Origin of the sequence: Caballeronia sp. LZ008 (assembly GCF_031451435.1) — a bacterium.
Taxonomy (GTDB): Bacteria; Pseudomonadota; Gammaproteobacteria; order Burkholderiales; family Burkholderiaceae; genus Caballeronia; species Caballeronia zhejiangensis.
This window is the reverse complement of record NZ_JARUXK010000002.1, coordinates 621803-678865: the sequence shown is the minus strand read 5'-3', so window position 1 is coordinate 678865 and position 57063 is coordinate 621803. Positions and strand designations below refer to the sequence as shown.

53 protein-coding genes, 1 pseudogene and 1 riboswitch (1 of these 55 running past the window's edge) are annotated in these 57063 nt (G+C 63.4%); of the genes and pseudogenes, 32 read left to right on the top strand and 22 right to left on the bottom strand.

Features of this window, described 5'->3' with window-relative positions; all coding sequences use genetic code 11:
• The 3 genes in view from QCE49_RS17525 to QCE49_RS17515 are tightly spaced (each overlapping or abutting the next) and all read right to left on the bottom strand, a layout consistent with a single transcriptional unit that may run on beyond the window.
• A protein-coding gene (locus tag QCE49_RS17525) for an ABC transporter ATP-binding protein (RefSeq protein WP_250457029.1) crosses the window boundary here: on the bottom strand, window positions 1-294 show its 5' portion. 504 nt of this gene lie to the left of the window's left edge; the window shows 294 of its 798 coding nt (coding positions 1-294); the start codon lies at window positions 292-294; its stop codon lies beyond the left edge, outside the window.
• A complete protein-coding gene (locus QCE49_RS17520) occupies window positions 291-1001 on the bottom strand; it encodes an ABC transporter permease (RefSeq protein WP_008346524.1) in 711 nt (236 codons plus the stop codon). The genes QCE49_RS17525 and QCE49_RS17520 overlap by 4 nt, the downstream gene beginning before the upstream one ends.
• A complete protein-coding gene (locus tag QCE49_RS17515; RefSeq protein WP_250457028.1) occupies window positions 998-1693 on the bottom strand; it encodes an ABC transporter permease in 696 nt (231 codons plus the stop codon). The genes QCE49_RS17520 and QCE49_RS17515 overlap by 4 nt, the downstream gene beginning before the upstream one ends.
• 178 nt (window positions 1694-1871) lie before the next feature.
• On the opposite strand from QCE49_RS17515, the gene QCE49_RS17510 reads away from it, so the two are divergent.
• A complete protein-coding gene (locus QCE49_RS17510) occupies window positions 1872-2954 on the top strand; it encodes a succinylglutamate desuccinylase/aspartoacylase family protein (protein ID WP_008346529.1) in 1083 nt (360 codons plus the stop codon).
• On the opposite strand, the gene QCE49_RS17505 is transcribed toward QCE49_RS17510, so the two are convergent.
• A complete protein-coding gene (locus QCE49_RS17505; protein WP_008346531.1) occupies window positions 2955-3809 on the bottom strand; it encodes an IclR family transcriptional regulator in 855 nt (284 codons plus the stop codon).
• A 303-nt stretch (window positions 3810-4112) separates the two neighbouring features.
• Here QCE49_RS17505 and QCE49_RS17500 point away from each other — a divergent pair, with 303 nt between their 5' ends.
• Entirely contained in the window at window positions 4113-5288 is a 1176-nt protein-coding gene (locus tag QCE49_RS17500) for an aminotransferase class V-fold PLP-dependent enzyme (RefSeq protein WP_250441411.1), read from the top strand.
• Window positions 5289-5315: 27 nt separating this feature from the next.
• Here QCE49_RS17500 and QCE49_RS17495 read toward each other — a convergent pair whose 3' ends face one another.
• Both QCE49_RS17495 and QCE49_RS17490 read right to left on the bottom strand, forming a co-directional pair.
• Window positions 5316-6869, bottom strand: coding sequence for an amino acid adenylation domain-containing protein (locus tag QCE49_RS17495; RefSeq protein ID WP_250457027.1), 1554 nt, complete (start codon window positions 6867-6869; stop codon window positions 5316-5318).
• Between the two features lie 241 nt (window positions 6870-7110).
• A complete protein-coding gene (locus QCE49_RS17490) occupies window positions 7111-8142 on the bottom strand; it encodes an AraC family transcriptional regulator (RefSeq protein ID WP_250457026.1) in 1032 nt (343 codons plus the stop codon).
• A 310-nt stretch (window positions 8143-8452) separates the two neighbouring features.
• On the opposite strand from QCE49_RS17490, the gene QCE49_RS17485 reads away from it, so the two are divergent.
• From QCE49_RS17485 to QCE49_RS17475, 3 genes are read left to right on the top strand one after another with little or no spacing between them, the layout of a single operon-like run.
• Window positions 8453-9391, top strand: a complete 939-nt coding sequence (locus QCE49_RS17485; protein ID WP_008346539.1) for a 3-keto-5-aminohexanoate cleavage protein — start codon at window positions 8453-8455, stop codon at window positions 9389-9391.
• 27 nt (window positions 9392-9418) lie between these two features.
• Window positions 9419-10753: an MFS transporter gene (locus QCE49_RS17480; RefSeq protein WP_250457025.1), complete on the top strand. Its 1335-nt coding sequence runs from the start codon at window positions 9419-9421 to the stop codon at window positions 10751-10753.
• A 27-nt stretch (window positions 10754-10780) separates the two neighbouring features.
• Window positions 10781-11572, top strand: coding sequence for an SDR family oxidoreductase (locus QCE49_RS17475; RefSeq protein WP_008346542.1), 792 nt, complete (start codon window positions 10781-10783; stop codon window positions 11570-11572).
• A 57-nt stretch (window positions 11573-11629) separates the two neighbouring features.
• On the opposite strand, the gene QCE49_RS17470 is transcribed toward QCE49_RS17475, so the two are convergent.
• Complete coding sequence (locus tag QCE49_RS17470) at window positions 11630-12379, bottom strand: SDR family oxidoreductase (RefSeq protein WP_250457024.1); 750 nt, start codon at window positions 12377-12379, stop codon at window positions 11630-11632.
• Between the two features lie 114 nt (window positions 12380-12493).
• Between QCE49_RS17470 and QCE49_RS17465 the strand changes: the two genes are divergently transcribed.
• The gene (locus QCE49_RS17465) at window positions 12494-13972 is read left to right on the top strand and encodes a PLP-dependent aminotransferase family protein (RefSeq protein ID WP_175980166.1); all 1479 of its coding nucleotides are present in this window, start codon (window positions 12494-12496) and stop codon (window positions 13970-13972) included.
• On the opposite strand, the gene QCE49_RS17460 is transcribed toward QCE49_RS17465, so the two are convergent.
• The 4 genes from QCE49_RS17460 to QCE49_RS17445 all read right to left on the bottom strand — a co-directional run bounded on the left by QCE49_RS17460 (window position 13969) and on the right by QCE49_RS17445 (window position 17251).
• The gene (locus QCE49_RS17460; protein ID WP_250457023.1) at window positions 13969-14589 is read right to left on the bottom strand and encodes an FMN-dependent NADH-azoreductase; all 621 of its coding nucleotides are present in this window, start codon (window positions 14587-14589) and stop codon (window positions 13969-13971) included. The two genes, QCE49_RS17465 and QCE49_RS17460, sit on opposite strands and share 4 nt — an antisense overlap.
• A complete protein-coding gene (locus QCE49_RS17455) occupies window positions 14586-15050 on the bottom strand; it encodes a GNAT family N-acetyltransferase (protein WP_250457022.1) in 465 nt (154 codons plus the stop codon). The genes QCE49_RS17460 and QCE49_RS17455 overlap by 4 nt, the downstream gene beginning before the upstream one ends.
• A gap of 152 nt (window positions 15051-15202) precedes the next feature.
• Entirely contained in the window at window positions 15203-16444 is a 1242-nt protein-coding gene (locus QCE49_RS17450) for an FAD-binding oxidoreductase (protein ID WP_250457021.1), read from the bottom strand.
• Between the two features lie 24 nt (window positions 16445-16468).
• Complete coding sequence (locus QCE49_RS17445) at window positions 16469-17251, bottom strand: ABC transporter substrate-binding protein (RefSeq protein WP_008346553.1); 783 nt, start codon at window positions 17249-17251, stop codon at window positions 16469-16471.
• Between the two features lie 184 nt (window positions 17252-17435).
• On the opposite strand from QCE49_RS17445, the gene QCE49_RS17440 reads away from it, so the two are divergent.
• Window positions 17436-18437, top strand: a complete 1002-nt coding sequence (locus QCE49_RS17440; RefSeq protein WP_008346555.1) for an ornithine cyclodeaminase family protein — start codon at window positions 17436-17438, stop codon at window positions 18435-18437.
• Window positions 18438-18480: 43 nt separating this feature from the next.
• Window positions 18481-19134 carry a transcriptional regulator gene (locus QCE49_RS17435; protein WP_284507589.1) on the top strand — a complete coding sequence of 218 codons (654 nt, stop codon included), beginning with the start codon at window positions 18481-18483 and terminating at the stop codon, window positions 19132-19134.
• Window positions 19135-19435: 301 nt separating this feature from the next.
• Here the strand turns inward: QCE49_RS17435 and QCE49_RS17430 are convergent, their stop codons facing one another.
• Window positions 19436-19759: a hypothetical protein gene (locus tag QCE49_RS17430; protein ID WP_175980163.1), complete on the bottom strand. Its 324-nt coding sequence runs from the start codon at window positions 19757-19759 to the stop codon at window positions 19436-19438.
• A gap of 763 nt (window positions 19760-20522) precedes the next feature.
• Here QCE49_RS17430 and QCE49_RS17425 point away from each other — a divergent pair.
• The 5 genes from QCE49_RS17425 to QCE49_RS17405 all read left to right on the top strand — a co-directional run bounded on the left by QCE49_RS17425 (window position 20523) and on the right by QCE49_RS17405 (window position 26194).
• Complete coding sequence (locus QCE49_RS17425; protein WP_250457057.1) at window positions 20523-22013, top strand: HAMP domain-containing sensor histidine kinase; 1491 nt, start codon at window positions 20523-20525, stop codon at window positions 22011-22013.
• Window positions 21998-23368 (top strand): sigma-54 dependent transcriptional regulator, encoded by a 1371-nt coding sequence (locus QCE49_RS17420; RefSeq protein ID WP_250457019.1) that lies wholly within the window; start codon window positions 21998-22000, stop codon window positions 23366-23368. Before QCE49_RS17425 ends, QCE49_RS17420 begins: the two co-directional genes overlap by 16 nt.
• Window positions 23369-23516: 148 nt before the next feature.
• The gene (locus tag QCE49_RS17415) at window positions 23517-24281 is read left to right on the top strand and encodes a hypothetical protein (protein WP_175980161.1); all 765 of its coding nucleotides are present in this window, start codon (window positions 23517-23519) and stop codon (window positions 24279-24281) included.
• Between the two features lie 49 nt (window positions 24282-24330).
• Window positions 24331-24882, top strand: a complete 552-nt coding sequence (locus QCE49_RS17410; RefSeq protein ID WP_250457018.1) for a hypothetical protein — start codon at window positions 24331-24333, stop codon at window positions 24880-24882.
• Between the two features lie 79 nt (window positions 24883-24961).
• Window positions 24962-26194, top strand: a complete 1233-nt coding sequence (locus tag QCE49_RS17405) for an MFS transporter (protein ID WP_250457017.1) — start codon at window positions 24962-24964, stop codon at window positions 26192-26194.
• A gap of 63 nt (window positions 26195-26257) precedes the next feature.
• Here the strand turns inward: QCE49_RS17405 and atzF are convergent, their stop codons facing one another.
• The 7 genes from atzF to QCE49_RS17370 all read right to left on the bottom strand — a co-directional run bounded on the left by atzF (window position 26258) and on the right by QCE49_RS17370 (window position 35961).
• Window positions 26258-28078, bottom strand: a complete 1821-nt coding sequence (gene atzF, locus QCE49_RS17400) for an allophanate hydrolase (RefSeq protein ID WP_250457016.1) — start codon at window positions 28076-28078, stop codon at window positions 26258-26260.
• Between the two features lie 19 nt (window positions 28079-28097).
• Complete coding sequence (gene uca, locus QCE49_RS17395) at window positions 28098-31697, bottom strand: urea carboxylase (protein WP_250457015.1); 3600 nt, start codon at window positions 31695-31697, stop codon at window positions 28098-28100.
• 174 nt (window positions 31698-31871) lie between these two features.
• Window positions 31872-32513: an urea amidolyase associated protein UAAP2 gene (locus tag QCE49_RS17390; RefSeq protein WP_008346571.1), complete on the bottom strand. Its 642-nt coding sequence runs from the start codon at window positions 32511-32513 to the stop codon at window positions 31872-31874.
• Between the two features lie 22 nt (window positions 32514-32535).
• On the bottom strand, window positions 32536-33240 hold the full coding sequence (locus QCE49_RS17385; protein WP_250457014.1) for an urea amidolyase associated protein UAAP1: 705 nt from the start codon (window positions 33238-33240) through the stop codon (window positions 32536-32538).
• 15 nt (window positions 33241-33255) lie between these two features.
• Window positions 33256-34047, bottom strand: a complete 792-nt coding sequence (locus QCE49_RS17380) for an ABC transporter ATP-binding protein (RefSeq protein ID WP_250457013.1) — start codon at window positions 34045-34047, stop codon at window positions 33256-33258.
• Window positions 34044-34859, bottom strand: a complete 816-nt coding sequence (locus QCE49_RS17375; RefSeq protein WP_250441425.1) for an ABC transporter permease — start codon at window positions 34857-34859, stop codon at window positions 34044-34046. Before QCE49_RS17375 ends, QCE49_RS17380 begins: the two co-directional genes overlap by 4 nt.
• Before the next feature lie 31 nt (window positions 34860-34890).
• A complete protein-coding gene (locus tag QCE49_RS17370; RefSeq protein ID WP_008346580.1) occupies window positions 34891-35961 on the bottom strand; it encodes a putative urea ABC transporter substrate-binding protein in 1071 nt (356 codons plus the stop codon).
• A gap of 60 nt (window positions 35962-36021) precedes the next feature.
• Window positions 36022-36121, bottom strand: a riboswitch (guanidine-I (ykkC/yxkD leader).
• A 409-nt stretch (window positions 36122-36530) separates the two neighbouring features.
• Between QCE49_RS17370 and QCE49_RS17365 the strand changes: the two genes are divergently transcribed.
• From QCE49_RS17365 to QCE49_RS17340, 6 genes are all read left to right on the top strand, one after another.
• Window positions 36531-37193 carry a CsgE family curli-type amyloid fiber assembly protein gene (locus QCE49_RS17365; protein ID WP_175980155.1) on the top strand — a complete coding sequence of 221 codons (663 nt, stop codon included), beginning with the start codon at window positions 36531-36533 and terminating at the stop codon, window positions 37191-37193.
• 58 nt (window positions 37194-37251) lie between these two features.
• Window positions 37252-37692 (top strand): curli assembly protein CsgF, encoded by a 441-nt coding sequence (locus QCE49_RS17360; protein WP_008346584.1) that lies wholly within the window; start codon window positions 37252-37254, stop codon window positions 37690-37692.
• Between the two features lie 18 nt (window positions 37693-37710).
• On the top strand, window positions 37711-38643 hold the full coding sequence (locus QCE49_RS17355) for a CsgG/HfaB family protein (RefSeq protein WP_250437661.1): 933 nt from the start codon (window positions 37711-37713) through the stop codon (window positions 38641-38643).
• A gap of 24 nt (window positions 38644-38667) precedes the next feature.
• A complete protein-coding gene (locus QCE49_RS17350) occupies window positions 38668-39198 on the top strand; it encodes a hypothetical protein (RefSeq protein WP_250457012.1) in 531 nt (176 codons plus the stop codon).
• A gap of 125 nt (window positions 39199-39323) precedes the next feature.
• The gene (locus QCE49_RS17345) at window positions 39324-40601 is read left to right on the top strand and encodes a hypothetical protein (RefSeq protein ID WP_250457011.1); all 1278 of its coding nucleotides are present in this window, start codon (window positions 39324-39326) and stop codon (window positions 40599-40601) included.
• A gap of 326 nt (window positions 40602-40927) precedes the next feature.
• Window positions 40928-41158, top strand: coding sequence for a hypothetical protein (locus QCE49_RS17340; protein ID WP_144403629.1), 231 nt, complete (start codon window positions 40928-40930; stop codon window positions 41156-41158).
• A gap of 83 nt (window positions 41159-41241) precedes the next feature.
• On the opposite strand, the gene QCE49_RS17335 is transcribed toward QCE49_RS17340, so the two are convergent.
• On the bottom strand, window positions 41242-42600 hold the full coding sequence (locus tag QCE49_RS17335; protein ID WP_250441428.1) for an epoxide hydrolase family protein: 1359 nt from the start codon (window positions 42598-42600) through the stop codon (window positions 41242-41244).
• A 273-nt stretch (window positions 42601-42873) separates the two neighbouring features.
• Complete coding sequence (locus QCE49_RS17330; RefSeq protein ID WP_250457010.1) at window positions 42874-43215, bottom strand: YciI family protein; 342 nt, start codon at window positions 43213-43215, stop codon at window positions 42874-42876.
• Between the two features lie 402 nt (window positions 43216-43617).
• Here QCE49_RS17330 and QCE49_RS17325 point away from each other — a divergent pair, with 402 nt between their 5' ends.
• Window positions 43618-45828: a hypothetical protein gene (locus QCE49_RS17325; protein WP_241814120.1), complete on the top strand. Its 2211-nt coding sequence runs from the start codon at window positions 43618-43620 to the stop codon at window positions 45826-45828.
• Between the two features lie 34 nt (window positions 45829-45862).
• Here the strand turns inward: QCE49_RS17325 and QCE49_RS17320 are convergent, their stop codons facing one another.
• Window positions 45863-46195 carry a hypothetical protein gene (locus tag QCE49_RS17320; protein WP_008346602.1) on the bottom strand — a complete coding sequence of 111 codons (333 nt, stop codon included), beginning with the start codon at window positions 46193-46195 and terminating at the stop codon, window positions 45863-45865.
• A gap of 211 nt (window positions 46196-46406) precedes the next feature.
• Here QCE49_RS17320 and QCE49_RS17315 point away from each other — a divergent pair, with 211 nt between their 5' ends.
• The 12 genes and pseudogenes from QCE49_RS17315 to QCE49_RS17260 form a co-directional block, all read left to right on the top strand.
• Window positions 46407-46982 carry an isochorismatase family protein gene (locus QCE49_RS17315; RefSeq protein ID WP_034470174.1) on the top strand — a complete coding sequence of 192 codons (576 nt, stop codon included), beginning with the start codon at window positions 46407-46409 and terminating at the stop codon, window positions 46980-46982.
• Window positions 46979-47956, top strand: a complete 978-nt coding sequence (locus tag QCE49_RS17310; protein ID WP_008346605.1) for a GlxA family transcriptional regulator — start codon at window positions 46979-46981, stop codon at window positions 47954-47956. Before QCE49_RS17315 ends, QCE49_RS17310 begins: the two co-directional genes overlap by 4 nt.
• Before the next feature lie 277 nt (window positions 47957-48233).
• Window positions 48234-49664 (top strand): 3-isopropylmalate dehydratase large subunit, encoded by a 1431-nt coding sequence (gene leuC, locus QCE49_RS17305; protein ID WP_250457009.1) that lies wholly within the window; start codon window positions 48234-48236, stop codon window positions 49662-49664.
• A 1-nt stretch (window position 49665) separates the two neighbouring features.
• Window positions 49666-50262, top strand: a complete 597-nt coding sequence (gene leuD / locus QCE49_RS17300) for a 3-isopropylmalate dehydratase small subunit (protein WP_175980147.1) — start codon at window positions 49666-49668, stop codon at window positions 50260-50262.
• 36 nt (window positions 50263-50298) lie between these two features.
• On the top strand, window positions 50299-51369 hold the full coding sequence (gene leuB, locus QCE49_RS17295; protein ID WP_008346610.1) for a 3-isopropylmalate dehydrogenase: 1071 nt from the start codon (window positions 50299-50301) through the stop codon (window positions 51367-51369).
• 107 nt (window positions 51370-51476) lie between these two features.
• Window positions 51477-52502, top strand: a complete 1026-nt coding sequence (locus QCE49_RS17290; RefSeq protein WP_008346612.1) for an ABC transporter substrate-binding protein — start codon at window positions 51477-51479, stop codon at window positions 52500-52502.
• Window positions 52499-53353 (top strand): ABC transporter ATP-binding protein, encoded by an 855-nt coding sequence (locus tag QCE49_RS17285; protein WP_250457008.1) that lies wholly within the window; start codon window positions 52499-52501, stop codon window positions 53351-53353. Before QCE49_RS17290 ends, QCE49_RS17285 begins: the two co-directional genes overlap by 4 nt.
• On the top strand, window positions 53334-54140 hold the full coding sequence (locus QCE49_RS17280) for an ABC transporter permease (RefSeq protein ID WP_008346615.1): 807 nt from the start codon (window positions 53334-53336) through the stop codon (window positions 54138-54140). The genes QCE49_RS17285 and QCE49_RS17280 overlap by 20 nt, the downstream gene beginning before the upstream one ends.
• A gap of 28 nt (window positions 54141-54168) precedes the next feature.
• Window positions 54169-54924: an SDR family NAD(P)-dependent oxidoreductase gene (locus QCE49_RS17275; RefSeq protein ID WP_250457007.1), complete on the top strand. Its 756-nt coding sequence runs from the start codon at window positions 54169-54171 to the stop codon at window positions 54922-54924.
• A gap of 13 nt (window positions 54925-54937) precedes the next feature.
• On the top strand, window positions 54938-55780 hold the full coding sequence (locus tag QCE49_RS17270; protein WP_250457006.1) for a fumarylacetoacetate hydrolase family protein: 843 nt from the start codon (window positions 54938-54940) through the stop codon (window positions 55778-55780).
• Window positions 55781-55830: 50 nt separating this feature from the next.
• Window positions 55831-56856, top strand: coding sequence for an ABC transporter substrate-binding protein (locus QCE49_RS17265; protein ID WP_175980144.1), 1026 nt, complete (start codon window positions 55831-55833; stop codon window positions 56854-56856).
• A gap of 16 nt (window positions 56857-56872) precedes the next feature.
• Window positions 56873-57063, top strand: a pseudogene (locus QCE49_RS17260) (SMP-30/gluconolactonase/LRE family protein); the annotation flags it as partial.

Genomic DNA, 57063 nt, shown 5'->3' with positions numbered 1-57063 from the left:
CCGCAACTGATGTTTGTCGACCGGCCTGAGCGTGCCCGTTCTGTCCTGCTTCATGCGGATTTCCGTCTGATTGACGAAGATGCGGCCCGCCGACGGATGTTCGAGCAAGTTCATGCAGCGCAAGAGCGTGCTTTTGCCCGAGCCCGACGAGCCGAGAACGCTGATGACGTCGCCGGCGCGCGCGCTGAGCGACACGCCTTTCAGCACTTCGTGCGTACCGAAGCTCTTGTGAAGATCGGCGACCACGACTTTTTCAGGTGAACGCGACGATTCGATGCAGACATCGTTAGTCATTTTTGCGGTGTCAGGTAAGCGAGCCAACGGTTTTCCGCCTGGCGAAAGAGCCAGACCAGCGAAAAGGTGATCGCGGAATAGAGCAGAAACGCAATGCCGAATGCGGCGAACGATTGATAGGTCGCGGAATTCACGTCGCGCGCCACTTTCAGCAGATCCGGCACGGTTGCGGCGAATGCAACGGAAGTCGAATGGAAGACCAGAATGACTTCATTGCTATAACTCGGTAACGAGCGCCGCAGCGCGGAGGGGAGAATGACGTGCAGATAAAGCTGCAACGTCGACATTCCCGCGGCCACGCCGGCTTCGATCTCGCCCGCAGGCGTGGCCTTGATCGCGCCGGCGAAAATCTCGGTCGTGTAGGCGCATGTATTCAATGCGAAAACGAGTAGCGAACAATGCATTCCGTCCCGAAAGAACGCGTTCGTGAGCTCGTGATTACGAATCACGTCGAGGCTGAACACGCCCGTATAGCAAAGCAGTAACTGAACGAATAGCGGTGTGCCACGAAACAGATAGGTGTAAAGCCAGACCGCGCGCGACACGAAACGGTTCGCGGAACTGCGCGCGATGGCCATCGGTACCGCCAGTGCGGATCCGAGCACGACGGAGAACAGCAGCAGCCAGATCGTGACGATCAATCCGGTGAACTGATAGCCGTCGGTATAAAGATAGTGCCGCCAGTATTCGCGGAAGATGTCGATCATACGTTCACCTTGCGCACGCCGACGTCATATCGATTTTCGAGGTGACGTAATACGAGATTGGATGCTGTCGTGATCAGCAAATAAACGAATGCGGCCACGCCGATAAAAAAGAAGTAGTGCGTGGTGGTCTTGCCTGCGTCTTGCGCGGCTTTGACGACATCCGAGAGTCCGATGATGGATACGAGCGCCGTCGATTTGACGATGACTTGCCAGTTGTTTCCGAGCGCCGGCAGCGCATAGCGCATCATTTGCGGAAACAGGATATGCGCAAGGACATGGCCGAACGACATGCCGAGCGAAGTGCCCGATTCGAGTTGCCCGCGCGGAATCGCCAGAAAAGCGCCACGGAGCGTCTCGGTAAAGTACGCGCCGTGTATCAGACCCAGCACGACCACACCGGCCGCGAAAGGCTTGATATCGATCTGCGTCCAATGCAAACGCTCGGTGATGCCGTTCAGCAGAATCTGGATGCTGTAGTAGAGCAGCAGCATCAGCACGAGATCCGGCGCGCCGCGCACGATCGTCGTGTAGAGACGGGCCAGTTTTGCGATCCATCGGCTGCCGAACAGCTTCGCGCAGGCGCCGAGCAAGCCGATCGCGAAGGCCAGCGCCAGCGAACAGACCGCCAGTTGCACGGTCTGCAGCGCGCCTTCGAGAACGAGCGCGCCATATCCGTGTAGAAGAGAACTCATGGACGATGTCCCTTGTGTGTCCGATGTGGCACATTTGAGCGCATGCCAAATTCGATGTCAATAAAGTTCCGATGAGTGGAACTACTTAGAACCGGAAAACGGCATTTTCAGATGCGCGAGTTTAGAATCTCGTTGCGCAGCCGGAACCTCGCGCGTCATCGTAGAAAGGAGACGAAAGGTGCTACTCAAGCGGACGCCGTTACTCGCAGCGACCATCGGTACGCAGCGCGATCTCGTAAGCCTGACGTTCGGGCCGCCGGACGCGGACATGAAGGTTTATCTGCAGGCATCGCTTCATGCCGACGAAACGCCCGCGATGCTCACGGCGCACGTCCTGCGCGACGAACTCCAGGCGCTCGAAGCCGCGGGCAAGCTCGACGCGACCGTCACGCTCGTTCCGATAGCGAATCCGATCGGCCTGAGTCAGCATGTCTTCGGCCAGTTCTTCGGCTGCTTCGAGCTGAATAGCGCCGCGAACTTCAATCGCGGCGTCGCGCGCCCCTCGGACATCTGCGCGCATCTGGAAGGCCGTCTCGGCAGCGACGAAGACGCGAACAGGCGCGCGATAAAGAACGCAATGCGCGCATCGCTCGATGCTTGCGCGCCGACGACGGAATTCGACGCGCTGCGTTCGACCCTGCTGAAGCTGTCTTGCGATGCCGACATCGTTCTCGACATTCATTGCTCGCTGGAAGCGGTCGTCCACGTCTATGCCGACACCGCCGCGTGGCCGCGCGTCGAACCGCTCGCGCGCCATCTGCAATCGCGGGCGCAGATGCTGTTCGACGGCGCGGATCTCGGGCTTTTCATCGACTGGACGCGCCTGGCGTGGGCCGACGTCGAAGCGCGCTTCGGCGACCGGTATCCGGTTGGCGAGGGCGCTGTCGCCGCCATCGTCGAGTGCGCCGGCGAGCGCGACGTCACGTATGAATCGGCGCGGCGTCATGCGCGAGCGATCGTTGCCTATCTCGTCGATCGGGGCGCTATCCGCGATACGCCGTCGCCATGCCCCGCCTTGATTCATCCGGCGACGCGACAAGCGGCGAGCGAGCATTTCTACGCCGCGACCAGCGGCATCGTGGTGTACGCGGCGAACATCGGCGACGTGGTGGAGGTCGGGGAGGCGATCTGCGACATCGTCGACCCGATCACCGGTGCAACGACGACGCTCAGAAGCCGCACGAAAGGCGTGTTCTACATGCGCCGCGCGATCCGCTTCGTCACCGCCGGCGCGGAGATCGGTCGCGTGACGGGCGGTTGATCAGGAGCGCTTGCGGCGCGTCGCCTTGCTATCGGTATCGGCATTGTCTTCGGCGGTCGTTCCGCCGTCGATCACGCCGAGAATCTTTGTGATTCGCAGCGCCGCTGCCTGCAAGGTCGGCACCAGCAAGGTAATGTCTTCCAGCGACTTGCGCGCTTTGGGCGCCGAGATGCTCAAGCACGCGATCAGGCGGCCGTGCGGCCCCGAGATCGGCACGGCGGCGCCGACCACGCCGATCGCGAACTCGGAATCGTTGGTCGCATAGCCATTCTTTCGCGCGAGGTCGATTTCGAGCCTGAGCCGTTCCGGATCGACGATGGTGTAGGGCGTGATCGGTTCCCACGGTCCGCTCAGCAGATAAGCGTCGAGCTGCTTCTTCTCCATGTTCGCCAGAAACACGCGCCCGCTGGACGTGCAGTGCACGGGCGCGCGATGCCCTTTCTGAAAATTGAGCGTCAACGGCGAATTGCCGATCGCGCTGTCGATATACACGACCTCGGAGCCGCGCATGACGCCGAGGCTCACCGTTTCATCCGTGCGTCGCGACAGTTCCATCAGCAGCGCGTGGATCGGCCCATGCGAGGTGGATGCCGCGAGGATGTTCGTCGCGAGTTCCAGCAGGCGCGGGCCGACCTGATACCGGCCGCGTTCCATGCCGTGTTCGAGAAAGCCGAACTCTTCGAGATTGCTGACGAGGCGATGCGCAGTGGTCTTCGGAATGCCGAGCGCGGTGATGATGTCGGCGGTCGTCACGCGACCGGTTTGCGCAGCCATTTCGATGATGTGAAACGCGCGCTCGGTGGGAGAGACCTCCGGCTCGGACGTCTCGACGATGGCTTGTTCTTCCTTGCGCATGTGTGCTGGGTTTTCTGGTTTTATGGGCCTGTGCCGCGCATCCTTCGCGGATCAGGCGAAAAGCGGTTCCCTAGGATACTCGATTCGAATTGCGGGCCGGGAGGGTGACAGGAAGGTTCGCGATGGTGGGAGACATGCGGCCAGTTTAGCATCTCCGTCTAATGATTCCATAAATAGGAACTCGGTAGTTCCACTTATCGGAATGTATTTGACATCGCTTCTCGGCGATCGTCTAATGCCTCGACGGATTCGTGCCGTGCCGTGCATGCCCTCGCAAAGAAAACCTGAAATGAGACATCGCTCATGATCCCGACTGCAAAGCTCGCCGCTGTCCGCGAGCAGTTCCCCGTCACCACAAGGCAGCTTTATCTCGACTCCGCCCACCAGACGCCGCTTGCGCTAAGCGTGCGCGAAGCGCTCGAAGCCTTCTTGTCGGAAGGCTTCGAGATGGCCGGTCCGAAGCCGGTCTGGTTGCGACGTGTCGAGGAAACACGCGAGAGCGTCGCGACGTTCTTCAACGCGGCGCCGACCGAAATCGCATTCACCAAGAACACGTCGGAAGGACTCAATATCGCGGCGAACGCGGTCCCGCTCCGGGCCGGCGACAACGTCGTGCTGATAGAAGGCGATCATCCCAACAACGCCTATGCGTGGTTGAACCTCAAGCGCAATGGCATCGAAGTGCGGTTCGCGCCGTTGCCGGACGACGAGATTGCCACCGCCAAGACGTTCGAGCCGTATATCGATGCGCGTACGAAAGTCGTTTCGCTTTCGCATGTGACGTTCCATGCGGGCCAGGTCCATGACCTGATGAGCATCGGACGGCTGTGCAAGGCGCGCGGCATTTACCTGATCGTCGATGCGATGCAGTCCGTCGGCGTCATTCCGCTCGACGTCAAGGCGCTGAACATTTCGGTGCTGGCAGCCGGCACGCACAAGGGCTTGCTCGTGCCGCAAGGACTCGGCGTGCTTTATATCGCCGACGGTCTCGACGAATTGCAGCCGGCTTACCTTGCGATGTCCAGCATGGCGAATCCGCCAGCCGACTATGTCGCCCGTCCCGACGACATGGCTTTACGCAAGGACGCGCGGCGCTTCGAATTCGGCAACGTCAATCTCCCGGACCTGCACGCACTTTCCGCGGCGATTTGCCTCATTCAGAGCGTAGGCGTCGCGGCGATCCAGAAGCATGTGCTGGCGCTCGGCGATCTGCTGCTCGAACGCCTCGATGCGCTGGGTGTGAGCGTCGTCGGTCCGCGAGCGCGTGGCAAGCGCAATCACATATACGTGCTGAAACTGCCGGTCGACAAGTGGACCGACTACTTCGCTCGAAACAACGTGCGCGTCTCGCCGGAGCGTGGCGGCATCCGCGTGTCGCTCGCGATGTTCAACACCGTAGGCGACATCGAACGGCTGATAGAAATGCTTCGTATCGGCCTTACGACAGGTACGCTGGCCGCGACGGAGCAGATCGATTGAAACGACGCGGGCCGATCGCCCCACGCCTCACGCCGCGACCTCGCCGCGCGCGCAATATTCCGCGAGCGCCTTTCTGTCGATTTTGCCGTTCACCGTCAGCGGGAACGCATCGATGATGACGATCCGTTGCGGCATCGCATAGACCGGCAGACGCTGCCGGCACGCCCGCCAAACATGCGTGGTCTCGACTTCCGGATTCGTCACGAACGCGACGAGGCCGGTTGCTCGTCCGACTTCGTCGAGCGGCCACGGGACAACCGCGCACGACGCGGCGTGGCTGGCCGCTTGCACGACATGTTCGACTTCTTCCAGCTCGAGCCGGTGGCCGCGGATTTTCACCTGTGTATCGAGACGGCCCTGAAACACGATCCCGTGTGGCGTCGTTTCGCGCGCGGCGTCGGAGGATCGATACCAGCGATGCGCGGTCTTGCCCGGATAGTTCATCGCGATGAACCGGCTATTGCCGGGTTCGTCGGACGACAGATAGCCTTCGGCAAGCTGCGGTCCCGCGATCAGCAATTCGCCCGTCTGGCCCGGGGCGACCGGTTCGAGCTCGGCATCCACGATCATGAGTTCCACGCCGGGCAGGCCCTGGCCCAACGGTATGACCGTGTGCTGCGGATCGTCCAGGAATTCGGGCGTGACTTCGAAGCACGTACAGGCGACGGTCGCTTCCGTGGGCCCGTACATGTGCAGCAGCCGGCTGTTCGGCGCGGCACGCATCCACGCCTGCGCGAGCGAGCGAGGCAACGGCTCGCCGCCGAACATCGACACGCGAATGCTCGGAAATGCGCCCGCTGGCAGCTTGCGCATTTGCTGCATGATGCCGGCGACCGATGGCACGCTGCACCAATGCGTGATCCGGTGCGTCTGGACGAAGCTCGCGTTACCGACGGGATCGACGTTTTCGGGCACATATAGGCAGCCGCCGTTCGCCCAGCAGACGAACATGTCATGCACGGACGGATCGAAGCTCAGCTCGCATAGCTGCATGTAACGCGCATCGCGCACCTTGTCGACCAGTTGCAACTGGCCGTTCACGTACGCATCGGCGTTCGCATGCGTGATCGGCACGCCCTTCGGCGATCCCGTCGAACCGGACGTGAAAAGTATGTAGGCGATGTCGTGCGCGGCGCCTCGGCTCTGCATGAGCGAGAAAGCAGGGGATGGAAGTTGCGATTCTTCCGCGTCTGCGTCGAGCAGGACAATCTGCGGAGGTTCGTCGAGCAGGGACAGCACTTCATCGAGCGACTCGGCGCAACGCCGATCGACGAGCATCAACGGCGCGCCGGATTGCCGGATGATCGCCGCGATCCGCGCTGCCGGCATCTTCGGGTTGAGTGGCACATAGGCCATGCCGGCATCGAGAATGCCCAGGATGCCGACATACGCGCCGACGCTGCGATATGCAAACAGCAGGCATCGGCTCGTGCAGGTGCTTCGTGCGAACGCCGCCAGTCCCGCCGACAAGCGACGGACCCGGGTTTCAATCTCGCGGTAGCTGTAAAGACGCTCATCGACCCATAACGCAGGGCTGTCCGGCTGGTTCGCAGCAGAATCGAAGAAGTGAGAATGCAGCATCCGACGGTCCCCCTGGCACACGAGTGTTGATGTTTTTTTCGAGTCCGCGACTGCTCGATCCGGTCGATGCGATCGATCGCAATTCGACGGATTCGGATTTCGCACACTCCTCGGTTCAGCCTTCGCTTATTCGCCACTGCCGCGAAGTGAGTGCATTGTTATCTTTCTGTAAGGTTACGTATGTGCGCCGTCGAACCCATTTTTGTCTGAAGTAACGAATGAAAAGCCTGCGCGGCCGGCGTCACTCCTGCTCGCGAATTTCGGCGGGGCCTTTGCCGGTCCAGCGCTTCAGCGCCCGGCGGAAATTGGCGGTGTCGGTGAAGCCGACCAGCATGGCGACATCGTCCGTGCTCAGTTTCGTCGTCTTCAGATACTCGGTGGCGAGCGAGCACCGCACATCGTCGACGATGGCGACGAACGACGTGCCTTCCGACTCGAGCCGTCGACGCAGCGTGCGGCTCGTCATCTTCAACGCGCTAGCGACGGTCTCCATGCCGGGAAACTCGCCCGGCTTGCGCATGAGAACCTGATAGACCTCGCCGGAAACACCGGTCGATGTCTTCGCCTGTCCGATGAGCCTGTCGCACGTCTCCTGCAGAAGCGCGGCGGAGTGCCTGTCCGCGAGATGAGGCTTGAGTTCGAGTATCGCGCCGTCGTAGATGAGCTGACATTCGCCGGCGTCGAACTCGCATGGGCAGCCGAGATACTCCGGATAGATGGAGGCGTGCGGCGGCGCGGGATACGAGAAGCGCGCGAGCATCGGCGGACAGCTTCTGCCCGCGACATCCTGCAAGTGCGTCACATGCTGCGTGTACTGCTGTTCGAGCAGGAACTGCTGCACGTCATGCGGGAAGGGCGACGTGAACGCGTCGGGAAACGTCCATACCGACGTGTCCGGATGTTCGTGCCATTCGATGGTGATGGTCGGCGTCGCGAGCCGATGGTATTTGACGCCGAGCCTAAAGTAATCGCGCAGCGACAGGCACGACATCAGCGCGTAGCCGTACATGCCATACGCGGCCAGATGCAGCCGCGCGCCCGTCTTGAACGGCGTTCGCGGATCGGCGGAAAGCGCGACGGCGTTGCTGCATACAGCGGCGTACTGCCGGACGGACGTCATCACCGAGGCATCATAGATCTCCTCGGGCGCAACGCCGCTTCCTTTCAGGCTGTCCGCCGGCGCAATGCCTTGCTCAGCGAGCACGTCCACCAGCGCGGCGATCTTGTAGGGCGCATAGATGCGCTCATTCAACAGTGGCAGTCTCGACGACACAGCGCCTCCTCGTGTGTCCTGCGGGGACACCACCTTGTCCGAATATGACCTTTCGCAGCGCATCGTATCCCACTACTATCACCGTAACAAGACGAGTCCGCATCGCGAATGCGCGACTCGCGAATCCATCGGAGACAGCCATGCAACGCCAACTTCACGTCAGTTCGTCGCCGCCGGCTTAAGCCAGCCGCACGGTCGTTTCCCGTTCCGCCCTACGTTTTCCAACGGCGTCCTCCCGCGCTTGCCTCGTTCAGGCGCGCCGGGGCATTGCCGAAGCTCGCCCATCGAGCGCGTTTTCGAAGGACATTCAATGAGCAATCCGAGCAGCAAAGTCATCATCACCTGCGCCGTGACCGGTTCGGCGCATGTGCCGTCGATGTCGGAATATCTGCCTATCACGCCCGATGACATCAAGCATCAGGCGCTCGAAGCCGCCGAGGCCGGGGCCGCGATTCTTCATCTGCATGCGCGCAATCCGGAAGACGGCCGCCCGACGCCATCGCCCGAAATATTCCGGCGATTCGTGCCCGCGATCGCCGCGCAAACCGACGCCGTCATCAACATTTCGACGGGCGGCAGCACGCGCATGACGCTCGACGAGCGCCTCGCTTACGCACGCGTGGCGAAGCCCGAAATGTGCTCGCTGAACATGGGCTCGATGAATTTTTCGCTTCATCCCGTCGCGGCGAGGATGTCTTCGTGGCGCTTCGACTGGGAGAAGGATTATGTCGAAGGCATGGAGGACATGATCTTCCGCAACACGTTCCGCGACATCAAAAACATCCTCACCGAATTCCGCGACTATGGAACGCGCTTCGAATTCGAGTGCTATGACGTGGGGCATCTGTACAGCCTCGCGCATTTCATCGATATAGGGCTGATCAAGCCGCCGTTCTTCATCCAATCCGTGTTCGGCATTCTCGGCGGAATCGGCCACGATCCCGAGAATCTTTCGATGATGCGCGCGACCGCCGACCGTCTTTTCGGACGCGAGAACTACCATCTTTCGATTCTCGGCGCCGGGCGTCATCAGATGTCACTGGTGACGATGGGCGCGATCATGGGCGGCAACGTGCGAGTCGGCCTCGAAGACAGCGTCTACCTGTCGCGAGGCGTGAAGGCGAAATCGAATGCCGAACAGGTCCGCAAGATTCGCCGCATTCTCGAAGAGTTGTCTTTCGACATCGCGACACCCGCCGATGCGCGAGCCATGCTCGGGCTCAAAGGGCGCGACAACGTTTCGCTCTGACTCGAAGAAGTCAAATCTGGAGACATCATGACTGCCGCTACTGTTGACCACAGCCTCGGAGAAACGCATTGGCTTGCGACTCGCAAGGCCATGGCAAGACTGCTTCCGCTGATGTGCGGAATCTACTTCCTGTCGTTCATCGATCGCACGAACGTGGCGCTCGCCAAGAGCGCCCTGGCTGCCGACCTCGGCATCAGCGCCGCGGCGTATGGACTCGGCGCCGGCATCTTCTTCATCGGCTATGCGCTGCTCGAAGTGCCGAGCAATCTGATCGCGCATCGCGTCGGGCCGCGCGCGTGGATCGCGCGAATCGCGGTGACGTGGGGCGCGCTTTCGACCGCGATGATGTTCGTTCAGGGCGAGTGGTCCTTCTACATATTGCGCGTGTTGCTGGGCGTCGCCGAAGCGGGATTGTTTCCCGCGCTGATGTACATGGTGACGCTCTGGTTCGCGCCCAAAGACCGCGCCGTTGCCGTCGGATGGATCTACACCGCGCCGTCGATCGCGCTCATCATCGGCAATCCGTTGGGCGCGGGTCTGATGCAGCTCGGCGGCATCGGCGGTCTTCACGGCTGGCAGTGGATGTTCCTGCTCGAAGGCTTGCCGACCATCGTGTTGGGCATCGTGCTGTTCTTCAAGCTTCCGAATCGTCCGTCCGAAGTGAAGTGGCTGTCCGCGCAGGAAGCGCAGGCGCTCGAAACGCACGCGGTCATCGACACGCACGGACACGCGGACCTCAGCACGGCAGACTGGCTCGCCGCGCTCAAGCGCCCGACGACCGTGCTGATCGCGCTCATCTACTTTTTAAATCAGGTGGCGTTCGTCGGCCTGTATTTCTTCACGCCGTCGATCGTCGCGCAGATGCATGTGAGCTCGCCGATTCTCGTCGGCGTTCTGTCGAGCAGTGTCGGCATCGGCTTTCTGCTCGGCGTGCTGACCCTTCCGCGCATTCATCGCCGTGTGAGCAACGAATGCGGCTTTCTCGGCGTGCTGACCGCGGGCGTCGTCGTCAGTGCGTGTGCGTTCCTCGCCAGCCGGAATCAGGCAGTGCAGATTACGCTGCTCGGCATCACGGGCTTCTTTGCAGGCGGCATTCTGCCGTCGTACTGGGCCGTCGCGATGAAGCGGCTGCAAGGCGTGCAAGCGGCGGCCGGCCTCGCGTTCATCAACACGATCGGCTTGCTGGGCGGCTTCGTCGGACCTTATCTTTTCGGGCTCGCCGAAACGATGACCGGCAGAAGCGATGCGGGCTTCAACGTCGTCGTGGCTGCCTCGGTGCTGGGCTTGCTGCTGGTGCCGCTGCTCGCGAAATCGATTCACGCCGCGCAGCGTCCCGTCGCCGATGCTTCTCCCGCTCGCTGATGAACCGAACGAATGTCGATATCGAACATGAATACTTTTGAGCTTCTCAAACCGGTCCCGGGCTTGCGCGTACTCATCTCGGGCGCGGCCGCCGGCATCGGCGCTGCAATCGCGGACGCATTCGTGCAAGCCGACGCGCAAGTCTATATCTGCGACGTGAACCAGCAGGCGGTCGATGGCGCCAAAGCGCGCAATCCGAAGCTGCATGCCGGTGTCGCCGATGTCGGCGCGCGCGAGCAAGTCGATAGCGTCATCGACGACGCGCGCTCGCGGCTCGGCGGGCTCGACCTGCTCATCAACAATGCGGGCATCGCGGGTCCGACTGCCGGGATCGAAGCCATCGATCCGGACGATTGGGAGCGAACCATCGCGACGAATCTCAACAGCCAATACTATTTTCTGCGTCGCGCGGTGCCGCTGCTCAAGGAGACGTCGGATCGCCCGGGCATCATCGCGATGTCGTCCGTGGCCGGCCGGCTGGGTTATGCGTACCGTACGCCGTATGCATCGACGAAATGGGCGATCGTCGGTCTCGTCAAGTCGTTGGCCGTCGAACTCGGGCCGAGCAATATCCGCGTCAACGCGATCCTGCCGGGCGTCGTCGAGGGCGAGCGCATGGACAAGGTGATCGCCGCGCGCGCCGAATCGGCGGGCGTCGGCTTCGATGAAATGAAAGCGCAGTACCTGAAGAAGATTTCGCTGCGCCGCATGGTCACGGTCGACGATATCGCAGCGATGACGCTGTTCCTGGCATCGCCGGCGGCGCGCAACATCTCGGGACAAGCCATCAGCGTCGACGGCAACGTCGAATATCTCTGACCATCCGAAAAGCGCAACCGAAGCGGGCGCCGGGCACGGCGGCGCCCGCCGTCACACTCACGCGTGCGCGCGTGCCAGCCATTCATCCAGACCGATGCCGCCGCGACGCGCTTCGCCGGTCGGCACGAGCGAGTCTTCGCTGATCGTGCCGCCGAAGTACGTCGCGTCCGGATCGACGACGATCTCGCGCACATCGCCCGTCGCCTTCAGATACCGGCCGATGATCCGATTGAGCGGCGCGCGCTCCGGCCCCGCGATATCGACGATGCCGAGCAGCGGCGCGCCGAGCGCGACATCCGCGACGATCGCGGCGACATCGTCCGCGGCGATCGGCTGAAACTGTCCCGGCGACAGATGCACCTTGCCGTCCTGCATGCCGGCATCGGCGATGCCGCCGAGAAACTCGTAGAACTGCGTCGCGCGAACGATCGAATACGGCACGCCCGCTTCGGCGATCAGCTTCTCCTGCGCGGCCTTCGCGCGGAAATAGCCGTTGTCCGGCATGCGGTCCGTTCCGACGACCGACAACGCCACATGATGCTGCACGCCCGCCGCGGCCTCGGCCTTGCCGAGATTCGTCGCCGATGCGCGGAAGAAGGCCATGACGTCGTCCGGCGCCCACGAAGGCGCGTTCGTCAGATCGATCACCACTTGCGCATCGCGAAGCGCTTCATGCAATCCTTCGCCCGTTACGGCATTCACACCGCTGCGCGGCGAAGCGGCGACGGCCTCGTGACCCTTCGAACGCAGGATCGCGACCGTTTTCGCGCCGATCAAACCCGAACCTCCCATGACGACGATCTTCATGATGCACCTCGTGCTTAAAGTGAAAAGACAGTGAACGTGAAGTCATTGTGTGAGAATCATGGCTTAGCGAAAAGGGACAAGAATCGTCGATCGAACTAGTCCATGAGACATGTCATGCCATCAGCCGACCATGCGTTGAAGATAGCAATCGACCGGCATGAGGCCGCGCCGATTTACCTGCAGATTTGCGAGCGCTTCAAGACGGCCATTGCGGCGGGTCATCTGAAACCCGGCGACCGCGTGCCCGCGTTGCGCGGCCTCGCGACGCAACTGAACATTGCGCGCGGCACCGTCGAAACAGCCTATACCATTCTCGTCGACGAAGGCTATCTGCAGATGCGCGGCGCCGCGGGCACGTTCGTGTCGTCGTCGCTGCCCGAAGCCGCGACGCCGTCGGGCGCGCGCAAGGACCGCGAGCGCGGGAACGCGCCGCGCACGGCACGCGCAACGCGCGCCGAACCGGCCGCCGAGATCGGCCACGATGCGAAGCCGCTGCGTCCGGGTCTGCCCGCGCTCGATGCCTTTCCGCGCAAGGTATGGAGCCGTCTCGTCGCGCATCGCGCGCGCAGCGGCGATCTCGCCACGCTTGCCTATCCCGATCCCGCCGGATATCGGCCGTTGCGCGAACGCATCGCGACATATCTCGGCCTGTCGCGCGGCGTGGCGTGCGATCCGCAGCAGGTTTTCGTGACGAACGGTTATCGCGCGACGCTCGAACTCGTGCTGCGCGGTCTCGCGAAACCGGAGGATCGCGCGTGGTTCGAAGAGCCCGGCTATCTGCTCGCGCGTAACTTTCTTCTCGATGCCGGCATGCGGCTCGTGCCCGTGCCGACGGATGACGAAGGGCTCGACGTCGATGCCGGCATCGCGCTCGCGGCCGATGCGCGTTTCGCGTTCGTCACGCCAGCGCATCAGAGTCCGCTCGGCGTCACACTGTCGCTCGCGCGGCGCATGAAGCTGCTCGACTGGGCGAGCCGCGCGCAGGGCTGGATCGTCGAGGACGATTACGACAGCGAGTTCCGCTACGCGGGCCGCCCGTTGCCGGCGCTGAAGAGCCTGGATCGCGACGATCGCGTGATCTATTGCGGCACCTTCAGCAAGGTGCTTTTTCCGGGTCTGCGGCTCTCGTATGTGGTCGCGCCCGGCCGGGCCGTGGAGCGCTTCGGCCAGGTCACGGCGAGCATGAACGCGGGCTCGCCGTATCTTTATCAGGCGGCCGTGGCGGACTTCATCGCGCAGGGGCATTTCGCGCGGCATCTGAAGCGCATGCGCGCGCTGTATGCGCAACGGCGCGAGTGGCTTGCGACGGCGATACAGAAGGCGTTCGGAGATCGCGTGAGCATCGGGTTGCCGACGGGCGGCATGCATCTCGTCGCGATCTTCCGTGCGGATCGCGACGGTCCCGTCGACGATCTGGCGATGGCCGGCCGCGCGCGGGAGGCGGGTCTCGCGGTGCTCGCGCTGTCCGCGTGGTATCTCAACGGGCGAAGCAAGGAAACGTTGCGCGGTATCGTCGTCGGATTCGCGAATGTCGCCGATGCCGGCGAAGCGGCGCGTCTCGCGCGCATGCTTCGCCGGGCGTATGACGGTTAGGGCGTGACGGTGTCGCCGTCGGATGCGAAGGGCGCGTGCCTCGCGATGTGCTCGCGCGCGAGATCGAGCGCCTGTGCGACGGCTTCGCTGCCGCGCACGAGGCCTTGGAGCGTCACGAAGCGCAGGTCCTGCAAGCCGATCGAACCGAGCGCGTAACGCAGGTACGGCGTAAGGAAGTCTCGCTGACGCGCAAGCTCACCGCTATGAAATCCGCCGGAACCGACGATCACGAACGTGGGCCGGTCGCGCATCAGACCGACCTTGCCTTCGGGCGTCGAAACGAACGTGCGGTGAATGCGCAGCACGTAGTCGATCCATAGCTTCAGCGCGGCGGGCACGGTGAAGTTGTGCATCGGCGTGTTGATGATGAGCGTGTCGGTGGTTTCGATTTCGCGGATCAATTGTTCGGAGATGTCGAACTGCGCTTCGTCCGGATGGCGCGACGTGATGGCGCGCGCGTAGTCCTGCGTGAGCGGAGGCAGCGGCGTTGCGGCGAGATCGCGTTTCACGATATCCACGCGCGCACGCTTGCGCAACGTATCGATCATTTCGAGCGCGAGCCGGTAGCCGTGACTCGCGTCGCCATGCGGGCTCGCGTTGATGAAGAGCACTTTCATCGCGCGCGCTCCTCGCCGGGCACAGCCAGCGTCTGCACAAAATGCATGCCCTTGGCGAGCAGGCCGTTGCGGTAATAAAAGCGCTGTGCGAGCGCCATATGCAGGCCGGTGTCGAGCACGAAGTGGGCGCAGTGTTCGTCCCGTGCGATCCCGCGGACGGTGTCCAGCAAACGGGCACCGATGCCGCTGCCTTGCAGACGCGCCGTGACGACGAGATCGTCGACATAAACGAAGCGTCCGTACAGCGTGTTCGTCTGCGTTCGATACCCGGCGAGGCCGAGAATCGCGCCTTCGTCGTCACAGGCGGCCAGCAGCCGATAACTTTCCTCGCGTTGACGGCGCAGTTGTGCGCAAAACGTATCGGGGTCCGTAAGGTGCGGCCGGAGTTCCTTCATTACTTCGAAGGCGCGCGTCCAGTCTTCGGGGGTATCGAGGTGTCGAAAAACGATCGATGTGTCCATGCGTGTTCTCCACAATGCATGACACATACATTACCGATGCGATGGCGCAGTCTGAAGGGCCAAGAAACGCGCTTCGGGGTAGGCCATGACGGCGTGCTCGATCGCGCGGGCGATGCTGCGCCGGATCGGAAACGTTCGCCGCTCGACAAGTGCTAGAACCTGCCCGCGCGATACGGAACTGGATCGGTTAAGCACGCTTCCCCGTTCATCAGCTCGCCGACAAGCCTGCCCGTCACCGGACCGAGCGTGAGGCCGTGATGCGCGTGCCCGAACGCGAACCAGAGCCCGCGATGGCGATCCGCCGGTCCGATCACCGGCCGCATGTCCGGCGTGCAGGGCCGAAGCCCGAGCCACGGCGACTCGTCGATGCGCGCCCCGAGGCCGAACACCGGTCGCGCGATCCGCTCCGCGCGTTCGAGTTGCACGGGGCTCGGCGGCCGGTCAGGGCTCGCGAGCTCGACGCCGGTAGTCAGACGCAAGCCGCGCCGCATCGGCGCGACCACGTAGCCGTTCTGGATATCGACCACCGGCCGCGATAGCGCGGCGCGTCCGTCGGGTGCGTAGTGCATGTGATAGCCGCGCTTGGCCATCAACGGGATGCGGTATCCGAACCGGCGCACGAGGTCGCCGGACCATACGCCGAGCGCCACCACCGCCGCCTGCGCTTCGACCGGTCCGCTCGACGTCATGACGCGCCAGCCGCTGCCCGATGGTTCGAGCGTCGCGGCGTCGCCGCTCAGGAAGCGTCCGCCCTCGCGCTCGAACAGCGCCGCATAGCCCTTCGTCAGCGCGCCCGGATCGATGACGCTGCGCGGATCGGTCCAGTGCATCGCGCCCGCGTATCCGCCATCGAGCGATGCCTCCAGCCGATGCAGCGCCTCGGCATCGAGCACCTTCAAGCCGAGCCCGTGCTCGCGCGCGATCCGTTCGGCGGCGCTTGCTTCGCGCTCGAACTGCTCGCGCGAGCGATACGCTTCGAGCCAGCCGGTGGGCCGCACGAGATCGGCGAGACCCGCCCGCGCGATCAGCGCCTCATGCTCGGCCACGCTTCGCTGAATGAGCGGCAGCATGTCGCGCGCGGCGGCGGCCAGACGCGCGGGCGCCGATTCCCACCAGAACCGCGTGAGCCACGGCGCATACGCGGGCAGCGAGCGCAGGTCGTAGCGCAGCGCGGTCGAGCGATTCATCGCGAACTTGAGCACGGTGCCCCAGTCGCGCGGAAACGCATAAGGCACGACCGACGACGCCTCGATCAGGCCCGCATTGCCGAAGCTCGTCGCCTCGCCGGGCGCGCGGCGATCGACGAGCGTCACTTGCCATCCGCGCTGCCGCAGATGCAGCGCCACGCTCACTCCCACGATGCCCGCGCCGAGCACGATCACGTCCTGAGCCATTTTTTCCGATGCCTGATGAAGTGCCTATTTCGCAATGATGTCGCGTTTGAAGTACTTTTGCGACAAAGCGCTCAGTGTGCCGTCTTTCTTCAGCGAATCGAGCGCGGCGACGACCTTCGCCTTCAACGCCGCATCGTCCTTGCGCAAGCCGATGCCGGTGCCTTCGCCGAGCGTGGACGGGTCGGTGAGGGCGGCGCCCGCGAAATCGAAGTTCTTGCCCTCGGGTTTCGCGAGGAAACCGTCGATGGCGGTCTGCACTTCCTGCACCGCGCCGTCGAGCCGTCCGGCGCTCAGGTCCGCGAAGATCTGGTCCTGGCTCTGGTACGTCACGACCTGCACGCCTTCGCTCGCCCAGTGCTTGCGCACGTAATCCTCTTGCGTCGAGCCTTGCAGCACGCCCACGGACTTGCCCTTGAGGCTCGCGGGTGTCGGCTGCAGCTTCGCGTCGCGGCGCGCGACCATCTGGATCGGCATGACATAGACGGGCGGCGTGAAGTCGATCACCTGCCTGCGTTTGTCGGTGATGTTCATCGCCGAATTGATCGCGTCGAACTTGCGCGCCTGCAGCGCCGGAATCAGCCCGTCGAAGCTGTTCTCCACCCATACGCACTTCATCTTGATGCGCTGGCACACAGCGTTGCCGATGTCGATGTCGAAGCCTTCGAGCTGGCCCGCCGGCGTCTTGCTCTCGAACGGCGGATAGGAGGCCTCGACGCCGAATCGCAAGGTCTGCGACTCCGCGTGCGCCAGTCCAATTGTGAACGCGAGGCTCGCCGCGCCCGCGAAGCAGATCATCTTCCAGTTCATTGTCGTCACCAAGGTCGTTTGTGAACCCGCACCGTCTCTGTCTTGCGCCAGGCGCGCGGAGATGTCCGCGCGCCCAATCGAAATATAGACGAAAAATAAAATAAAAGTCTAGAATGGACAAAATAGTCTACGTCGAAGCAGTCACGAAGCAATCGCTCAACGGCCACGAACCGGAGGTTTTCGAATGATTTCCTTGCCCGAAGAAGCGCGCGAGGCCGCGCCCGGCGCGCAGATTCCTTTCATCGTTCACGAAGAGGAAGTGAGGCGGGCGCTGCCTTCGCTCGATATCCGCGGCGCGCTCGAAGAGATGTTCGCCGCGCTCGGTGATGGCGAAGCCGTTCAGCCGCCGCAGACGCTCACGTTGTTTCCGCGCGATGCCGGCGATTTCATCACCTATCTCGGCGTTTTGGCGAAGCACGAGGTCTTCGGCGCGAAGCTCTCGCCCTACATCGCGCAGCCTGGCGCGCCGATCGTCACCGCCTGGACCGCGCTCATGTCGATGCGCACCGGCGCGCCGCTGATGTGGTGCGATTCCGCGCTCCTCACGACCGAGCGCACGGCGGGCACGACGGCGCTCGCGGTCGACCGGCTCGCGCGCGTATCGAGCGAGCGGCTCGCGGTCATCGGATCGGGAAGCGTCGCGCTCGCGCATCTGCGGCATGTCGCGCCGTTGCGCGGATGGTCGGAGATCCGCATCCATTCGCCGCGCCTCGCAAGCGATGGCGAGCGTGCGGACGCGCTGCGGGCGCTCGATGCGCGTGTGCGCGTCGCGGCGTCGGTTGACGAGTGCGTGCGCGATGCGGATGTCGTGATGCTGTGCACATCATCGGGCACGCCGGTGCTCGCGCTCGATGCGCTCACGAAGCCTGCGCTTATTACCTCCATCAGCACGAACGTCGCGCGCGCGCACGAGATCGACGCGGCCGCGCTGAACGCGCTCGATGTCTACTGCGACTATCGGCGGACGACGCCCGCGAGCGCCGGCGAAATGGTGATCGCGCGGGAGCGTCACGGCTGGTCGCCCGATGCGATTCGCGGCGATCTTGCAGAGCTTGCGCGCGGCGCGTGTCCCGCACCTTCGCATGAGCGCGCGGTGTTTTTCCGCTCGATCGGGCTCGGCCTCGAGGACATCGCGGTCGCGCACGCGCTGTATGTTCATCTCGCGAAGCAGCGCGCGGCGGCCTAGCGGTATCATCGCCATTCGCCGTTCCGAACTCATGCCGACTTCCATGCCCCGACGCAAGACGCCGAAGCCCGATGACGCCGCTCGCGAATCGCTGCTCGCGCGCTATGCGCACATCGCGGACAGCATCACGACGCTCTTCTTCCCCTATGCGGAAGTGGTGATCCACGATCTCTCCGACCAGACCATCGCGTACCTGTCGAACAATCTCTCGAAGCGCGAGATCGGCGACGACTCGGCGCTCGAAGATGTCGAGCAGACCGCGCGCGAGCGCCTCGTCGGTCCGTACGAAAAGCTCAACTGGGACGGACGCCGCATGCGCTGCGTGAGCACGGCGCTCTTCGACGACGCGGGCAATGCCGCGGGCGTGATGTGCATCAATTTCAACATCGCGGCGTTCGACGAGATGCGCTCGACGCTCGATCTCTTTTTGCGTGGCGCGGGCGTCGTCGCGCAGCCTGTCGAGCTTTTCAAGGACGACTGGCAGGAGCGCATCAACACCTTCCTGCATGGCTGGCTGCGCGAGCGGCAGATCGCGCTCAACTCGCTCACGCGCGATCATCGGCGTGAGCTCGTCGAGGCGCTGCACGCGCAGGGCGCATTCAAAGGCAAGAGCTCGGCGAACTATGTCGCCAAGGTGCTCGGAATGGGCCGCGCGACGGTTTACAAGCATCTGCGCGAGATGAAGGACGGCGGTTGAGGCGCTCTGCTGCATCCGCGGCAGCAGAGCGCCTAATCCGTCTTCCTGATGTAACGCTGACCCCCGTCTGACTCATGCTAACGACGACGAGGACATCGTCAAATTTGCGGTCGGGCGTTTGGCGTGTTGCGCGCGCTGGGTGCCAGGATCCTGCCGATCTGCGAGGTGCGCGTGACGGAACTCTCGTCCGTGGTGTCGCTCGAGTTCTCCGTATCGGGGGCATTGCCGCGACGGCGGGACTCGACGCGCCCCTCTCGTCAAACGCGAATCACGATGCATCGCGGCCGCAGTCGCGAAGTATTCACGCTTCGTCCTCCGCAGAAGGACCGCGGTCTACCGCGTTCCAATTCATCGGATTGGCGGTGGTGAATCGAAAGCGTGCGCGTAGTTCCGGATGGGCAGCGCCAAGGTTCAGTACGGCCAAACCTCCCAACTGGTGTAGCAACTCGTCGGTGACCGGCGACTGGCTCTCATCGTCTGCACCGAGCGGAAGGTTCATTGCCGATCCTCGCGCGATTTCACGATCGATCGATCGCTGAACCTCGTCTTGGTTCACCATGCAGATCTGAATTTGCTGCGTATCGGGGTTATAAAAGACGATGCTCACGCGCGGTGGTTTTGCCATCAAAAGCCTCTACAGGTTTGGTAGTTGAAGAATGCGTCCGACGTGCACTTCGCATACGCCCGTAAGTCTTGCGTCATCGCACGAACAAACTGGCAGCGGTCCAGGTCATTCTCCTAAGCGCTGAAGCAATCGGCTTCATCAGTTTCGCTTACAGCGCGGTGACCTGCGAGCTGGAGCGCACTGTCTAGGAACGGCGAGTCGTCAGCATACTCAAAAGGGGCGTCGCCGGAGGGTGATGCGTTCCCATCGAACCCCAACGCAAGGGTGCCGCCTCCCCCCACGACCACCCCGAGCGCCTGTTGCGCGGCGCTGAGCCAATCGGTCCCGCCGTGGGACTCGCTGCATAAACATCAATACGAAATCCGAAAGGATTCAGGATACGACCGCACCTGCCTTCGCGGCTTGGTCGGAACAGACGATGTTCGAAACGAAACACGGTCATGCGTCAAACAAAAGCGTTAGATGGCAACTATTAGCGCAGCGGACTAACCCGACATTGAGACCTACTGCGCGTAAAAATATTGGCTTGGCCCAACCTGAGCGCGCAAATCGAATGACGGCATGCCACCTGCGTGCCCCTTCGAGACGCCCACATCGGGTCCGTCGTGGGCGCTTGGCGTTTTCTGACGCGGACGACTTCCATACCAGTGCCGAACATTCGAATCGTGATAATCGCGACGAAGCGCCGAAAGTGGACGGCCTTTACAGATGGCAGAATACTTGCTTCCCAACGCGCTCACTTTGGCTCGCCGGTAAACCGTCCATGCCGAGACCGTCGTTCTCAACTCAACTCTTCACGCTCTGGCTTCTGGTCGCCGTTCTGTGCGGGCTCTTGAGCGGTGCCGTATGGCTCACGCTTTCGTCGGCGCTTGGGGAACGCGTGGTCGTCGCGAAGGAGCAGGCTGCAGCGGCATGCGAGGCGGTGGCCTCGCGCTACGACATGTCCATGCAGCATCCCGACGAAACCAATGTAGATCTCATGCACGCGGTGCTCGATCTGGTTCTGATACGGACCGAGGGCATCGAAGGCGGGTTCTGGGCGAAAGAGCCGGCATCCGGCGCGCCGAACGGCTTCCTGGCCTATGCCTTTCCGACCTATGGCGGGAGCGGCATGAAACGAGACGTTCCCGAAGCGGAGACACCGCTTATCCTGCGCACGCTTCAGCACGCAGCCAGCATCGGGCAGATGCGCGCCGATGTCGTTTCGAGCGGAACGGACGCCGTCATCGCGATCGCTTGCCCCGTGCCGCGCCACGCGGGCCTGCTGGCCTGGACGCTCACGCGCGCGCGGCCGCCGCTCGGGCCATACGGACAGCGCGCAGCGGCCATCCTCGCCGGCGTGCTCTCGGTCATCGTCGTGCTCGCCGTGTTTCTGGCGCTGACGCTCAAGCGCTGGAAGCACAACCTGACCCGGCTTGAACGCGCGCTTGCGCCAGAGGGCGAATTCGAGCGCGGCGAACGGCTGGAACGGTTGGGCGAGCGTGATCTGGATCAGATCGTCGAAGCCCTCAACCGCTACGTCGCGCGTGCGGAGCAGCTCAAGCGGGACGCAGACGCACTGAACGCCCAGCTCGCACAGGCCGAACGGTTCAGCACGCTCGGCAAAATGGCGGCGCAAATCGCGCATGAAATTCGCAATCCGGCTGGCGCCATGCGTCTGAAGGCCGAGAACGCGCTGGCAGGCGATGCTGCGCGCCGCGAAGCAGCGTTGAGGTCGATCATCGAGCAGGTGGGCCGTATCGAGTCGCAGGTGACGAGCCTGCTCGCGCTGACGCAGCCCGTTTCGCTGCAGACGCGTGAGGTCAGCCTGCACGCATGGCTCGACGACATTATTCATACGCATGAGCCGGGCGCCGAACGCCGTGGCATCGCGCTCGGCAAAGATGTGGACGTCGAGCAAGACGCAGGCATGCCGATCTTCGATCCCGTGCAACTGGCCCGCGCGCTCGACAACCTCATCCTGAACGCGCTGAGGCACGCGCCGTCTGGCACGCAGGTAATGCTCCGCGCACGCGGCGTCGAGTCGGCGAACGGGAAGCGGCTTCGGCTCACGGTCATCGATAATGGTCCCGGCGTCGGCGCGGCCGAGCGCGAACGGATCTTCGAGCCATTCGTGACGGGGCGGCCCGACGGGTCCGGCCTGGGCCTTGCCGTCGTGCGGGAGATCGCGTCGGCGCACGGCGGACGTGCTTATCTCGACGACGACTCGAACATGACGTGCTTCGTGATCGACTTGCCATGGCGACCATATTAATCACCGACGATGACGATGCCTTCCGCGAAGGACTCGTGGAAACCGTGCAAGACCTCGGCCACCGGGCGATCGAGGCGCGCTCCGGCGAAGAGGCACTGCATTGGCTGCGCGCGAACCCGGCGCCCGAGTGCATCTTTCTCGACTTCCGCTTGCCGGGCGCGGACGGTCTTGCGGTGCTCGAGTCATTGCGTGCGATCGCGAAGCTGCAAGCCGTGCCCGTCGTCATGCTGACGGCCCATGCCACGAGCGACAACACCATCGGCGCGATGCGGCTCGGCGCGTTCGAACATCTGACCAAGCCGGTCGGACGCGATGAGATCGTCGCGCTGCTGGAGCGGATACTATCGGCGCAGCGAAGCTCCCCCCTCACGCCCGCATTCAGCGACGACGTGACTTCTCGCGAGCCGCGACTGCTCGGCGTAAGCGAAGCCATGCGCGACGTGCAGAAGCGCCTGGGCCGCGCGGCGGGAACGAACTCGACCGTGCTGATCACCGGCGAGACCGGGACCGGCAAGGAAGTGGCCGCTCGCGTGCTCCATCGCGCCTCGGCGCGCGCGAACGGTCCCTTCGTCGCGGTGAACTGCGCGGCCATTCCCGAAGACCTGCTCGAAAGCGAACTCTTCGGGCACGCGCGAGGCGCGTTCACCGGCGCTCAGGGCGAGCGCAAAGGCCGGATCGAAGAGGCGCACGGCGGCACGCTGTTTCTCGACGAGATCGGCGACATGCCGCGTTCCATGCAGGCGAAACTGCTGCGCGCGCTACAGGAACGGCAAGTCACGCCGCTCGGAACGAACCGGACAATATCGGTCGATGTGCGCGTGATCGCGGCAACCCATCGCGATCTTGCCGCGATGGTCGAGGCGGGCACGTTTAGACAGGACCTGCTCTTTCGCCTCAACGTGATCCCGTTGCACATGCCGCCGCTACGGGAGCGTGTGGCCGACATCCTGCCGCTTGCCGAGCACTTTCTGGAAGCTGCATCGACCGAAGCGACGCGCAAGCATCTCTCCGCCGATGCCCAGCGCCTTCTGGCCACTTTCCTTTGGCCAGGGAACGTGCGCGAACTGGCCAACGCGATCGAGCGGGCGAGTGCGCTTGCGCCGGGGCAAGTGCTCACACGCGAAGATTTCGCGTTTCTCGTTGCGGCAAAAGACAAAACCGGCGAGGCAATTCCGCCAGCGCTGCTCGAGCTTCCGCTTACGGAAGCCGTTGCGCGGCTCGAACGCGCGCTGATTACTCACGCGCTGGCTGCGTCGGGTGGCAATCGCGCGGAGGCCGCAAGGACGCTCGGCATCAGCCGTCAGTCGCTCTATACGCGGATGACGAGTCTCGGAATGTCCGACGCGTCGTCGTAGGGAAACGAGTGTCAACGAATCGGACAGGCGATGTCCGTTTCGTTGACACATCGACGATCTTCGTTCGCGCAAGACGTCGAAGTCTTCAGCATTCTTCGAATGGCATAGCACTTGCAGAACACTCCGCGCCACGCGAAAGGAGTGAAACATGCAATCGACCCAGCCAGCCAATCGACGAATCGCCGTTCGCCTGCTCGGCGCGACGAGCCTTGCCGCCGCCCTCGTGATGAGCGCGAGTTGCGCAGCGCAAACGAGCGCTGTGACGGCGCCGCCGCCCCCGCCGCCGGTCTCCGCAGACGCGCCGCCGCCTCGGCCTCCGGGCCTGGCCCCGAGGCCGATCTCCAACGCGGCCTCGATGACCACGACGCAAGCGACCGTAGCGCGCTTTCTGACGAATCCCGATGGCGACGTCGACGGCTTTCTCGCCAGCGACGGGACGCTCGTACGGTTCCCGCCGCACATGAGCGCGCAACTGACTTCGACGGTTCGCCAAGGCGACAGCGTGCAGTTGAGCGGCTGGCGCGATGAAGGCGGCAACTTCATCGCGCAACGCATCGCCGACACGCGAAGTGGACAGCAACTGATCGATCAGCCGCCGATGCCCGGCGCGCTACCACTTCCGCGGGAACTGCGCGGCGCCGGTCTCTCGCGCCTCAGTGCGCAGGGGCAGGTGGCGCACGTGACGACCGCGCCGCGTGGCGAGCCCGACGGCGTGATTCTCTCCGATGGCACGGTCATCAAACTCACGCCTCCGGTCGCACAGCAGTTCGGAAGCCTGGTTCGAACGGGAGCCACGGTTTCGGCGCGCGGCTATGGCACGCGCAATCAATACGGCACGGCGCTTCAGGCGACGTCGTTCGGTTCGCCGGGCAATCTCACGCAGATTTACGACCGTCCGCCGACAGCGCCCTGATCGGCGCAAGCCTGACCTACCCCACTCACGCTCATTCAGGAGTAGCAACATGCATTGGATCGATCCCGCCAGCCTTCCCGAGACCCGCGGAAAGGTGACACGTTTTCTGCTCAATTCACACGGAGAAATCGACGGCCTCGTGCTCGGCTCGCGTCAGGTTCATTTTCCACCGCATCTATCGAAGGAACTCGCGCGGCATGTCGCGCCGGGCGATCAGGTCCGCGTGCGCGGGACAAAGCCGCGAGACGCGGACATCATCGCCGCTGTCTCGCTGACATCGAAAAGCGGTGTGCTCATTCGCGACGAAGGTCCGCACGCTAACGGCGAAACGCATCAGAGACCGCATGTCGAGCGCAAGGCGATGGAAGCGTCGGGCGAGGTCCGGCTGTCGCTCTTCGGACCGAAAGGCGAATTGCGCGGCGCCTTGCTCGACGATGGCACCTCGTTGCGCATGCCACCGCACGCCGCGGCCGAGCTGGCCGATTACCTGAGTCCGGGCGCGCATGTTCACGCCTGGGGGCACGGCGTCAGGAACAGGCATGGTCGGACGATCGAGGTCGATGAAATCGCCCAGCTCGTCGACGCGCCCGAAAACGGTTGAGGGCGATCCCAAAGTCTCAAAGCGAAGCCCGCGCTCGGAACCGACCAAGGCCCAACGAAACGGACGTCATTGGTGAACCATGAATCCCTCATATGCGTTAGAAGGGCTGAACTTCTTCATGGCGGACGTGCAGGCGGGCATCGGGCCGTTTCTCGGCGTTTTCCTGCAGGCGCACGGCTGGCATGCGGATGCGATCGGGACCGTGATGACGTTGGGCGGCATCGCCGGCATGCTGGCCACGTCCCCGGCTGGCGCATTGGTCGATGCGACGCATCACAAGCGCGGCGTCATCGTCATCGCAGGCGTGATGACGACGCTTGCATCGCTCGTGCTATGGGTATCGCACAGCTACTGGATGGTCGCTGCATCGCAGATATTCACCGCGGTCACGGGCGCTGCGCTCGGTCCCGCCGTCGCCGGCATCACGCTGGGAATCGTGCGCGAGAAAGGATTCGACAGGCAGTTCGGCCGCAATCAGGTGGCCAATCACGCGGGAAACGTCGTAGGCGCCGCACTGTCCGGCTGGCTCGGATGGCGCTATGGGTTCGGCGCGGTGTTCGCGCTCGCGGGCGTGTTCGGCGCGATGACGGTGATTTCGACGCTGCTCATCCGGCGCGATGCGATCGATCACGACAGCGCGCGCGGCTTGAGCAGTTCGTCCCCGACCGGGCATGAACAGGCGAGCGGATTTCGCGTGCTGCTGACGTGCCGGCCCATCTTGCTCCTGGCCGCCTCGCTGGCGATGTTCCATCTCGGCAACGCGGCGATGCTGCCGCTTTACGGGCTCGCGGTCGTGGCGGCGCATCAGGGCGATCCGAGTGCGTTCACTGCGCAGACCATCGTGATTGCGCAACTCGTGATGGTCGTCGCGGCGGTCTTCGCGAACCGCCTCATCCAGCGAATCGGCTACTGGGGTGTGATCCTGATCACGTTTCTCGCGCTGCCGGCGCGCGGACTCGTGGCGGGAATGTTTATCGCGGCATGGGGTGTGTGGCCCGTGCAGGCGCTCGACGGAATCGGCGCGGGTCTGCAAAGCGTCGCGGTCCCCGCGTTGGTCGTGCGCTTGCTGCAGGGAACCGGACGGGTGAACGTGGGGCAGGGCGTCGTGATGACCGTGCAGGGCATGGGCGCTGCGCTTAGCCCGGCACTGGGCGGCGTGCTCGCGCAGCATTTCGGTTATGCAACGGCGTTCTTCGTGCTGGGAGGCGTATCGACAGGCTCGCTCGCACTCTGGCTCATCTTCGGCGCTTCGCTCAAAAAGGCGTGCGGGATTCACCGCGACGTCGCGCAAGATTCCTCTCTGGCGACATGAATCCGCTTTTCCTTTGCCGGGCCTTGCGCTCGCTACAGACTGCGCGTTGACAAATCCGATCGATCAACCAGGCGCGGCTTGAAGATGCCGACCGTCGAGCCACGCGCGCCATCCGCCGAACGCCGATATGTCTTCGGCGGATTGCACCGCGTACGGCTCGCAGATGAAACCGGCTGTCCACGAACCGTCCGACAACTCGACCTTGCCCAGCCCGAGCGGAGAAGGAATCGTCGCGAGGAACGATCCGAATTCCGCGCTCGGCATCTCCCAGACCTCCACGGCGATGCCGACGCCATCGTCCGCGACGCGCCACATGCCTGGCCTGCGCGTGCCGTCGGCCGATGCGGGCAACGCGCATAGCCGATAGCAAGGCGCGGTGCGCGTCGCCCGCACGAGACGCGCGCCGCGCGCGACGAGATCGCGATTGAGCGGCAAGCCCTGCATGTGCGCGCCGCATACCGCGACCGTCATGCGATCGTTGGCCGCCGCGCCGTGCGGACTCGCATCGACTTCGCCTCCCCCGACGCAGCGCATGCCGCTTCTGCGCTGAAGCAGATCGGCGACGCCGAGCAGATATTGATCCGTGAACGCGCGGCCGAAGACGGTCACGCCCCACGGCAATCCGTTCTCCATGAAGCCGGCGGGCGCGGCCACCGCCGCATAGTCCAGCAGGTTCATGAAGTTCGTGTAGTAGCCGAGCAGCGAATTCGGGCCGATGGGATCGCGCTCCAGTTCAGCGAGCGTCACCGGGCGCGGATACGTCGGCGTGAGCACGAAGTCGAGCGTATCGAGCGATGCATCGCATAGCGCCTTCAGATCCTGAAGCCGATACTGCGCGCGAAACAGCTCGACAGCAGTCGCGCCCGGCGCTTTCGCCAGCACATCGCGAATGACGGGCAGCACGGCATCTGGCTGCGTCGTCATCAACTCGCCCGTCACGCTATAGCGCTCGGCAACCCACGGTCCCTGATACAGCAATTGCGCCGCCTCGACGAACGGCTGAAAGTCGATCTCGACCGCTTCGCCGCCCGCCGCTTCGAGTAGCGCACGCGTTTGCGCGAACAATGCGGGGCTTTCGCTGCAGCCCGCGAACTCCAGTTGCGCGGGCACGCCGAAACGGAACGCGTGCGGCGTGCCGAACGCACGCGCCGCGTTCCATTGCGGATTGCGTCGGCTGTATGCGTCGCGCGGATCGTCCCGCGCGGTCAGCGCGAGCAGTTCGCTGGCTTCGGCGGCGGTTGCCGTGAAGAACGTCACGCAGTCGAGCGTGCGGCATGCCGGCACGACGCCCGCGGTCGAGAGCAATCCTTTCGTCGGTTTGAGGCCGACGAGATTGTTCAGCGCGGCAGGCACGCGTCCCGATCCGGCCGTGTCGGTGCCGAGCGCGAAGCTCGCGACGCCGAGCGCGACCGCAAGCGACGACCCCGCGCTCGATCCGCCCGACGGATACCCGGGATGCACGCTGTTGCGGCACTTGCCATACGGCGAGCGCGTGCCGTTGAGACCGGTCGCGAACTGGTCGAGATTGGTCTTGCCGAGCGGAATCGCGCCGAGCGCGATCAACTGGCCGACGAGCGTCGCGGATTCATCGGGCGTGTAAGCGAACGCGGGACAGCCCGCCGTCGTTTCGATGCCCGCGAGGTCGATGTTGTCCTTGATCGCGAACGGAATGCCGTAGAGCGGCAAACTGTCCGGATCGTGGCCTTCGAGCCGATCGACGAAAGGCGCGATCTCTTCTTCCGTCAGCAGATGGATGAAGAGATTGAACTCGGGATTGAGCGCGGCGGCTTTGTCGCGCAACCGGGCGATGAGCTTGCGCGGCGTGAGCGAGCCTTCGCGATATTCGCGGCGCAGCGTGGAGAGACGCAGATCGAATGTCGACATGGTTTTCCGTTGGATAGATTCAGTGACGTTCGATGACCGCGATGCGCTGTCCCGCGCGCAGCGGAGAACCCGGCGCGACATGGATCGCGGCGACGGTGCCCGCGCACGGCGCGCAGACGGCAATCTCCATCTTCATCGACTCGATGACGAGCAGCACGTCGCCCGCCGCGACTTCATCGCCAGGGGCCGCTTTCACTTGCCACAGGCTGCCCGCGATCTCGCTGTCGATGGCGACTTCGCCAGCCTTGAGCGGTGCGAGTTCGTTGTCATCGACGAGTGGCGCATCCTGCGCGTCTTCCGATGCGCCCGCTTCGCGCCAGCGCTCGCGTTCGGCCTGAAACGCCGCTTGCTGACGCGTGCGGAACGCATCGATGCTCGACGCTTCGTCTGCGAGAAACGCCTGATAGTCCGGCAAGGACAGCTCCGTTTCCTCGATGCGCAGCGGATAGCGCCCGAGCGGAAAATCCGCGCGAATGCGCATGAGTTCGTCGGCGGACACTTCGTAGAAGCGGATCTGATCGAAGAAGCGCAGCAGATAGTGCTGGCCGCAGAAATCCGCGGTCTGCGCGTAGCGGTTCCACATCTGCAGCGTGCGTCCGACGAACTGATATCCGCCCGGACCTTCCATGCCGTACACGCACAGATACGCGCCGCCGATGCCGACCGAGTTCTCCGCCGTCCACGTTCGCGCCGGGTTGTACTTCGTCGTCACCAGACGATGACGCGGATCGAGCGGCGTCGCGACCGGCGCGCCGAGATACACGTCGCCGAGACCCATCACGAGATAGCTCGCATCGAAGACGATCTTTCTGACGGCATCGATGGAATCGAGATCGTTGATGCGCCGGATGAACTCCAGATTGCTCGGGCACCACGGCGCATCCTTGCGCACCGTCGTCATGTACTTGTCGATCGCGAGCCTGCACGCCGGGTCGTCCCACGAAAGCGGCAGATGCACGATGCGCGACGGCACGCGCAGATCGCCTTGCAGCAGCACTTGCGCCCACGCTTCTTCGACGATCGCAAGCAGACGCGCGAGCGGCAAGTCGTCGGGCCGGTAATGAATCTGCAGCGAGCGGATGCCCGGCGTCAGATCGACCACGCCGGGAAGCGCCTGCGATTCGAGCGACTGCATCAGCGCATGACCGCGAAAGCGCGATACGAGATCGAGTTCCGCCGGGCCGATTTCGAGCAGCAGATGCGTATCGCCGGACACGCGCGCGACGAGCCTTTCGCGGCCCGATCCGCTATCGAGCACGATGGGCGAGGTCAGCGCCGCACGTCGTTCGGTCACTTCGCCGCGTTCGATATCGAGCGATTCGATTTCACGACGCCGCCGCCGCGCGGCCCGACGCGCTTCGCCGATCTCGACGGAAACGAAGCGCACCTTGTCGCCCGCCTTCAACTGGCCGATCTGCCACAAGTCCGCTTCGATGATCGTCACCGGACACACGAAACCGCCGAGGCTCGGGCCGTCGGGGCCGAGGATCACGGGCATGTCGCCGGTGAAGTCGATCGCGCCGACGGCATACGGATTGTCGTGAATATTCGACGGATGCAGGCCCGCCTCGCCGCCGTCCTCGCGCGCCCATTCGGGCTTCGGCCCGATCAGGCGCACGCCGGTACGGCTCGAATTGAAGTGCACTTCCCATTCGGTATCGAAGAAGCGTTCGATATACGCCGCGCTGAAATACTCGGGCGCGCCATGCGGGCCGTAGATGACGCGGATCGTGCGAACAGGTTCGAGGCGCAGCGCATCGCCGAGCGTCGCGCCTGCTTGCGCGTCGCCGAGCGGATAGACGTGCAGCACGTCGCCGGCGCGGATCGCGCGTCCTCCGTGTCCGCCGAACTGGCCGAGCGTGAACGTGCTGCGGCTGCCGAGATACGACGCGACATCGAAGCCGCCGCGCACGCAGAGATAGGCACGCGCGCCCGCGCCGCGAATGGTGCCGAGCGCGAGCGTCGAGCCCGCCGCGACATGGATGCTGGTGTGCATCGGCTGCGCGATGTCGTCGAGCGTGACGGGAATGTCAGCGCCCGTGATCGCGATCACCGCATCGGTATTGAAGCGCAGCGTCGGGCCGCTCATCGTCACTTCGAGCGCGGCGGCGTCGGCGGCGTTGCCGAGGAGACGATTGCCGAGGCGCATCGAGCGGTCGTCCATCGGTCCCGACGGCGGAATGCCGACCGCCCAATAGCCGAGCCGGCCCGGATAGTCCTGCACCGTCGTCTGCGTGCCGCCGCTCGCGACGTCGATCGTGCTCGCGCGATACTTCAGCGCTTCGAGGCAGCGCGTCCACGCCTCGCCCGACGCGAACGGCGCGTCGCCGATGATCTGCCGCAGATAGTCGCGATTCGTCTCCACGCCGTAAAGCCGCGTGTTCGCGAGCGCCTCGTCGAGCGCGTGGCGCGCTTGGTCGCGCGTCGGCGACCACGCGATGATTTTCGCGAGCATCGGATCGAAGTAGGGCGGCACTTCGCATCCGGCTTCGATCCACGTATCGATGCGCAGCGCGCGGCCATCGGCTACGGGGAAGGCGACATCGGTCACGAGGCCGGGGCTCGGCTTGAAGTCGCGGCCCGGATCTTCCGCGTACAGGCGCGCCTGGATCGCGTGGCCGCGCGGCTTCAGGCCCGCCATCAGCGAGGAAAGCGGCGCGAGCGTTCCAGCGGCGAGTTCGATCATCCAGCGGACGAGATCGACGCCCCAGACCTGCTCGGTGACGCCGTGCTCGACCTGCAAACGCGTGTTCACTTCGAGGAAATAGAACCGTTCCGCCGCGCTGTCGTAGACGAATTCGACCGTGCCGGCCGACCGGTAATCGACGGCCTTCGCGAGACGGATCGCGGCATCGCACAGCGCAGCCGATACGCCTTCGGGCAACGATGGCGCGGGCGTTTCTTCGAGCACTTTCTGATTGCGCCGCTGCACCGAGCAGTCGCGCACGCCCAATGCGATGGCGTCGCCTTGGCCGTCGCCGAAGACCTGCACCTCGAGATGCCGCGCCCGCTCGATGTACTTCTCGAGGAACACGCCCGCGTCGCTGAAGTTGTTCTCGCCGAGACGGCGCACGGCGTCGAAATGCGCGCCGAGTTCGCCCGCGTTCCAGCACACGCGCATGCCGATGCCGCCGCCGCCCGCCGTGCTCTTCAGCATCACCGGATAGCCGATGCGCTCTGCCGCAGCGAGCGCGGACGGCAAGTCGTCGAGGAGGGCCGTGCCTTCGAGCATCGGCACGCCTTCCTTCGCGGCGATTTCGCGGGCGGTGTGCTTGAGGCCGAACGCGCGCAATTGCGCGGGCGTCGGTCCGATGAACGCGATGCCCGCCGCTTCGCACGCTTCGCCGAACGCCGCGTTCTCCGACAAAAAGCCGTAGCCGGGATGAATCGCCTGCACGCCTTCGGCACGCGCGATGTCGAGGATCTTCGCCGTGTCGAGATAGGTCGTCGCGGCGGGACCGTCGCCGAGCGAATGCGCAATCGAGGCTTCGCTTACATGGCGGCTAGCGCGATCCGCTTCGGCATACACGGCGATGCCGGTGACATCGAGCGCGCGCAAGGTTCTGAGAATGCGGCAGGCGATCGCCCCGCGATTCGCAATCAGGATCTTCTCGAACATGGAAAGGGAAGGGTCGTTCGGAGGCGGGCCGTCCCGCCGTGAGCATGGCGAGCCGCGGTCGTCCGCGGCCGCGATCGCTTCAGCGATAGCTTCGGTTCAGTTGTTCGCGCGTGGTCGTGCAGCAGCGTCCCGAGCGAACGAGCATGACGTGATAGATCCAGCTGCGAATGCGCTTCAGTTCCATATGATCAGCTCCGCGGGTGTCGGGTTATAGGCGTTGCACGGATTGTTCAGTTGCGGACAGTTGGAGATCAGCACGATGACGTCCATCTCCGCGCGCAGCTCGACATACTTGCCCGGCGCCGAGATGCCGTCTTCGAAGGTCAGGCCGCCTTCGGCAGTCACCGGCACGTTCATGAAGAAGTTGACGTTCGCGCCGATATCGCGCTTCGCGAGCCGTCCGTCGTGCGCGCATGCACGCAGGAAGTTGTCGCGGCAGCTATGCATGTAGCGCTTTTCCAGCGCATAACGCACCGTGTTGCTCTCTTGCGCACATGCGCCGCCGAGCGTGTCGTGACGGCCGCAGGTATCGGCGACGATCGTCAGCATCGGATTGCCGAGATTCGAATACAGCACCGAGCCGGACGTCAGATAGAGGCTCTGCTGCCGACGCAACGTGCGTTGCGGATCGAAGCGTTCGCGCGGATCGTGAAGGCTGTAGAAGAGCGTATCGACGGCCTGATTGCCCTCCAGATCGACGATGCGCAGCGTCTGCCCCGCTTTCACTTCATGCAGCCACGGTTCGCCCGCGGCGAGCGTTTCGCGATACACCGCGCTTTCTGGATGTTTTTCACTGACGGTAAGCGCTTGGGTCATGTTGCTCATCTCTCAGGTTCGCTCAAAGGAAAAAGCGTTCGGTGTTGATGAAGCCGCGCACGTTCTCTTCGCATGCGGTACGGCAGATTTCCGCGACTTCGGGATGCGATTCCTTCAGTTCCAGCTTGACGGGCTTCGGCGAGTATTCGGGATGCGGGTCGAGCGGATGCTGGATCGCGGTCAGCACGACGAGCGTGTTCATCGGCGCATACAGTTCGACGTAATCGCCCGCTTTCGAATTGCCGGGCACGAAGGCGAGCGCGCCATCGCTCGTCACGTCGATGCGGCTGAAGAGATTGAGCGTCATCAGCAGGTCGGAAACGTCGAGGCCCCACTTGCTCATCTCGACGAGCAGGTTGTCGGTGCCATTGCGATAGAAGCCGTTGCGCAACTCCTGATAGCGGCCCGCGCCGTATCGTTCGAACACTTCCTGCGCATTCGATACCCCGCCGATGCTGTCGTGCCAGCCGCATGTATCCGCAACGATGGCGGCCAGGACGCGCCCCATGTCGGAATAGAGGCAATGGCCCGTGGTGAGCTTCGCGGTGTGCTGGCACTTCAGCGAATCCGGCAGATTGAGCCGCTCGCTCTTTTCGGCCGCGTTGACCATCATCACGCTGACGTTCGCGCCGCCGCGAATATCGGTGATGCAGAGCGACTGTCCGCGCTTGACGATCAGCGATGTATGACCGCCACCGGGGACCGTTTCTTCGAGTAACACTGTCATGGCGTGGAGCTTCCTTTAGTCGGAGACGAGTTCGATGCTGGATGCGCCCTGCACCGCGGCCTGCGCCATATGCACCGCCGATGCCGAGGCGCGCGTGCGGTCGAGCGGAATGTCGTAGGTGATGCGCGCGCCGTACGCACCGGGCGCTTGCGGATCGACGCGCACCTTGTCGAAGACGAGCACGCGGCTGCCGAGCGTGAAGCCTTCCTTGAGGTCGTGCGTGACCATGAAAATCGTGAGCTTCGATTCGCGCCACAACTCCGACAACAGCACATGCATGTCCTTGCGGATGCCGGGATCGAGCGCGCCGAAGGGTTCGTCGAGCAGCAGCACGCGCGGCTTCATCATCAGCGCCTGCGCGATGGCGAGCCGTTGCTGCATGCCGCCCGAAAGTTGCTGCGGATACTTGTCGAGCGCCGCGCCAAGACCCACGCGTTCGAGCATCGCGGCGGCTTCGTCGCGTGCGGCGCGTCGTTGTGCGCCGAAGAGCCGTCCCGTGAATTTCGCGCGCGGCAGTTCGAGACCGAGCATCACGTTGCGCAGCACGCTCAGATGATCGAAGACCGAGTAGCGCTGAAACACGACGCCGCGATGCGCGTCCGGTTCGGCGGGAAACGGTTCGCCGTCGAGCAGAATCTCGCCGCGCGTCGCCCGTTCCTGTCCGAGCAGCAGGCGCAGAAACGTGGACTTGCCGCAGCCGGACGCGCCGACCATCGAACAGAATTCGCCTTCCTTCACGGTGAGATTCAGCCGTTCCAGCACGACCTGATCGCCGTAGTTTTTCCATACGTTGCGAACGACGATCATCGCGCGCCTCCGCCGTACCACGGAAAGCACCACTGCGTGAGTCGACGCAGCAGTTCGTCGGTGAGCCACGCGAGCAGCGTGATCCACGCGACGTAGGGAAGAATGAGATCCATCGACAGATAGCGCCGCACGAGAAAGATGCGATAGCCAAGCCCGTCGGTCGATGCGATCGCTTCCGCTGCAATGAGAAAGAGCCATGCGGCGCCGAGCGAAAGCCGGATCGCGACGAGCAGACGCGGCAGAAGCTGCGGCAGCACGAGCCGCAGAACAAGCGTCCAACTGTTCGCGCCGAGCGTCTGCGCCTTGATCCACATCTCGGCCGGGATTTCAGCGGCGCGCGCGTGCAGATCGCGAATGATCATCGGCGTGATGCCGATGACGATCAGCACGACCTTCGACAGTTCGTCGAGACCGAAGACGATGAAGAGAATCGGCAGCACGGCGAGCGGCGGCACCATCGATATGACGGTGATGAACGGCGAAAGCGTCGCGCTTGCGAGCGGAAACGATCCCGTCGCGATGGCCGCAACGAGCGCGATCGCCGCGCTCACGACGAGCCCGATGCCGAGCCTTCGCAAGCTCGACGCGGTATCGGTCCAGAGCAGATACTCGCCGGTGCGTTTGTCTTCGGCGAAGGCGGCGGACTTCATCGCATCGCTCATCTGCGTCGCGCTCGGCAACAGCTTGTCGTCGGGATTGTCGGCGAGCCGCATCGAAGAGCCGGTGAAATACACCGCGAGCAGCACGACGAACGGCAGCAGTAACAGCATCAGCGCGCCGGTCCTGCTCGGATGTCGATTGATGAGTCGCATGTTGACCGCCATGTAGTAGAACCTGAAGCGCTCAGAGCTTGCCGGCCGCCGCCATCTCGACGTAGGCCGGATCGAAGCGCAGCTTCACGTTGTTCTTGTTGCCGACGACGACGCCCTTGTCGAACGCCATGCCGACGGCATCCGCGCTCTTCGCGTCTTGCCCCAGCAGGCCGTGATCGAACGAGAACTTGGCGACGCGCGTCATGATCTTCGGCATGTCGGGGCTGGTCACGAATTCGAGCGCGGCCTTCGGCGTGTAGAAGAGGGCGGTGGTCGAGAGCTGGCCTTTGAAGTTGGCGAGATCGGTGCCGGACGCCTTGGCCATCGAAGTCAGCGCGCTCGTGGTTTCGGGGGAATCGCCGTGCATCAGCGCGACCATCTCGAACCATGCGCCGGTCAATGCCTTGCCGAGCGCCGGGTTGTCCTTCAGCGTCTTCGTATTGACGACCATCATGTCCATGATCTCGCCGGGAATCTTGCTGGAGTCGAAGACTTCGGTGACGTTCGGCTGCGCCTTCAGGTCGGCGAGCATCGGATTCCATGTGACCGTGTTATGCACGGTGGGCGTGGCGAATGCGCCGGAGATATCGGCGTCGGACGTGTTGACGACCTTGAGGTCGCGCTCGCTCATGTGCGCGCTTTCGAGTGCGCGTGCGAGCAGATAATGCGAGACCGAGAACTGGACGAGGTTGATCTGCTGGCCTTTGAGATCGGCGATCTGCTTGCCCTTGCCCTTCATGAGCACGCCGTCGTTGCCGTTCGAGTAATCGCTGACGATCAGCGCCGTCGAGTCCACGCCGCCCGAAGCCGGGATCGTGAGCGCGTCCATGTTGGTCATCGCGCAGCCGTCGAACTTGCCGGCCGTGTATTGATTGATGGACTCGACGTAGTCGTTCAGCTGGACGACATCGATGTTGATGCCGTACTTCTTCGCCCACTTGGAGACGATGCCCTGCGTCTTGGCCTGGCCCCACGGCATCCAGCCCGCGTAGATAGTCCAGCAGACCTTGAAGTCGTTGCGCGGCGCGGCGGATGCGGCGCTGGACGCGAAAGCGGCGACGGAGAGTGCGGCGATGCCAAGAAAGCGAGCGAGCTTGCGCATGAGGTTGACCTCGAAGGAGACGGTTGGCGACGGCAAGGGAGCAGCGCGACTCATCGCGTTCTCTCCCGGGCTTTTATCCCGCCGTGTAACCTCGCCTGAGGTCGACAGCTCTCGGACCAGCATCCGCGTGAAGCAGACCGGAACCCTAGCCGTCCATTTCCAGATTGTTCGATGAACCGGATGATGCGCCGGCTCCTTGCCATCCCCTCTAAGCGGGAATCGTGCCAATAGTTTTTATGGCTGCTGGCGGCGTTGCGCAGGTTCGGACGGAGCGCATTGCCCATCCGCGGTGAAAGCGGCGCACGTTTGATGTATCGGCTGCACCAACATCGGGCGTCGTCCCTGGTTGCCAGCAAACGTTTCCTTGGGTAGACGCGCGAAAACATCGGCGCAACGCTTTCAGCCGATGCGTCGTTGCTTGCGATTTTCTTGGCATGAATGTGGCGCGGACAACATTGCCATTACCGGTTATTACGGAGAATCCGTCTCGTCGTACAAATAAAAACGAAGCGTTTAAAACAGACCGTCTGAAGGCAGCACCATAGCGGCCAAAGACATACGGGGAAGTCATGCAGCGTGAGAAGAACAACGCGCCTGTCAAAGGGCGGGTCATCGCAGTGTGCATCGGGGTTTCGATCGGCGCGATCAATGCGAATGCGCAGGATGCGGAAACGCAGCCGGCCGCGCACGTGAACACGGCGTCTCGGGCTCAACCGCTCATCTCGCTGCCCAGCACGCCGACGCCCGGTCCGGTCGGCAACACCGGCGAATTGCCGGCCGCCAATGGCGCGCCTCTCACGCCGCGCGGCACGGTGAATGCCGCATCGTCGCTCGACAAGAGCGCCACCCTCGCCGGCACGGCACGCTCGCGCACCGTCGATATCGAAGGCAAGCAAGCGCTCGACGATACGCTCGGCGGCGTGGTCACGACCGACACGGTGACGCTCGCGGGGCAGGACTTCTACACCTGGTTCGCGCAGGCCTGGGGCGCCATCCCGCTGTCCGAGCGCTACATCGTTTCGGTGCACGAGCGGCCGTCGCCGCGCTACGGCAGTCTCGTGTGGGTGGAGTACGGCCAGCGTCGCGTGTTCCAGGCGTTCCTGCCGATTGCGCGCTCGAACGTGAAGCCGATTGCCGAAGGCGCGGCGCAGATCGCCTTTCAGAACGTGATGCAGGCGGACCTGACCCGTCTGCTGTTCCGCGACGCCGACATGGCGATGGACGAACTATAAAAAAATCGCATCATAAGAAAATCGATGCAGTAAGGCCAGAAAATACGGGGAAACCGCAATGAAAACGAATGCGCTCTTGAAACGCGCGTTGCTCGCTTGCGCGCTTGCGATGCCGGTTATCGCCGCGCAAGCCACATCGCTTGTGTATGAACCGGTGAATCCGAACTTCGGCGGCAATCCGCTGAACGGGACGAATCTGCTCAACGAGGCGAACGCGCAGAACAAGTACAAGGATCCGTCGACGGAGAACCTCGGTACGAGCAGCCAGTCCACGCTCGACCAGTTCAACACGCAATTGCAGCAGGCGATTCTGTCGCGCGTCGCGTCGTCGATATCGAGCTCGATCGTCGGCACGGACGGCACGCTGCATCCCGGCACGATCAACACGGGCAACTTCTCGATCGCGATCACGCAAGTTACCGGCGGCAATCTGCAAGTGACGACGACCGACAAGACCACGGGTGCCTCGACGACCTTCGTCGTCGGCAACGGACAGTAACGCGAGCGCGCATACGACATGAACAAAGAAGCTATCACGACACTGGCGACGCGCGCGGCACTGGGCGCCACGCTCCTTGCAACGATGCTGTTGACCGGCTGCGTCACGACGCCGATGCCTTCGGCGGGCAACGCGACGCTCACGCCGCCGACGCGCGTGACGCGCGACCTCACGCACCTGCCGCCGCCGAAAGGGCGCATCGTCGCGGCCGTGTACGGTTTTCGCGATCTGACGGGCCAGTACAAGCCGTCGCCGGACAGCTCGTTCTCGTCGCAGGTGACGCAGGGCGGCGCTTCGTTTCTCGTGAAGGCGATGCGCGATTCCGGCTGGTTCACGCCCGTCGAGCGCGAAAACCTTCAGGACCTCCTGACCGAACGCAAGATCATGCGCGCGCTGGAAACGCCGGACGACAAAAAGAACGCGATACCGCAGATCGGCGCTCTCGCACCGGCGAGCATCGTGCTGGAAGGCGGCATCGTCGGTTACGACACGAACATTCGCACGGGCGGCGCGGGCATCGCGTATCTGGGTATTTCGGCATCCCAACAATATCGCGTGGATCAAGTGACGGTGAACCTGCGCGCCGTGGATATCCGCAACGGCACGATACTCAACAGCGTGTCGACGACCAAGACCATCTATTCGATTCAGGTCGATACCGGCGTGTATCGCTTCATCGGCTTCAAGGATCTGTTGCAGGCCGAAGCCGGCATGACGCGCAACGAGCCGCAGCAGCTGTGCGTGAACGAAGCGATCGAATCGGCGCTCGTGCATCTGATCGTGCAAGGCGTCGCGAACCAGTCGTGGGCGCTCAAGGACACGAAGGACTGGTACGACCCGACGATGCAGCGATATCTGCAGGAAAACCAGGGCTACGCGCAGACGATGGAAGACGTGAATCCGTCGTATAGCCCGGTGAGAATCGATCCGCCGAAGACCATCGGCAGTTAATCAGTCTCAGCGAAGGAGATCAGCATGAAAGCATCGCGTGCGCCAATGCGCGCATCGAAGGTCGCTGTGTGCGCGGCGCTCGGCGCGGTCGTCTCGCTCGCGGTGTATGCGGCGGACCTGTCGTCGGTCTCGGATTTCGGTCCGCCGGAACCGGGCTTCGGCGGCGCGACGCAAGTCGCTCGCGTGTCGCAACACGGCCAGGGTAATCGTCTCGACGCGATTCAGGCCGGACATAACGGCTTGATGGCCAATCAGATCGGCATCGCGAACGCGGCGGCGACGGCGCAGGCCGGCAACGACAACTGGACCGTGCTTCAGCAAAGCGGCGCCGCCAATCTTTACGCCGGATATCAGTCGGGTCAGTACAACCGGTCGATCGCGATGCAGAACGGCAGCGGTAACGAAGCAACGGTCACGCAGGTCGGGAATTCGATGTCGTCGTCGGTGACGCAGCTTGGCAACAACAACGAGATTTCGATCTTGCAGAGCAGGAACGGTTCAGGATTATCGGTTATGCAGACGGGCGGCGCCCGGGCTGCGGTTCTGATGAAGTAGGCAGGCGAGGAGACCAAGCAGTACAGGTAGGTGTGTGAGTGTGCAGGGCCGGGCGTCAGCGGGGGTTGACGTCCGTCAGGTTACGAATCTACGTGCAAAAAACATCAAGTCAACGAGGCATAAAAATGAAAGTGAAGGCAATCATCATCGCTATGGGTCTGGCAGCATTGGCATCGACGTCGGCTTTTGCAGCGTCGGTCGGCGAAGGCGCGATCGTCGAGCAGTACGGCAACGGCAACACTGCTGGCGTGACGCAGACGGCGTCCAGCCATGACCGCGTGAAGGTCCAGCAGAACGGCGACGGTTCGAGCGCGACCGTTACTTCGAGCAACGGCGGCGCCAACGTGACCGACATCCAGCAAAACGCGGCACGCGTTTCGGGCGAATCGAAGCTGAGCGCGACGCTCACGCAGCAGCAGGCGATCGGTGAAAAGACCACCATCAAGCAAACGGGCAGCAACAGCACCGTGAACGTGACGCAGACGGCTTCGTCGTACGACAAGGACACGGTCACGCAATTCGGCAAGAACGACTCGGCGACCATCAATCGCACCGGCTCGAGCTGGAACACGGTCAACATCGATCAAGGCACCGGCAAGACGGCAGGCGTGAGCGACGGCGCAAAAGCGACGGTCACGCAGACGACCACGATCGGCAACCGCGTCGGCATCCTGCAAGGCAACAAGAACGGCATCGCGACCGTGACGCAGACGAATGGCGGCTACAACTCGGCTCGCATCGATCAGATCGGCGATCATAACGACGGCAAGATCGAGCAGGTTTCGGAAATCGGCGACAACGTGTCGATCAGGCAGGCCGACTTCGCCCGCGCGCAAGTGCATTCGGAAAACGGCGGCGGCAACACGACCACCATCGACCAGAGCGGCGCAGGCGCACCGCACTATGCGCAGGTGACGCAAGGCAACGCGACCAACGAAACGACGACGATCCTGCAAACCGGCTCGGCCTACAACACGGCATACGTCGATCAGTATCGCGAAGCCAACGATCACACGTATGTCGTTCAGGCGGGCGATCGCAACACGGCGGCCGTTCATCAGACGGATGGCGGCAGCAACCTGGCAGCCGCGGTTCAGGTCGGTTCGAACAACAACATGGATCTGACGCAACAAGGCGCGTTTGAATCGACGCTGCTGGCCGGTCAGGGCGGCGGCTTCAACGAAGCGAAGGGCAAGCAGTCGGGCTCGCACGAAGACATGACGCTAACGCAAGTCGGCTACTTCAACTCCGCGGATGCTTCGCAAACCGGTGCGTATAACACGGCTTCGATCGTCCAGATCGGCAACGCCAACTACGGCTCCGTGACTCAGAGCGGTATCGGCAATGCGGCTGCGATCACGCAGGGCGGTTCGTTCAACAAGGCTGTCGTCGTTCAGAAGTAAGGAACGCGGCGCAACGAATGGCGGTATGGCGGGCGGCGAGCGGTTCGAAAGTACCGCTCGCCGCTGTTTCATTCACGCGATGTCGCGAATCGGCCGATCGGTGCCATCGGCCGTACACGAGCCCAAAACTCTAGCCCGGCAATTTACGAGGAAGCTGACTGTATTCCGCCTGTTTCGATCTCGGCACCACTGACTTTTTGTCGAGTAATCATGTCGCTCATCCGAGGCGACAATAGATGCGTCGGCACATGTGCGCCACGCAGGCGCTCGCCCGTTTCGCAGTCGAGACGCATCAGCGTCACAGCACAATCGCAAGGGGTCAAACGATGCTCACCTGCTTCGCAGTAAGCCATACCGATGACGACCAGCTCGTTCAATCCGCCGAGCATGAGATTCTTCAGGCGATTGCCGACGAAGCCGAAGTAAGTTTCGAGCCGGGCTTTGCGGGCAAGAGCTACCTGGACGTTCCGACCAATGCGGACGCACGCGAGGCAATGACTGCACGCCTGGAACAGAACGATATGTCCTTCAGCGTGGTTACGCGCATCGCTTATTAGCCGTGGATCATGAAGCGGGATGCGATCGCGGACATGCCGTCGACGCGCTGAACGTTCGTCTTGCGATGTAGCCGAGCACGCGCTCACGTGCGCAACGACCTCAACCCCGCACGCACTTCCCCGGCGAACAGGTCCGGCTGTTCCCACGCCGCGAAGTGTCCGCCCTTGTCGAGCCGGTTGTACCAGATGAGGTTGTGATAAGCGCGCTCCGTCCAGCTTCGCGGCGCCTGATAGTTCTCGCGCGGGAACACGCTCACGGCCGCGGGAACCGATACGTCGGCGGCCGCAAGGAAGTTGAAGTGCGATTCCCAGTAGAAGCGCGCGGACGAGACACCCGTGTTCGTCAGCCAGTAGAGCGTGATGTCGTCGAGAATGTCGTCTCGCGTCATCGCCCCTGATGATTCGCCGTTGACGTCGCGCCCGAACACCGCCGAAGTCAGCGCCGCCGCAGGCTGCACGTAGCCGTCGCCATGATCGAGCAGCCATGCGGCAAGACCTGTCGGCGAATCCGCGATGCCGTAGAGCGTTTGCGGGCGCGTGCCCATTTCCAGCGCGTACGCCCGGCGTTTTCTTGCGGCGCTGGCAAGCTGCTCGTACGCGTGCTTTTCTTCATCGTTGAGGCCCGCAGGTGGCGGATCGCCTGCCTGCAGCGCTTTGGCGATATCGGCGGGAACGGTCGCCGGGAAGTTGACGTGAATGCCGAGCAACTCGGGCGGCGCCTGCTTGCCCATCACGTTGGCGACCACGCCGCCGAGGTCGCCGCCTTGCGCCGCGAACTTGTCGTATCCGAGCCGCTTCATGAGCGTGACCCACGCGCGTGCGGTGCGCTCGGGTCCCCAGCCGGTCGCCGTCGGCTTGCCCGAGAAGCCATAGCCCGGCAGCGACGGGATCACCAGATGAAACGCATCCGACGCACTCGCGCCGTGTGCCGTGGGATTGGTCAGCGGATCGATGATCTTGAATTGCTCGATCACCGATCCGGGCCATCCGTGCGTGACGATGAGCGGCATCGCGTTCTCGTGCTTCGAGCGAACGTGGATGAAGTGGATGTCCAGCCCGTCGATCTCGGTGATGAAATTCGGATAGCCGTTCAGTTTCGCCTCGCACTTGCGCCAGTCGTAGTCCGTGGACCAGTGGCGCGCGAGTTCCTGCATCATCGCGAGCGGCACGCCTTGCGATTCGTCGGAAACGGTCTCGCGCTCGGGCCAGCGCGTTGCCTTGATGCGGCGGCGAAGATCGGTGAGTTGCGCTTCGGGAACATGCACGCGAAGCGGACGAATCGCTTCCTTGTCGTTATTCGCGGTCTTCGCGACTGAGACGATCGATGAGTTCGGTTCAGCAAACGCGAGCTTGTTCAGCGATGCCGCTGCGATACCGGCCGCCGCAACCTCGACGAAGCGGCGGCGCGACGGCGACTTGGGAAGCGTCTTGTTATATGACATGAGAACTCCTGATGAAGGCGAAGCTATTTCGGCGGCCGACTCCGTCACGCGTACTGCGCTTCGAACACGATCGTTCGGCTCGGATCGCGTTGCATACGTAATACGGCGATCCCGCTGCTGGCGCGGCTCACTGCTGCGCGATGGACGTATTGAAGCGCGCCGACGTATCCCGTGCGTGTCGAAATCGAGGCGTTGTGTAATCGCGCGTATCCGCAGCCGCCGCCGATACGTTGCGATACAAGGTGGCGGCAGTCGTCGACTTGGTTGAGCGTGTCAGCTCTCCGGGTCGTACCCGAACTCGCGGAGTTCCTGCGCACAGCGGCAGGCTTTGGCGATGTCAGCGGCCCATTGGACGGCCGCTTCGCGCGATGGAAGTTCCAGCACACAGAAGCCGCCGTCGAACTCTTTCGTCTGCGGATACGTCCCGTTCGTGACGGTGCCGTCGGCGGCGACCATCAGCGGCGTCACGTTCCCATTGATACCACCGCCGAACACATAGACGCCCGCTTCCTTCGCCTCTCTGATGACCGCGCGTGCCGCTTCGCCGACCGCGTCGATGTCTTCATCGGAGACGTTCATCGCCGATGCAGGGAAGGAGATTAGGTACTTCGTCATCGTTTGATCCTCCGGGTGTGAGTCGGCCTCCCGCGTCGAAAGGCCACTGGAACGGCGCGAAAAAAGAATAAAAATCGCATCGAAAGATTACTAGGCTTTCAATCGGGCCGAGCGAACGCGTCTTACCTAAGGTGCCGATAAAAACGCGCGCTGCAAGGTAAGCGGACGATCTTCGCAATGCGGCCCTCAAAAAACCGTTGCGCCCATTCTGACGAAGAACGCGAATCATGGGCGCCGTATCACGGCGCGTCCCTTCGATCGAGGCTGTATTTCTTCGGCATCCCGATCACTGCGAGCTGACCTGATGGCGCGCAGACGACGAGCGTGTTCAACACGCGCTTCCTGAAGACCCCTTACTCAATGGCCTTCCAGGAAATCCCTATCTCTTCAAAGGAGGTTGAAATGGCCGGTGATATCAACATTCGTGAACGTGTCGTGATCTTGCCCGAGACAGGCGCATTCGCCGAGGCGCGGCGTCATCCCGAATCCACATCGAGCCGCCGTGTCGTGCATGTCTACGGTTCGCGCGTGATCGTGATGGAGGAATCGGCGGAACCCGCCGCAAAGGCGCTGGCGTACGAATCGCTGCAGGCATCCGCGATGGTGGTCGACTCGCTGTCGGCGACGGAGCAGTTGGGCTACAACGCGTTCGCCTTGCGCGAATCGAGCGCGTATCGGACCGCGAAGTCATCGCGTCCGCGCGAGGGCGAATCGTGGGATTCCAGCGAGGAAATGCAGTATTCGTGTACGCCGCCCGAAGACTCCAGGGAGCGCGCCGAAAGGGCGATGGCGCAGGCGGGCGCGCCGACGAGCCAGCGTCTGACCGGCTCGGTCGCGGTGGGAATCGTGATCGTGGAAGGACCGAACGACAATCTCAAGTTTTCGCAGGACGAGCGTACGAAGGTCGTCGCCGAAGTGCAGAACGGACTGAGCTGGCTGGCGACGCAAAACCCGGAAGGCTTGACCTTCAAGTACGACATCAAGATCGTCGCGGTGGAGGTGCAGCCCGGCGCGGACACGCTGACTTTCGATGAAAAAGAGACGCTGTGGCGCGATCCCGCGATGACGCAGCTCGGCTACGGCACGGGCATGGGCGCGGTGACGGCGTACATCGAAAAGCTGCGCACCGATCTCGGCACCGACTGGACATATTGCGGCTTCTTCACCAAGTATCCGCTCGGGCATTTTGCTTATGCGTCGATCGGCGGCCCGCGTCTCGTGATGAACTACGACAACGATGGATGGGGCCCCGACAACATCGACCGCGTATTCGCGCACGAAAGCGGGCACATTTTCGGCGCGCCGGACGAATACGCGGCGAGCGGCTGCAACTGCGGCGGATCGTGGGGCGTGTACTTCAAACCGAACGCCAACTGCGCGAATTGCGCGCCAGGGGGCGGCGTCGATTGTCTGATGAAGGGCAACACCTGGAACATGTGCGTGCACACGCCGTTCCATCTCGGCTTTCCGCTCGTTACACAGACCTACACCGGCGTATGGCGGCAGGGCAACGACGCGCACTATCTGTGGGTCAACGCATCGTGGAACAGTTTCGTCGCGAAATGGCAGCAACTCGCGGAGCAGAATCTGCGTCTCGCCGATCTCAAGATCACGCGCGAGAACGGTTCCGAGCGATTCCACGGCGTCTGGCGCGAGGGCACGGGCGGCTATTACCTTTGGGTCAACGCGAATCAGGCGGACTTCATCACCAAATGGCAGGAGCTGGGCGCCCAGGGGTTGAGGCTCGTCGATCTCGAAGTGCAGAACGTCAACGGCACGCTGCTGTATTCGGGCGTCTGGCTGCCCGGCGACGATGGCTACTATCTCTGGATCAACGCCGACTGGAACAGCTTTGTCGCGAAGTGGCAGCAGCTCGCGGATCAGAACCTTCGTCTCATCGATCTCAAGATCGTCGATGTGGGCAACGAGCAGCGCTTCTTCGGCGTGTGGCGGCAGGGCACGGGCGGTCATTATCTCTGGGTCAATGCGGACTGGAACAACTTCGTCGCGAAGTGGCAGGAGCTCGCCCAGCAGAATCTGCGTCTCGTCGATATCGAGATCACGCAGTCCGCGCAAGGTCAGCGCTTCTCGGGCGTCTGGCTGCCCGGCGCGGATGCGTACTACCTGTGGTCCGGCGCCGACTGGCAGCACTTCGTCGCGAAATGGGAAGAGGTATCGGCGCAAGGCATGCGGCTCGTCGATCTCGACGTGGTGCCGGGCTCCGGCGCGCAGAGTCCGACGCCATCATCGGTCGCGGCTTCTTACGGCGGCATGGCGAGCGCATCGGCATCGGCGTTCGATTCTTACGAGGATGGCAAGGGCGGTCCCGGCGCAGCCACGCTGGCAGGGGAAGCGGGCTATGGAATGGGGAGCGTGAACGGCGAGGGCACGGCGGTATCGGCCCCGGATTCGGGCAGGCTCGCGGGCGTCGGCGGCGGTTCGTCGAACGGCGGCGGCCTCGCGTCGACTTCGACCGCGACCCGCACCCCTACCGCCGGCGGCGGCAACGCGTTCGGCGGCGGATACTTCGGCGGCAGTCCGCAACCCGGCGATGCGCCCGCGCCGCAACCGGAACTCACGATGGAAGCACTCGGAGGCGGATCGGTTTCCTGAGCGCGATGGGCTAGGGGTCCACGCGGCCGATGCGTCACCGCTTCGGATCGGGCGGTTGCATCGGCGGCGTGTCCCAGTCGAGCTGATCGCCACGGCGCGTCTTGACCTGGCCGAGCCGCGACATCCATGCATCGACGAAAAGCGCTTCCGTATCGTCGAGCCCGTTCGACTGCTTCACCGACGATTCCGCGTGCGTCAGCACGCTGGCGACGCCGTGCATCGACGCGATGCGTGGAACGGCCGAAGCATCCGCGGTGCTCACGTATACGCGGTTCGAGATGGATTGCGTCGGCGGGGCGGCGCGCATGACGGCATCGCGCTCGGCGGCCGATATGGATAGCTGGAGAATGACGAGGACTTCGACCATGACACGTTGCTCCCGCGCGCGATGCGCGTAGCCAAGTGTAGGGCGGGCCGCATCCGGTCGCAACGCAGCGGCATGGATACTCGCGATGCTGCCCGACGAACTTATGGGCTCGTGATGGCGGATTTTGTCCGCAAAGATGACGCGTAATGCTCTTTCCTGCGCGGTTGGCGGGGCATTATGATGATTGCACGTTCAATCATCGAGGCCAAAAATGACCGCTGACCAACGCCGCTCCGCTCTCGTCATCATCGACGTTCAGGAATCGTTTCGCCACATGCCCGACTGGTCCGACACGGATCTGCCGGCTTTCAAGGAAGCTGTACTGCGCCTCGACCGCGGCGCGCGCGAAGCCGGCGTTCCGGTGGTTCATATCTTCCATGTCGGCAAGGCCGGACCGTTCAAGAAGGAATCGGGCTTTGTGAAGCCGCTGGACTGGTTGCCCGCTTCGCCCGATGTCGTCTTCGAGAAACACACGCACAACGCGTTCACCGATACCGGCCTGGACCTGTGGCTGCGCCGGCGCCAGATCGATCATCTGGTGATCGCGGGCATCCGCACCGAACAGTGCTGCGAGACGACGACGCGAGTCGCCTCGGACATCGGCTATGCCGTCGACTACGTGACCGAGGCTACCCTCACGTTTCCGATGACTCACGCCATCAGCGGCCGCGTCTACTCGACGTCCGAGATCAAGGCGCATACGGAACTCGTGCTGCAGGGACGCTTCGCGCGCATCGCCACAACCGACGACGCGCTCGCTGCGTGGCGCACGGCAAAAGCCGCATGATTCCGCCGATATCCGTATGGTTCGTGCTGACGCCGCCCGTGCTGATGCTCGACTATGCCGGCCCGGCCGAGGCGATGCGAATGGCGGCCGAAGCCGGCGGGCCTTTCGCGCTGCATCACTGCGGCCCGCTCGAGCGCGCGGCGACGTCGCTCGGCACCTTCATCGACGGTATCGAACCGTTGCCCGACAGGCTGCCGCGGAACAGTCTCGTGATGGTCGTCGGCAGCACGGAGTCGCCGGAGCCGGGCACGAACGCGCCGTTCGATACGGTCGCGCAGTGGCTTCGATGCGCCCCGGCCGAAGACACGCGCATCGCCAGCATCTGTTCCGGCGCGCTCCTGCTTGCGCGCGCGGGGCTGCTTGCGGGACGGCGCTGCACCACGCACTTCGGACTCGTCGATGAACTCGCGCGCGCGGAACCGACCGCGCGCGTGCAATACGACTGCCTGTTCGTCGATGACGGCGACGTGCTGACGAGCGCCGGAATCACCGCGGGTATCGACCTGTCGCTGTATCTGATCGAGCACTATGCGGGAGCCGAGCGCGCCGCCGATATCGCACGCCGTCAGGTGGTCTATCAGCGCCGTGCAGGCGACGACGTGCAGCTTTCGCCGTGGCTTGCGCATCGGAATCACATGCATCCGGCGGTGCATCGCGCGCAGGATGCCATTGCGCAAAACCCTGCGCGCGACTGGAGCGTCGCCGAACTCGCGCGTGCCGCGCATGTGAGCCAGCGGCATCTGAGCCGCCTGTTTGCGGAGCACGCGGGCGTCACCGTACTGGAGTATCAGCAGAGTCTGCGGGTGGCGAGCGCGCAGCGCTTGCTCGCGCAGTCGGACTACAACATCGAGCGCGTGGCGGAGGAATCCGGTTTCGCATCCGTCCGGGATTTCCGGCGCGTGTGGCGGCGGTATCACGACGTGTCGCCCGCGCGGTTTCGCAGCGGTTCGGAGCTCGAATCTTCTGTCGACTGAACGCATCGGAACCCGCCGCCGGGCATGTCTCGCCGCTTCCCGTCTGCCGTTTTGCCGCTGTCCACAGTCGGAATCTGGCAAGCATGGAGCCGGGGCTGCACCTCGACTATCGCGTCGTCCACCGCAGGGGCCGCCCCGGCATCGCGTTTCACGATGGTGCCTTGCCGAAATAGCACGTACAACGCAGTGCGTCTGGCGCATGATGCTCTCACAACACCGACCCGCCGAGCGTACGCAAGCGTTCGCAAACGGCGCATTCACGGAGTGAGACGAAGCGATGCAACTCGAACAAGGAGCGGGTCGCCCGCGCACGCTTTACGACAAGATCTGGGACCGTCACCGGGTCATGTCGCGTGACGACGGACAGGATCTGTTGTTCATCGACCGCCATTTCATTCACGACGTCACCGCGCAGTCCTTCGATCTGTTGCGTCAGCGCGGCCTGACGCCACGCTCCCCCGAGCGCATCTTCGGCACGGCGGATCACTACGTTTCCAGCGTCGCAAACGACCTGTCCGCGGTTGCCGACCCGGAGCGGCGCGGCATGATTCAGGCGCTTCAGCGCGACGCCGCCGCGTCTCGGATCACGCTGTTCGACATGGACGATTCCCGTCGCGGCATCGTGCACGTGGTCGGGCCCGAGCAAGGGTTGAGCTTGCCCGGCATGACCGTCGTCTGCGCCGACAGCCACACATCGACACATGGGGCGATGGGCGCGCTTGCTTTCGGAATCGGCGCGACCGAGGTGGCTCACGTGCTCGCCACGCAATGCCTGTGGCAACGCAAGTCGGGCAACATGCGCGTCACACTCGATGGCAGCCCGGGCACGGGCGTCACCGCCAAGGACCTGATTCTCGCCGTGATCGCCCGGATCGGCGTGGCCGGCGCCGTGGGCCACGTCATCGAGTACGCGGGCTCCGCGATCTCCGGCCTGTCGATGGAAGGCCGGCTGACGCTCTGCAACATGACCATCGAAGCTGGCGGGCGAGCAGGCATGATCGCACCGGACGGAACCACGTTCGCGTACATCGCGGGGCGTCCCTACGCACCCGATGGCGATGCGTGGGACCGCGCGATGTCGCAATGGCGCGACTTGTTCACCGATCCCGGCGCGCCCTTCGATCGGGAAATACACATCGACGTCTCCGACATCGCCCCGATGGTCACGTGGGGCACGACGCCCGAATACGCCTGCGGCATCGACGGACGCGTTCCCGATCCCGCGCGACAAGCCGACCCGGATCGACGCGCGGCGATGTCGAAAGCGCTGAACTACATGGGGTTGCCTCCGAACGCGGCGCTGGAAGGCGTGGCGATCGACAGGGTGTTCATCGGATCGTGCACGAACGGGCGCATCGAGGATTTGCGCAGCGCGGCGGAGGTGGCGCGCGGCCGCCGCATCGCATCTGGCGTCGAGGCGTGGGTCGTGCCGGGCTCGCACGAGGTACGGGCGCAGGCCGAGGCGGAAGGACTGGACCGCGTGTTCAAGGAAGCCGGTTTTCAGTGGCGTTATCCCGGCTGCTCGATGTGCCTTGCAACCAACGGCGATATCGCCGCGCCCGGGCAGCGTTGCGCTTCCACTTCGAATCGCAATTTCGTGGGCCGTCAGGGACCTGGGGTGCGCACGCATCTGATGAGTCCGGCCATGGCTGCTGCCGCTGCCGTGACAGGGCGTCTGACCGATGTGCGCCGTCTCCTGGGAGCATGAAATGGAAAGCCTGATTCACCTCGATGCGGTCGCCGTCCCGATCGCCGGCATCGATTGCGACACGGACCAGATCCTTCCCGCGCGCTTCCTGCAAAAACCCCGCTCCGACGATTTCGGCCAGTTCCTCTTTCGTGCGCTGCGCTTCGGTCCGGATGGCGCCGAGAAGCCTGAGTTCGTGCTCAACCAGGCGTCGTTTCGCGAGGCGCGCATCGTGGTGGCGAACCACAACTTCGGTTGCGGCTCTTCGCGGGAGCACGCGGTCTGGGCGCTGTATGACTACGGAATCCGGGCGGTGATCGCCCCGAGCTTCGGCGATATCTTCTTCATCAACTGCCTGAAGAACGGGCTGCTTCCGATCGTGCTGCCGGAGAGCGTCGTGCTTCCGCTCCTGGAAAGCCTCGGCAGCAGGGCAGTCAGCCGGATCTCCATTGACGTGCCCGCGCAGACCGTGACGTTACCCGATGGCGCTTCGCATCCTTTCGATATGGAGCCCTTCGCGAAGGAATGCCTGCTGCGCGGCATGGACGAGATCGATTACACGCTTTCGCATCGAGACCGCATCGATGCATTCGAGCGCAATCGTGCCGATGCATGGTGAGGCGCGCGCTTTCCAAAACGACCTGGAGGAGTTCAGATGAAGATTGCAGTCATGCCCGGTGATGGCATCGGTCCGGAAGTAGTGGCGCAGGCGCTCAAGGTGCTGCAAGTCGTGGCGCCCCATGCAGAGACCCAGGAGGCGCATATCGGCGAGGCCGGCATCCGGGCGCACGGCGTACCCCTTCCGCAGCCCACGCTCGACGTGGCGCGCAAGGCCGACGCCATCCTGTTCGGTGCGGTAGGCGTCGCGGACGAAGCAGGGATACCCCGCGAGCGTCGTCCCGGAACGGGTCTCCTGCAGTTGCGCGAAGCACTCACGCTGTACGCGAACTTCCGTCCGGCGTATATGTTCCCGGAACTCATCGGCGCTTCCACCTTGCGGCCGGAAGTCGTCGATGGACTCGACATCGTGATCGTTCGCGAGCTGAACGGCGATGCCTATTTCGGTCAGCCGCGCGGCTTCGAGACCAACGAGGCAGGCGAGCGCGTCGGCTTCAACACGATGCGCTATTCGGAATCGGAAGTCGAACGCGTCGCGCACGCGGCTTTCCGCGCCGCTCGTCGACGTCACCACAAGCTGTGCTCGGTGGACAAGGCCAACGTGCTGGAGGCGAGTCAATTGTGGCGCGAAACTGTCACGCGCGTCGGGCGGGACTATCCGGACGTCGAACTGAGCCATCTCTTCGTCGACGCCGCCGCCATGATGCTGATGCGCCGGCCCAAGCAGTTCGATGTCATCGTCACGGGCAACTTGTTCGGCGATATTCTGTCGGACGCCGCGGCCATGCTGACCGGATCGATCGGCATGCTGCCGTCGGCTTCGCTGGGCTACGACCGCAAAGGGCTGTACGAGCCCGTGCATGGGTCGGCGCCGGACATTGCAGGCAAGGACATCGCCAATCCGCTTGCTGCCATCCTGTCGCTCGCGATGATGCTGCGCGAGAGCTTCGAGATGGAAGACGCCGCCGAGCGCGTCGAACAGGCCGTGCGGGCCGTGCTGTCCGCCGGCTACAGAACCGCCGATATCCATCAGGAAGGTACGCAAAGCGTCGGCACCCGTGACATGGGCGATGCAGTGGTCGAAGCCTTGCAGAAAGAAGTCGTTTAGGGCGGATCGCGGCCTGGACCGGCTGGCAGCGCGGCGTCACGATCACGCAAGGCCAGCCTTGCAGGGCAGTTTTCGCACCCACATCCCTTGAAAGGGAGGAGACAACCATGAAGCTGAAACTCGCAGTTGCACTGTGCGCAGCCGTGGGACTCGTTTGCGCATCGGCCACGGCAGTGGCGAAGGACACGCCTGAGAAGCCCGAGCTGCACATCGCGGCGGCGTCGACGGGCATCACATACCTGCCGATGCTCGTCGCCAAGCAGCGCGGCTATTTCAAGGACGAGGGGCTCGACGTAACCATCGCCGCATTCTCGGGCGGCTCGAAGACGCTGGAGGCCTTGTTGGGCGGCAGCTCCGATATGGTGGCGGGCGCGTACTCGAACACGATCACCATGGCGACGAAGGGTCAGCACCTCGTCGTGGTGGCCGCACAAGTGATTTGCCCGGGATGGATCTTCGGCGTATCGCAGAAACACGAGACCGACGTCAAGTCGCCCAAGGATTTGAAGGGCATGCGAATCGGCGTGAGCGCGCCAGGCTCCAGCACGCACATGGCGGTCAACTACATCCTGCACAAGGCGGGGCTGCAGCCTTCGGACGTATCGATCATCGGGGTGGGGCAGGCGGCCGGCGCCGTTGCGGCGGTGCGTGCGGGGCAAATCGATGCGCTTATCGTCAACGATCCCAGTGCCACGATCCTGACGAAAGACGGCAGCCTGAGACCGCTCGAGAACATGCGTACGGCGGACGGCAACGTGAAGGTGTTCGGGGCGGACTATCCCGAGTCGAGCGTATTCGCGACGCAGGACTTCATCGACAAGAATCCGAAGACGGTTCAGGCAGTCGCCAATGCGATCGTGCGCGCGGAAAAGTGGATCGCCACGGCGACGCCGCAACAGGTCGCCGACAACGTGCCGCCGCAGTTTCTGGGCGATAACAAGGCGCTCTACGCCGAGGCCTTCACGAACAGCCGACGCTGCATCGCGCAGAACGGGGAAATCACGGCCAAGGGCGCCCAAACGGTGCATGAAGTGCTTGCGGCCTTCGACCCGGCGGTGGCCTCGGCCAAGATCGACCTCGCCACGACCTACGACAATCGATTTGTCAGAAAGGCGGCAGAGGTCCAGCCATGAGCACCGCCGCGTATAGCGTCCCGCTCGACAGCGGACAGGCGGAAGCGCGCGAAGCGTTACGCTTCGACAACGTGACCTGCACTTTTGCCGGCAACGGCAAGAGAGCGCAGACCTACACCGCGGTTTCCGGCGGAAGCCTGACGATACGAGACGGCGAGTTCGTCTCGATCGTCGGTCCTACGGGTTGCGGCAAGTCGACACTGTTGAACGTCGCCGCCGGGCTTACCCGGCCTTCGTCGGGCAGCCTGAGCGTGTTCGGCAAGAAACTGACTCACGGTCTCAACACGCAGGCCGCCTACCTGTTCCAGGTCGATGCGCTCATGCCGTGGAAGACCGCCGAAGAGAACATTGCCATCGGCCTGATCTTTCGCGGGATGCCGCGCGAGGAAGCCTTGAGCGCCGCCCGCGGCTGGCTCGAGCGAGTAGGGCTGCAAGGTCATGGGAAGAAATATCCGCATCAGATGTCGGGCGGCATGCGCAAGCGGGCCGGTCTCGCGCAAGCCCTGGCGCTCAATCCCCGCATCATTCTGATGGACGAACCGTTCAGCGCGCTCGATATCCAGACCCGTCATCTGATGGAAAACGAGCTGTTACGGCTGTGGTCGAACGACCGCAAGTCCGTGATGTTCGTGACTCACGATCTCGAAGAGGCGATCTCGCTTTCCGACCGGGTCATCGTGCTATCGGCGGGACCGGGTACACGACCTATCGCTGAGTTCGAGATCGATCTCGAGCGGCCGCGCGAGATGTCGGAGATCCGGATGACACAGCGTTTCCTTCAACTGCACACCCAGATATGGGACGTGCTTAGAGGCGAGGTTCTGAAAAGCTATGCGCGCAATCGAGTTTAGTCCAGGCAATCGCTTCACCGTTCTGGCGACGCGGCTCGCAATCCTGCTCGGCGTCCTGTTCATCTGGTGGCTCGGCACGTATCAGAAATGGCTGTCGCCGTTCTTCTTCGGCGATCCGGTAGGCGTGGCGCGTCGCATCGTCGAGTGGTTCGTCACGGGCTCGGTGTTTCGCCATCTGTACACGACGCTGCTCGAAACGATGCTTGCGTTCGCAATCGGCACGGTTCTGGGTTTGGGATGCGGTCTCTGGCTTGCCCTTAGCCCGTTTCTGGCGGTCGTGTTCGATCCGTTCATCAAAGCGATGAACTCCATGCCGCGCCTGATTTTCGCGCCGATTTTCGCGCTTTGGTTCGGGCTGGGCATCTGGTCGAAAGTCGCCTTGGGCGTGACGCTCGTCTTCTTCGTGGTCTTTTTCAACGTGTTCCAGGGTGTGCGCGAAGTGAGCCCGACCGTGCTCTCCAATACGCGGATGCTCGGGGCGAACTCGCGTCAACTAATGAGGCATGTGTATCTGCCATCGGCGACGAGCTGGGTGTTTTCGAGCCTGCACAACGCGATCGGCATCGCGTTCGTCGGCAGCGTGGTGGGCGAGTATCTGGGCTCGGAGAAAGGCGTTGGCTATCTGATTCTGCTGGCCGAAGGCGTGTTCGATATCAACTCGGTCATCGCGGGGATTCTGGTGCTGACCGTGTTCGCGCTAGTGCTCGATACGGCCGTATCGATGATCGAAGACTATCTGCTGCGCTGGCGCCCCGTGGCCGGACAGACCGTTGCCGCCAGCGCGTGAATGCGCGATCCAACCTGAAGGGACTAAATTGCAGACGAACACAATCAATCTGGCGGACCGCGTCGCTGTCGTGACGGGCGGCGCCCAAGGCATCGGTCTCGAAGTCGGCCGCCGGCTGCTCGAGTCCGGTGCGCGACTCGTGGTCTGGGACGTGAATCCTGCTGGCATCGAGCAGGCCCGTACTCAACTGCGCCGGCACGACGTTCGCTTCGAGCGCGTCGACATTGCCGATTACGCGAGCGTGCAAGCGGCTGTCGCGGCGACGCTGGAATCGATGGGACGTATCGATATCCTCGTCAACAACGCGGCGATCGTCGGCCCGAATGCGCCTCTGATCGACTATCCGATCGATATCTGGAAGCAGGTCATGGAGATCGACGTGAACGGCACGTTCCATTGCTGCCGTGCGGTGGTCCCGGAAATGGTCCGTCAGAACTACGGCCGTATCGTCAATCTCGCTTCGGTCGCCGGCAAGGAAGGCAATCCGAATGCGGCGGCCTACAGCTCGGCGAAGGCCGCGGTCATCGCAATGACGAAGTCGCTGGGAAAGGAGCTGGCACGTCACGACATCGCGGTCAATTGCGTGACACCGGCCGTTGCGCGCACGCCCGGCGCGATGGAGCAGGCGCCCGAGCATATCGAGTACATGCTGGGCAAGATTCCGCGGGGCCGTTTCCTCGAACTGAATGAAGCCGCCGCCATGATCGCGTGGCTCGTCAGCGAAGAAAATTCCTTCACCACCGGAGCGGTTTTCGATCTGTCCGGCGGGCGCGCCACCTACTGAAGCGAGCATACATATGAAGCTGTTGCGCTACGGTTCACCGGGCGAAGAGAAGCCGGGCCTTCTCGATGCCGATGGATATATCCGTGACCTGTCGAACCATGTTGCCGATATCGCCGGCGACGCTCTGCTGCCGGATAGCCTCGCACGCCTGAAAGCGCTGGACATTGCGTCGTTGCCGCGCGTGGAAGGCAATCCGCGTCTGGGCCCCTGCGTGGGCGGCACGCGCAAGTTCATCTGCATCGGCCTGAATTATTCCGACCACGCAGCGGAAACCGGCGCCACGGTGCCGCCGGAGCCGATCATCTTCATGAAGGCCACGAGTGCGATCGTCGGTCCGAACGACTCGATCGAGATTCCGCGCGACTCGCTCAAGACCGATTGGGAAGTCGAGTTGGGCGTGGTCATCGGCAAGACGGCCAAGTACGTCGGCGAGGCCGATGCGATGAACCATGTCGCGGGCTATTGCGTCATCAACGATGTGTCCGAGCGCGCGTTTCAGGCGGAGCGTCAGGGCCAATGGACCAAGGGCAAGTCGGCGGATACGTTCGGTCCGACCGGGCCCTGGCTCGTCACCGCGGACGAAATTCCCGACCCGCAGACGCTGCCGATGTGGCTGGAAGTCAACGGACATCGCTATCAGAACGGCAGTACGGTCACCATGGTGTATGGCGTGCGATATCTGGTTTCATACCTGTCGCAGTTCATGTCATTGCAGCCGGGCGACATTATTTCCACGGGCACGCCGCCCGGAGTCGGCCTGGGGCAGAAGCCTCCGGTCTATCTAAAGGCGGGCGATATCGTGACGCTGGGCATCGAGGGCCTCGGGCAGCAGCGCCAGAACGTCGTGCAGGGTTGAACGCTTCGTGGCACGGTCGCGCGAGAAATATTCGACGGAGACAAACTATCGTGACAGCGCTTTGGCGTCAGGTTTCCATTGCATTGGCAATCTTCGCTGCCGTCTCGACTGCATCGGCCGCGAGCGGCGCGCCTGTGCCGGAGAAGCCGAAGCTGCATCTGGCGGCGGCGGGCGTCGGCTTTCCTTACCTGCCGTTCGTCATTGCGGACAGCCGGGGCTACTTCAAACAGGCCGGGCTGGATGTCGAGATCGGCGTGTTCAGCGGAGGCGCCAAGGCTCTGCAGGCGATGATGGGCGGAAGTGCCGACATCGTGGCAGGCGCCTACTCCAATACGATAACCATGGCCGCCAAGGGGCAGAAGCTGGTCTCGTTCGTGACGCTGGCCTCGTGCCCCGGATGGGTGTTCGGTGCGACGCGCGCGAGCCACGACAAGGTCAAGACTTATGCGGACCTGAAAGGCATGCGTATCGGCGTGAGTTCGCCCGGATCGAGCTTTCATATGGGCGTGAACTATCTGCTGAGCAAGTCCGGCTTGAAGCCCGGCGACGTGTCGATCATCGGCGTGGGTTCATCTGCCGGAGCGATCGCTGCGGCGCGCAGCGGTCAGATCGACGCGTTGATGAGCAACGACCCGGTCGCCACCGTTCTGCAGGGCAGCGGCGATCTGTTTCCGTTGGCCGTGATGCGAGACCCGGCCGGCACGCGCGCGACACTGGGCGGCGACTATCCGGAAGCGGCCATGTACACGACGAGAGATTTTCTCGTCAAGTATCCGAATACCGTGCAAGCGGTGACGAATGCGATCGTCGAGGCCGAGCGCTGGATGGCGCATGCAACGCCCGAACAGGTCGCCGCCGCCGTGCCGCAGCAATATGCGCTGGCCGAAAAGGATGTCTTCGCTCGTGCGTACGCCAACATGCGAAGCTGCATTTCGCGCGACGGCCTGATGACGGACGCCGCCGCGCATACCGTACACGATGTCCTGACCGCATTCGATCCCGAAATCGGCAAAGCATCGATCGACCTGAAGGCCACATACGACAACCGTTTCGTCGAGAATGCGGACAAGCGTTGAACCGAGGAGACCAGACATGGAGAGCGACATCCGCATCCTGGCGGACGGCCTGATGTTCCCCGAGGGACCGGTGGCGATGGCCGACGGCTCGGTCGTGCTGGTCGAAATCGAGCGCGAGACGATCAGCCGCGTATCCGTCGACGGCAGCGTGAGCGTAGACGCGGAAACAGTCGGATGGCCGAACTCTCTCGCAGTGGGTCCGGACGG

Coding starts and splice junctions, on each gene's coding strand:
- QCE49_RS17355 (WP_250437661.1), top strand. CDS start 37,711: ATGAACAAAGAAGCTATCACGACACTGGCGACGCGCGCGGCACTGGGC.
- QCE49_RS17480 (WP_250457025.1), top strand. CDS start 9,419: ATGACTGCCGCTACTGTTGACCACAGCCTCGGAGAAACGCATTGGCTT.
- QCE49_RS17360 (WP_008346584.1), top strand. CDS start 37,252: ATGAAAACGAATGCGCTCTTGAAACGCGCGTTGCTCGCTTGCGCGCTT.
- QCE49_RS17365 (WP_175980155.1), top strand. CDS start 36,531: ATGCAGCGTGAGAAGAACAACGCGCCTGTCAAAGGGCGGGTCATCGCA.
- leuB (WP_008346610.1), top strand. CDS start 50,299: ATGAAGATTGCAGTCATGCCCGGTGATGGCATCGGTCCGGAAGTAGTG.
- QCE49_RS17330 (WP_250457010.1), bottom strand. CDS start 43,215: ATGACGAAGTACCTAATCTCCTTCCCTGCATCGGCGATGAACGTCTCC.
- QCE49_RS17505 (WP_008346531.1), bottom strand. CDS start 3,809: ATGCGCAAGGAAGAACAAGCCATCGTCGAGACGTCCGAGCCGGAGGTC.
- leuD (WP_175980147.1), top strand. CDS start 49,666: ATGGAAAGCCTGATTCACCTCGATGCGGTCGCCGTCCCGATCGCCGGC.
- QCE49_RS17475 (WP_008346542.1), top strand. CDS start 10,781: ATGAATACTTTTGAGCTTCTCAAACCGGTCCCGGGCTTGCGCGTACTC.
- QCE49_RS17350 (WP_250457012.1), top strand. CDS start 38,668: ATGAAAGCATCGCGTGCGCCAATGCGCGCATCGAAGGTCGCTGTGTGC.
- QCE49_RS17310 (WP_008346605.1), top strand. CDS start 46,979: ATGATTCCGCCGATATCCGTATGGTTCGTGCTGACGCCGCCCGTGCTG.
- uca (WP_250457015.1), bottom strand. CDS start 31,697: ATGTTCGAGAAGATCCTGATTGCGAATCGCGGGGCGATCGCCTGCCGC.
- QCE49_RS17325 (WP_241814120.1), top strand. CDS start 43,618: ATGGCCGGTGATATCAACATTCGTGAACGTGTCGTGATCTTGCCCGAG.
- QCE49_RS17500 (WP_250441411.1), top strand. CDS start 4,113: ATGATCCCGACTGCAAAGCTCGCCGCTGTCCGCGAGCAGTTCCCCGTC.
- QCE49_RS17450 (WP_250457021.1), bottom strand. CDS start 16,444: ATGGCTCAGGACGTGATCGTGCTCGGCGCGGGCATCGTGGGAGTGAGC.
- QCE49_RS17515 (WP_250457028.1), bottom strand. CDS start 1,693: ATGAGTTCTCTTCTACACGGATATGGCGCGCTCGTTCTCGAAGGCGCG.
- QCE49_RS17285 (WP_250457008.1), top strand. CDS start 52,499: ATGAGCACCGCCGCGTATAGCGTCCCGCTCGACAGCGGACAGGCGGAA.
- QCE49_RS17410 (WP_250457018.1), top strand. CDS start 24,331: ATGCATTGGATCGATCCCGCCAGCCTTCCCGAGACCCGCGGAAAGGTG.
- QCE49_RS17385 (WP_250457014.1), bottom strand. CDS start 33,240: ATGACAGTGTTACTCGAAGAAACGGTCCCCGGTGGCGGTCATACATCG.
- QCE49_RS17375 (WP_250441425.1), bottom strand. CDS start 34,859: ATGCGACTCATCAATCGACATCCGAGCAGGACCGGCGCGCTGATGCTG.
- QCE49_RS17340 (WP_144403629.1), top strand. CDS start 40,928: ATGCTCACCTGCTTCGCAGTAAGCCATACCGATGACGACCAGCTCGTT.
- QCE49_RS17455 (WP_250457022.1), bottom strand. CDS start 15,050: ATGGACACATCGATCGTTTTTCGACACCTCGATACCCCCGAAGACTGG.
- leuC (WP_250457009.1), top strand. CDS start 48,234: ATGCAACTCGAACAAGGAGCGGGTCGCCCGCGCACGCTTTACGACAAG.
- QCE49_RS17465 (WP_175980166.1), top strand. CDS start 12,494: ATGCCATCAGCCGACCATGCGTTGAAGATAGCAATCGACCGGCATGAG.
- QCE49_RS17380 (WP_250457013.1), bottom strand. CDS start 34,047: ATGATCGTCGTTCGCAACGTATGGAAAAACTACGGCGATCAGGTCGTG.
- QCE49_RS17425 (WP_250457057.1), top strand. CDS start 20,523: ATGCCGAGACCGTCGTTCTCAACTCAACTCTTCACGCTCTGGCTTCTG.
- QCE49_RS17315 (WP_034470174.1), top strand. CDS start 46,407: ATGACCGCTGACCAACGCCGCTCCGCTCTCGTCATCATCGACGTTCAG.
- atzF (WP_250457016.1), bottom strand. CDS start 28,078: ATGTCGACATTCGATCTGCGTCTCTCCACGCTGCGCCGCGAATATCGC.
- QCE49_RS17320 (WP_008346602.1), bottom strand. CDS start 46,195: ATGGTCGAAGTCCTCGTCATTCTCCAGCTATCCATATCGGCCGCCGAG.
- QCE49_RS17485 (WP_008346539.1), top strand. CDS start 8,453: ATGAGCAATCCGAGCAGCAAAGTCATCATCACCTGCGCCGTGACCGGT.
- QCE49_RS17435 (WP_284507589.1), top strand. CDS start 18,481: ATGCCCCGACGCAAGACGCCGAAGCCCGATGACGCCGCTCGCGAATCG.
- QCE49_RS17390 (WP_008346571.1), bottom strand. CDS start 32,513: ATGACCCAAGCGCTTACCGTCAGTGAAAAACATCCAGAAAGCGCGGTG.
- QCE49_RS17290 (WP_008346612.1), top strand. CDS start 51,477: ATGAAGCTGAAACTCGCAGTTGCACTGTGCGCAGCCGTGGGACTCGTT.
- QCE49_RS17405 (WP_250457017.1), top strand. CDS start 24,962: ATGAATCCCTCATATGCGTTAGAAGGGCTGAACTTCTTCATGGCGGAC.
- QCE49_RS17460 (WP_250457023.1), bottom strand. CDS start 14,589: ATGAAAGTGCTCTTCATCAACGCGAGCCCGCATGGCGACGCGAGTCAC.
- QCE49_RS17270 (WP_250457006.1), top strand. CDS start 54,938: ATGAAGCTGTTGCGCTACGGTTCACCGGGCGAAGAGAAGCCGGGCCTT.
- QCE49_RS17495 (WP_250457027.1), bottom strand. CDS start 6,869: ATGCTGCATTCTCACTTCTTCGATTCTGCTGCGAACCAGCCGGACAGC.
- QCE49_RS17280 (WP_008346615.1), top strand. CDS start 53,334: ATGCGCGCAATCGAGTTTAGTCCAGGCAATCGCTTCACCGTTCTGGCG.
- QCE49_RS17430 (WP_175980163.1), bottom strand. CDS start 19,759: ATGGCAAAACCACCGCGCGTGAGCATCGTCTTTTATAACCCCGATACG.
- QCE49_RS17345 (WP_250457011.1), top strand. CDS start 39,324: ATGAAAGTGAAGGCAATCATCATCGCTATGGGTCTGGCAGCATTGGCA.
- QCE49_RS17470 (WP_250457024.1), bottom strand. CDS start 12,379: ATGAAGATCGTCGTCATGGGAGGTTCGGGTTTGATCGGCGCGAAAACG.
- QCE49_RS17440 (WP_008346555.1), top strand. CDS start 17,436: ATGATTTCCTTGCCCGAAGAAGCGCGCGAGGCCGCGCCCGGCGCGCAG.
- QCE49_RS17445 (WP_008346553.1), bottom strand. CDS start 17,251: ATGAACTGGAAGATGATCTGCTTCGCGGGCGCGGCGAGCCTCGCGTTC.
- QCE49_RS17335 (WP_250441428.1), bottom strand. CDS start 42,600: ATGTCATATAACAAGACGCTTCCCAAGTCGCCGTCGCGCCGCCGCTTC.
- QCE49_RS17415 (WP_175980161.1), top strand. CDS start 23,517: ATGCAATCGACCCAGCCAGCCAATCGACGAATCGCCGTTCGCCTGCTC.
- QCE49_RS17420 (WP_250457019.1), top strand. CDS start 21,998: ATGGCGACCATATTAATCACCGACGATGACGATGCCTTCCGCGAAGGA.
- QCE49_RS17370 (WP_008346580.1), bottom strand. CDS start 35,961: ATGCGCAAGCTCGCTCGCTTTCTTGGCATCGCCGCACTCTCCGTCGCC.
- QCE49_RS17520 (WP_008346524.1), bottom strand. CDS start 1,001: ATGATCGACATCTTCCGCGAATACTGGCGGCACTATCTTTATACCGAC.